The organism is Pseudoalteromonas luteoviolacea S2607 (assembly GCF_001625575.1).
Taxonomy (GTDB): domain Bacteria; phylum Pseudomonadota; class Gammaproteobacteria; order Enterobacterales; family Alteromonadaceae; genus Pseudoalteromonas; species Pseudoalteromonas luteoviolacea_E.
The window spans coordinates 115343-172675 of the sequence record NZ_AUXV01000004.1; the positions used below are offsets into that span (position 1 = coordinate 115343).

At 41.5% G+C, this 57333-nt stretch carries 60 protein-coding genes (1 of these 60 running past the window's edge); 36 read left to right on the forward strand and 24 right to left on the reverse strand.

Annotated elements, in window-relative coordinates; genetic code table 11:
- The 3 genes from N480_RS04440 to N480_RS04450 all read left to right on the forward strand — a co-directional run.
- A protein-coding gene (locus N480_RS04440; protein ID WP_063371335.1) for an ABC transporter permease crosses the window boundary here: on the forward strand, positions 1-879 show its end. 1554 nt of this gene lie to the left of the window's left edge; the window shows 879 of its 2433 coding nt (coding positions 1555-2433); its start codon lies off the left edge, out of view; its stop codon occupies positions 877-879.
- Positions 880-959: 80 nt separating this feature from the next.
- Entirely contained in the window at positions 960-2282 is a 1323-nt protein-coding gene (locus N480_RS04445) for a sigma-54-dependent transcriptional regulator (RefSeq protein ID WP_063371336.1), read from the forward strand.
- On the forward strand, positions 2279-3562 hold the full coding sequence (locus N480_RS04450) for a sensor histidine kinase (protein WP_063371337.1): 1284 nt from the start codon (positions 2279-2281) through the stop codon (positions 3560-3562). Before N480_RS04445 ends, N480_RS04450 begins: the two co-directional genes overlap by 4 nt.
- Before the next feature lie 161 nt (positions 3563-3723).
- On the opposite strand, the gene N480_RS04455 is transcribed toward N480_RS04450, so the two are convergent.
- The gene (locus N480_RS04455) at positions 3724-4917 is read right to left on the reverse strand and encodes a CobW family GTP-binding protein (protein WP_196761448.1); all 1194 of its coding nucleotides are present in this window, start codon (positions 4915-4917) and stop codon (positions 3724-3726) included.
- A gap of 375 nt (positions 4918-5292) precedes the next feature.
- On the opposite strand from N480_RS04455, the gene N480_RS04460 reads away from it, so the two are divergent.
- Together N480_RS04460 and N480_RS25575 are read left to right on the forward strand one after the other, a co-directional pair.
- On the forward strand, positions 5293-5490 hold the full coding sequence (locus N480_RS04460) for a hypothetical protein (RefSeq protein ID WP_063371339.1): 198 nt from the start codon (positions 5293-5295) through the stop codon (positions 5488-5490).
- A 56-nt stretch (positions 5491-5546) separates the two neighbouring features.
- Entirely contained in the window at positions 5547-5723 is a 177-nt protein-coding gene (locus N480_RS25575) for a hypothetical protein (protein WP_196761449.1), read from the forward strand.
- 96 nt (positions 5724-5819) lie between these two features.
- On the opposite strand, the gene N480_RS04465 is transcribed toward N480_RS25575, so the two are convergent.
- Positions 5820-6734: a permease gene (locus N480_RS04465; RefSeq protein WP_063371340.1), complete on the reverse strand. Its 915-nt coding sequence runs from the start codon at positions 6732-6734 to the stop codon at positions 5820-5822.
- Positions 6735-6838: 104 nt separating this feature from the next.
- On the opposite strand from N480_RS04465, the gene N480_RS04470 reads away from it, so the two are divergent.
- Complete coding sequence (locus tag N480_RS04470; RefSeq protein ID WP_063371341.1) at positions 6839-7132, forward strand: ArsR/SmtB family transcription factor; 294 nt, start codon at positions 6839-6841, stop codon at positions 7130-7132.
- Between the two features lie 180 nt (positions 7133-7312).
- On the opposite strand, the gene sigZ is transcribed toward N480_RS04470, so the two are convergent.
- Positions 7313-7927: an RNA polymerase sigma factor SigZ gene (sigZ, locus tag N480_RS04475; protein WP_063371342.1), complete on the reverse strand. Its 615-nt coding sequence runs from the start codon at positions 7925-7927 to the stop codon at positions 7313-7315.
- Positions 7928-7974: 47 nt separating this feature from the next.
- On the reverse strand, positions 7975-8718 hold the full coding sequence (arsH, locus tag N480_RS04480; protein ID WP_063371343.1) for an arsenical resistance protein ArsH: 744 nt from the start codon (positions 8716-8718) through the stop codon (positions 7975-7977).
- Positions 8719-8961: 243 nt separating this feature from the next.
- Here arsH and N480_RS04485 point away from each other — a divergent pair, with 243 nt between their 5' ends.
- Complete coding sequence (locus N480_RS04485; RefSeq protein WP_063371344.1) at positions 8962-9348, forward strand: thiol-disulfide oxidoreductase DCC family protein; 387 nt, start codon at positions 8962-8964, stop codon at positions 9346-9348.
- Between the two features lie 211 nt (positions 9349-9559).
- Positions 9560-10627, forward strand: coding sequence for a Kelch repeat-containing protein (locus N480_RS04490; RefSeq protein ID WP_081231741.1), 1068 nt, complete (start codon positions 9560-9562; stop codon positions 10625-10627).
- A gap of 12 nt (positions 10628-10639) precedes the next feature.
- On the opposite strand, the gene N480_RS04495 is transcribed toward N480_RS04490, so the two are convergent.
- Positions 10640-11038, reverse strand: a complete 399-nt coding sequence (locus N480_RS04495) for a winged helix-turn-helix transcriptional regulator (RefSeq protein ID WP_081231742.1) — start codon at positions 11036-11038, stop codon at positions 10640-10642.
- A gap of 129 nt (positions 11039-11167) precedes the next feature.
- Here N480_RS04495 and N480_RS04500 point away from each other — a divergent pair, with 129 nt between their 5' ends.
- Together N480_RS04500 and N480_RS04505 are read left to right on the forward strand one after the other, a co-directional pair.
- Positions 11168-11647, forward strand: coding sequence for an ester cyclase (locus tag N480_RS04500; RefSeq protein WP_063371345.1), 480 nt, complete (start codon positions 11168-11170; stop codon positions 11645-11647).
- A gap of 625 nt (positions 11648-12272) precedes the next feature.
- A complete protein-coding gene (locus tag N480_RS04505; protein WP_081231743.1) occupies positions 12273-12698 on the forward strand; it encodes a GNAT family N-acetyltransferase in 426 nt (141 codons plus the stop codon).
- Between the two features lie 34 nt (positions 12699-12732).
- On the opposite strand, the gene yiaA is transcribed toward N480_RS04505, so the two are convergent.
- From yiaA to N480_RS04520, 3 genes are read right to left on the reverse strand one after another with little or no spacing between them, the layout of a single operon-like run.
- Positions 12733-13194 (reverse strand): inner membrane protein YiaA, encoded by a 462-nt coding sequence (yiaA, locus tag N480_RS04510; protein ID WP_063371346.1) that lies wholly within the window; start codon positions 13192-13194, stop codon positions 12733-12735.
- Between the two features lie 2 nt (positions 13195-13196).
- The gene (locus tag N480_RS04515) at positions 13197-14012 is read right to left on the reverse strand and encodes a DUF2145 domain-containing protein (RefSeq protein ID WP_063371347.1); all 816 of its coding nucleotides are present in this window, start codon (positions 14010-14012) and stop codon (positions 13197-13199) included.
- Between the two features lie 12 nt (positions 14013-14024).
- Entirely contained in the window at positions 14025-14372 is a 348-nt protein-coding gene (locus N480_RS04520; RefSeq protein ID WP_063371348.1) for a hypothetical protein, read from the reverse strand.
- A gap of 114 nt (positions 14373-14486) precedes the next feature.
- On the opposite strand from N480_RS04520, the gene N480_RS04525 reads away from it, so the two are divergent.
- The 4 genes from N480_RS04525 to N480_RS04540 all read left to right on the forward strand — a co-directional run bounded on the left by N480_RS04525 (position 14487) and on the right by N480_RS04540 (position 18958).
- A complete protein-coding gene (locus N480_RS04525; protein WP_063371349.1) occupies positions 14487-15248 on the forward strand; it encodes a helix-turn-helix domain-containing protein in 762 nt (253 codons plus the stop codon).
- Between the two features lie 263 nt (positions 15249-15511).
- Positions 15512-16555, forward strand: a complete 1044-nt coding sequence (locus tag N480_RS04530) for a diguanylate cyclase (protein WP_063371350.1) — start codon at positions 15512-15514, stop codon at positions 16553-16555.
- 291 nt (positions 16556-16846) lie between these two features.
- On the forward strand, positions 16847-17902 hold the full coding sequence (locus tag N480_RS04535) for a hypothetical protein (RefSeq protein WP_063371351.1): 1056 nt from the start codon (positions 16847-16849) through the stop codon (positions 17900-17902).
- 6 nt (positions 17903-17908) lie between these two features.
- A complete protein-coding gene (locus tag N480_RS04540; RefSeq protein ID WP_155732761.1) occupies positions 17909-18958 on the forward strand; it encodes a hypothetical protein in 1050 nt (349 codons plus the stop codon).
- Between the two features lie 95 nt (positions 18959-19053).
- On the opposite strand, the gene N480_RS04545 is transcribed toward N480_RS04540, so the two are convergent.
- From N480_RS04545 to N480_RS04575, 7 genes are all read right to left on the reverse strand, one after another.
- The gene (locus N480_RS04545; RefSeq protein ID WP_063371353.1) at positions 19054-19476 is read right to left on the reverse strand and encodes a hypothetical protein; all 423 of its coding nucleotides are present in this window, start codon (positions 19474-19476) and stop codon (positions 19054-19056) included.
- Between the two features lie 27 nt (positions 19477-19503).
- Positions 19504-20220, reverse strand: coding sequence for an SDR family NAD(P)-dependent oxidoreductase (locus N480_RS04550; protein WP_063371354.1), 717 nt, complete (start codon positions 20218-20220; stop codon positions 19504-19506).
- A 15-nt stretch (positions 20221-20235) separates the two neighbouring features.
- Complete coding sequence (locus N480_RS04555; protein WP_063371355.1) at positions 20236-20805, reverse strand: antibiotic biosynthesis monooxygenase family protein; 570 nt, start codon at positions 20803-20805, stop codon at positions 20236-20238.
- An 8-nt stretch (positions 20806-20813) separates the two neighbouring features.
- Positions 20814-21458 carry an antibiotic biosynthesis monooxygenase gene (locus N480_RS04560; RefSeq protein WP_063371356.1) on the reverse strand — a complete coding sequence of 215 codons (645 nt, stop codon included), beginning with the start codon at positions 21456-21458 and terminating at the stop codon, positions 20814-20816.
- Positions 21455-22078, reverse strand: coding sequence for an antibiotic biosynthesis monooxygenase family protein (locus N480_RS04565; protein WP_063371357.1), 624 nt, complete (start codon positions 22076-22078; stop codon positions 21455-21457). The genes N480_RS04560 and N480_RS04565 overlap by 4 nt, the downstream gene beginning before the upstream one ends.
- 4 nt (positions 22079-22082) lie before the next feature.
- On the reverse strand, positions 22083-22589 hold the full coding sequence (locus N480_RS04570) for an antibiotic biosynthesis monooxygenase family protein (protein WP_063371358.1): 507 nt from the start codon (positions 22587-22589) through the stop codon (positions 22083-22085).
- A gap of 89 nt (positions 22590-22678) precedes the next feature.
- The gene (locus N480_RS04575) at positions 22679-23101 is read right to left on the reverse strand and encodes a MarR family winged helix-turn-helix transcriptional regulator (RefSeq protein ID WP_063371359.1); all 423 of its coding nucleotides are present in this window, start codon (positions 23099-23101) and stop codon (positions 22679-22681) included.
- Positions 23102-23455: 354 nt separating this feature from the next.
- On the opposite strand from N480_RS04575, the gene N480_RS25985 reads away from it, so the two are divergent.
- The 8 genes from N480_RS25985 to N480_RS04615 all read left to right on the forward strand — a co-directional run bounded on the left by N480_RS25985 (position 23456) and on the right by N480_RS04615 (position 29471).
- Positions 23456-23644 (forward strand): response regulator transcription factor, encoded by a 189-nt coding sequence (locus N480_RS25985; protein ID WP_227008523.1) that lies wholly within the window; start codon positions 23456-23458, stop codon positions 23642-23644.
- A gap of 2 nt (positions 23645-23646) precedes the next feature.
- Positions 23647-24111 carry a hypothetical protein gene (locus tag N480_RS04585; protein WP_063371360.1) on the forward strand — a complete coding sequence of 155 codons (465 nt, stop codon included), beginning with the start codon at positions 23647-23649 and terminating at the stop codon, positions 24109-24111.
- Positions 24112-24243: 132 nt separating this feature from the next.
- Positions 24244-25176: an aromatase/cyclase gene (locus N480_RS04590; RefSeq protein ID WP_063371361.1), complete on the forward strand. Its 933-nt coding sequence runs from the start codon at positions 24244-24246 to the stop codon at positions 25174-25176.
- A complete protein-coding gene (locus N480_RS04595; RefSeq protein ID WP_063371362.1) occupies positions 25163-25939 on the forward strand; it encodes an SDR family NAD(P)-dependent oxidoreductase in 777 nt (258 codons plus the stop codon). Before N480_RS04590 ends, N480_RS04595 begins: the two co-directional genes overlap by 14 nt.
- 9 nt (positions 25940-25948) lie before the next feature.
- Positions 25949-27256, forward strand: coding sequence for a beta-ketoacyl-[acyl-carrier-protein] synthase family protein (locus N480_RS04600; RefSeq protein ID WP_063371363.1), 1308 nt, complete (start codon positions 25949-25951; stop codon positions 27254-27256).
- Entirely contained in the window at positions 27249-28412 is a 1164-nt protein-coding gene (locus N480_RS04605) for a beta-ketoacyl synthase N-terminal-like domain-containing protein (protein ID WP_063371364.1), read from the forward strand. Before N480_RS04600 ends, N480_RS04605 begins: the two co-directional genes overlap by 8 nt.
- Entirely contained in the window at positions 28409-28690 is a 282-nt protein-coding gene (locus N480_RS04610) for an acyl carrier protein (RefSeq protein WP_063371365.1), read from the forward strand. The genes N480_RS04605 and N480_RS04610 overlap by 4 nt, the downstream gene beginning before the upstream one ends.
- Positions 28691-28841: 151 nt before the next feature.
- On the forward strand, positions 28842-29471 hold the full coding sequence (locus tag N480_RS04615) for a 4'-phosphopantetheinyl transferase family protein (protein WP_231102224.1): 630 nt from the start codon (positions 28842-28844) through the stop codon (positions 29469-29471).
- Between the two features lie 24 nt (positions 29472-29495).
- Here N480_RS04615 and N480_RS04620 read toward each other — a convergent pair whose 3' ends face one another.
- Entirely contained in the window at positions 29496-30110 is a 615-nt protein-coding gene (locus N480_RS04620; protein ID WP_063371367.1) for a cytochrome b/b6 domain-containing protein, read from the reverse strand.
- 115 nt (positions 30111-30225) lie between these two features.
- Here N480_RS04620 and N480_RS04625 point away from each other — a divergent pair, with 115 nt between their 5' ends.
- Both N480_RS04625 and N480_RS04630 read left to right on the forward strand, forming a co-directional pair.
- Positions 30226-30654, forward strand: coding sequence for a cytochrome c (locus N480_RS04625; RefSeq protein ID WP_063371368.1), 429 nt, complete (start codon positions 30226-30228; stop codon positions 30652-30654).
- 477 nt (positions 30655-31131) lie between these two features.
- The gene (locus tag N480_RS04630; protein ID WP_063371369.1) at positions 31132-31653 is read left to right on the forward strand and encodes a hypothetical protein; all 522 of its coding nucleotides are present in this window, start codon (positions 31132-31134) and stop codon (positions 31651-31653) included.
- Between the two features lie 250 nt (positions 31654-31903).
- On the opposite strand, the gene N480_RS04635 is transcribed toward N480_RS04630, so the two are convergent.
- Positions 31904-32359 carry a hypothetical protein gene (locus tag N480_RS04635; RefSeq protein WP_063371370.1) on the reverse strand — a complete coding sequence of 152 codons (456 nt, stop codon included), beginning with the start codon at positions 32357-32359 and terminating at the stop codon, positions 31904-31906.
- Between the two features lie 331 nt (positions 32360-32690).
- Between N480_RS04635 and N480_RS04640 the strand changes: the two genes are divergently transcribed.
- Positions 32691-33029 (forward strand): hypothetical protein, encoded by a 339-nt coding sequence (locus N480_RS04640; protein WP_063371371.1) that lies wholly within the window; start codon positions 32691-32693, stop codon positions 33027-33029.
- Positions 33030-33343: 314 nt separating this feature from the next.
- On the opposite strand, the gene N480_RS04645 is transcribed toward N480_RS04640, so the two are convergent.
- The 3 genes from N480_RS04645 to N480_RS04655 all read right to left on the reverse strand — a co-directional run bounded on the left by N480_RS04645 (position 33344) and on the right by N480_RS04655 (position 37186).
- Positions 33344-35296 (reverse strand): methyl-accepting chemotaxis protein, encoded by a 1953-nt coding sequence (locus N480_RS04645; RefSeq protein WP_063371372.1) that lies wholly within the window; start codon positions 35294-35296, stop codon positions 33344-33346.
- 181 nt (positions 35297-35477) lie between these two features.
- Positions 35478-36008: a GNAT family N-acetyltransferase gene (locus tag N480_RS04650; protein WP_063371373.1), complete on the reverse strand. Its 531-nt coding sequence runs from the start codon at positions 36006-36008 to the stop codon at positions 35478-35480.
- On the reverse strand, positions 35984-37186 hold the full coding sequence (locus tag N480_RS04655; protein ID WP_063371374.1) for an MFS transporter: 1203 nt from the start codon (positions 37184-37186) through the stop codon (positions 35984-35986). Before N480_RS04655 ends, N480_RS04650 begins: the two co-directional genes overlap by 25 nt.
- Positions 37187-37291: 105 nt before the next feature.
- On the opposite strand from N480_RS04655, the gene N480_RS04660 reads away from it, so the two are divergent.
- On the forward strand, positions 37292-38173 hold the full coding sequence (locus N480_RS04660; protein WP_063371375.1) for a LysR family transcriptional regulator: 882 nt from the start codon (positions 37292-37294) through the stop codon (positions 38171-38173).
- Here the strand turns inward: N480_RS04660 and N480_RS04665 are convergent.
- From N480_RS04665 to N480_RS04680, 4 genes are all read right to left on the reverse strand, one after another.
- The gene (locus tag N480_RS04665; protein WP_063371376.1) at positions 38170-38775 is read right to left on the reverse strand and encodes a hypothetical protein; all 606 of its coding nucleotides are present in this window, start codon (positions 38773-38775) and stop codon (positions 38170-38172) included. The two genes, N480_RS04660 and N480_RS04665, sit on opposite strands and share 4 nt — an antisense overlap.
- Positions 38776-39237: 462 nt before the next feature.
- Positions 39238-39840, reverse strand: coding sequence for a hypothetical protein (locus N480_RS04670; RefSeq protein WP_063371377.1), 603 nt, complete (start codon positions 39838-39840; stop codon positions 39238-39240).
- Positions 39840-41237 (reverse strand): hypothetical protein, encoded by a 1398-nt coding sequence (locus tag N480_RS04675; RefSeq protein WP_063371378.1) that lies wholly within the window; start codon positions 41235-41237, stop codon positions 39840-39842. The genes N480_RS04670 and N480_RS04675 overlap by 1 nt, the downstream gene beginning before the upstream one ends.
- Before the next feature lie 12 nt (positions 41238-41249).
- Positions 41250-45080, reverse strand: coding sequence for a TOMM system kinase/cyclase fusion protein (locus N480_RS04680; RefSeq protein WP_081231745.1), 3831 nt, complete (start codon positions 45078-45080; stop codon positions 41250-41252).
- A 553-nt stretch (positions 45081-45633) separates the two neighbouring features.
- On the opposite strand from N480_RS04680, the gene N480_RS04685 reads away from it, so the two are divergent.
- The 10 genes from N480_RS04685 to N480_RS04730 form a co-directional block, all read left to right on the forward strand.
- A complete protein-coding gene (locus N480_RS04685) occupies positions 45634-46353 on the forward strand; it encodes a hypothetical protein (protein ID WP_063371379.1) in 720 nt (239 codons plus the stop codon).
- 5 nt (positions 46354-46358) lie between these two features.
- Complete coding sequence (locus N480_RS04690) at positions 46359-46973, forward strand: aspartyl/asparaginyl beta-hydroxylase domain-containing protein (protein ID WP_063371380.1); 615 nt, start codon at positions 46359-46361, stop codon at positions 46971-46973.
- 42 nt (positions 46974-47015) lie between these two features.
- Positions 47016-47528: a GNAT family N-acetyltransferase gene (locus N480_RS04695; RefSeq protein WP_196761451.1), complete on the forward strand. Its 513-nt coding sequence runs from the start codon at positions 47016-47018 to the stop codon at positions 47526-47528.
- 59 nt (positions 47529-47587) lie between these two features.
- Positions 47588-47893: a DUF6916 family protein gene (locus N480_RS04700; protein WP_063371381.1), complete on the forward strand. Its 306-nt coding sequence runs from the start codon at positions 47588-47590 to the stop codon at positions 47891-47893.
- Positions 47894-47922: 29 nt separating this feature from the next.
- Positions 47923-48471, forward strand: coding sequence for a phage tail protein (locus tag N480_RS04705; protein ID WP_063371382.1), 549 nt, complete (start codon positions 47923-47925; stop codon positions 48469-48471).
- A gap of 14 nt (positions 48472-48485) precedes the next feature.
- Positions 48486-49013, forward strand: a complete 528-nt coding sequence (locus N480_RS04710) for a phage tail protein (RefSeq protein WP_063371383.1) — start codon at positions 48486-48488, stop codon at positions 49011-49013.
- Positions 49014-49026: 13 nt separating this feature from the next.
- Positions 49027-49575: a phage tail protein gene (locus tag N480_RS04715; protein WP_063371384.1), complete on the forward strand. Its 549-nt coding sequence runs from the start codon at positions 49027-49029 to the stop codon at positions 49573-49575.
- Between the two features lie 90 nt (positions 49576-49665).
- The gene (locus N480_RS04720) at positions 49666-50739 is read left to right on the forward strand and encodes a S8 family peptidase (RefSeq protein ID WP_196761452.1); all 1074 of its coding nucleotides are present in this window, start codon (positions 49666-49668) and stop codon (positions 50737-50739) included.
- 58 nt (positions 50740-50797) lie between these two features.
- A complete protein-coding gene (locus N480_RS04725) occupies positions 50798-51982 on the forward strand; it encodes a TIGR03032 family protein (RefSeq protein WP_081231746.1) in 1185 nt (394 codons plus the stop codon).
- The coding region (locus N480_RS04730; RefSeq protein ID WP_231102225.1) for a beta strand repeat-containing protein at positions 51982-57333 on the forward strand (5352 nt) is incomplete at its 3' end. The genes N480_RS04725 and N480_RS04730, both read left to right, overlap by 1 nt.

Here is a 57333-nt window from a genome sequence, read left to right on the forward strand (position 1 = left end):
TACAATATTCGTGCTAGTACGGTCACAGATATGTCGGGCAAAGAAAGCGTGTTTATTCCACAAGCGTGGGTTGGACAAGATTATTTTGACATGACGGGCCTAAAGATAATTGAAGGACGTACTTTCAGTGAAGCTGCACTGCGCGGCGAGAAGCACGAGTTTTTGGTCACAAAAGCAGTGAACGACTTGCTAAAGCCCGGCGGCAGTTTGTTAGGTGAAAAGTTTTTAAGTTTTGACCCCGAAAACCCAGTAGAAGTGGTGGGGATCACGGAAAATTTTAACCACCCTAAATCATTTGGCAAGCACCGTGGTCGTCACTTTTGGTGGGCATCGCAAGCATATGCATTTCCGTACATTGTCAAAATGGAAGAAGGAAAAATCCTAAATCGTGAGCTTGTTTTTCAGGCGGCACACACTGTGGATGAACGTGCTGGACTTTGGAGACTGACAGACTTCGAGAAGGAGTACGACTTGATGACTTATATGGAACGCATCACGCGTAATCTTTGCATCATGTTGGCGTTGTTTACCCTGTTTTTAGCAGGAATTGGTATCTATGGGGTGTTGAGCTATAACTTAGGGCTTCGCCGATATGAGCTAGGTATTCGTATGGCACTGGGTGCGAAAAACAAAAAACTCTACAAGCAGTTATACCAAGACACCATCATTCCGCTAGTGGTTGCATTTGGTTTTGCGGTGACTCTGTGTGTATTAGGTTATAGGCTATTTGGAGAGCAAGTTCAGGATTATATGTTACTCAATCCATTATGGTTATCGGGTGTGTGTATTGGTATATTGGGATTTGCTTTATTTGCGACTTTATATCCAATGAGCAAAGTCTTACGAGCTAAACCAATGGCGTCACTACGTCAGGAATAAAATACTATGGCAGAGAGACTCTTACGTATCTCTGCCTCACAAGACAAACCGAGATGAAATTACAGAGTCAGTAAGGAAATATGAAAACAGTTTTAATCGTGGATGACTTAATTGATGTGCGTTTAAGTGCACGTATTGTACTGGAAGCCTATGGTTATCATTGCCTTGAAGCAGATCACCCAGATTCAGCGATTACAGCAATCAGACAGAATCAAGTCGATCTGATATTACTTGATATGAACTTCAGTCAAGATACGACTTCGGGCCAAGAAGGACTCGCGTTTTTGACTCAATTGAAGTCGCTGAACTACACCATTCCTGTGGTTGTGATTACCGCTTGGGCAAAAATAGATTTAGCTGTTCAAGCGATGCAGTATGGGGCATGTGATTTTGTCGAAAAGCCTTGGCAAAACAGCCGATTGCTAGAGGCAGTTCAGAAGCTACTACCAGTAAACGTGAATAATAAACACATTGAAACGTCTCCACTCGCTTTTGAATCCAATAACAAGCAGTTGTTGGAGAAAGCTAGACGTATTGCCAAAACCAACGCCAATGTGTTGATCACTGGTGAAAATGGAACGGGCAAGAGCATGTTAGCTGCATATATTCATCGGCATAGTCAGCGTAGCGCGCAAGCAATGGTCAGCGTTAATATGGCTGCTATACCCGAAAACTTGTTTGAAAGTGAGCTATTTGGCCATCGAAAAGGGGCATTTACGGATGCGAAAGAGCACCGTAAAGGGCGTTTTACCTTGGCAAATGACGCAAGCCTTTTTTTAGATGAAGTAGGGTGTCTGCCAATAGGGCTACAAGCTAAGTTGCTACGAGTACTTGAAACTGGCGAGTATGAAGAGGTGGGAGGCTCTACCACGCTTAAAAGTAATGCGCGGATCATATCTGCGACTAACGCAGATTTAAATAAGCTGATTGAGCAAGGCACTTTCCGCCGAGATTTACTATTTAGATTGAATACGCTGGTGATTGAACTTCCTCCTTTGCGCGAGCGCCTTTCTGAATTACTCGAATTTGCTGCATTCTTTGTTGAGTCTCATGCAAAAAAATATGGGTTAGCTGAACTGACTTTAAATGAACAGGCTGGTAAAAAGCTATTGTCGTACCATTGGCCAGGTAATATCAGAGAGCTGTCTCATGTGTTAGAACGCGCCGTGATCATGGCAGACGAAAATACAATAGGTGCACATGATATTGTTCTTGATACCCAAGGAGAAGAATCAGGTACGCTGCCGTTAATGAGTTTAGAAGAAGCTGAACAAAAACTCATTATCAAGGCCATAAGTCATTTCGATGGGCACGTAGTTAAAGCAGGGGAGTTTTTGGGGTTGAGCAAGTCAGCCATTTATCGTCGAATTGAGAAGTTTAATATTCAAGTGAAGGAAATATGATGAGGATTTCATCTAATTCACTTGAGGCAAACTTGACTCAGTTTTTTGCGGTACCGATAGTGACCATTGCGATTATGGTAATTGGCATTTCTCTTTATTTTACTTTGGATTGGCTAGAAATGTTGACCTTGATGATGGCAATATTACTCCCTTGTGTATTTGCATTATACAAAGCTTATCAAAGTGTTTTTAATACGATTGACAGAATTGCAGTGCAGCTCGATAGCATTGCCAATGAAGAATTTACTGTTTGGCAGCTAGCTCAATATCGACAGGGCAGTATTGCAAACCTAAAAAGTGACTTAAAAACAATAGCGCAGCGGATCCAAAACAAACGCTACGAATATGCCCAAAATGAAGCATTTGTTTTTGACTTTATCAATGAGTTGGAATTACCGATATTAGTGCTCGATCATCATTATCAGGTATACCACTTTAACGCGGCTGCCAAGGAGTTTTATGAAGATCTTCAAATTACAGGGCTTGGTATTGATGCACTTAAATTAGAGCGCAATGGCGGTAAGTGGCAGGTGAGCCATAAAAATCAACGCTATAAAGTCGTTGAGCATGAATTGTATCGAGGCGGGCGCAAGTACCATTTAATGGTGTATGTCTCAATTGAACTATCGTTAAGACGCAACGAGCAAGAGGCATGGCAAAAGCTTGTGCGTGTGCTCAATCATGAGGTCAGAAACTCGCTTACACCGATTTATTCCATGGCCCAATCTCTTAAAGCGCTTCCTATACAAGATGGATCTGGGTTAAGAGATACCATGCTAGATGTAATTGAGAAGCGCTCGGAGCATTTACTTGGATTTGTGGCCAGCTATTCGAAGCTGTCTCAATTACCCACCCCTAACAAGGTGTCTATATGTTTGATTGGGTTGAGTGACAGGCTGCAAGCTTTATTTCCAAAGGTGATCGTGAGGCGTTCATATGAAGGTGAGCAGCCCATTTATTGTGATGTTGAGCAGCTAGAGCAAGCTTTACTGAATTTGGTAAAGAATGCAGAGCAAGCGAATGCACTAGCCGGAGAAAGTGAAATTACTTTGGCAATTGGCCGTAGCGATAAATATTGGCATTTAGATGTAATTGATAATGGTATCGGTGTTGGGCAGTCGGATAACTTGTTTGTGCCGTTTTACTCTACTAAAGAACAAGGCAATGGTATTGGGTTGGTATTGAGCCGTGAAATTGTGCGTGGTCAATTGGGAGAGTTGACCCTAGAGAATAGGCAAGATAAGCAAGGTGCAATTGCGCGCATATCTCTGCCTGTGTAAAGTCTTGCGTATTTGCGATATGTTTAAGTGTTATGTAAGGCCTTTGAAGCCGAAAATAACAATGAAAACCAGCCTCGAGGACTTGTGAGGCTCGTTGATGCTGATAATGCTAGAGCTGCGCTATGGGCTCAAGCCCAGCGCAGTCGTTTATGATCTACTAGCTAGATTTTCGCTACGTTTGTTGGCCAAGGGTCTTCGAATGTGCCCCCATTTCTCCAAAAGTTGAGTTCTTCGTCGGTTAAAAAGCAGGCTTCTAAGGCCTTTACAAAGTTCGAAGCTTCGTCTTTTTGACCTATAACCGTGAGACGACATCGCCTATCGCCAAATCGGCTATCAATCTTATCGATTTTCTTTTTGAGGATATCATAGTGCGCTTGTTCAAGGTCTTGCGTTTCATCTTTTAATATAGGCGCACGCCAAAAGCCGATGACTTCCAAACCGACACTGCCATTTGCCTGACTCCAAAGTAAAGACATGTCATCTCGAGTGGGCAACCAAAAGAAACCTTTGCTGCGAAAGACGCCATGTGTAAGGTGCTTGTGGCAAACCTCCCACAAGCGAGTTGGGTGAAATGGTCTATCGTCTCGCATCACTTTGGAGACAATTTTTTGATTCTCTTTGCCAGAAAGCGTAAGAGGTGCGTTAACGGTACTACGAAGTTCAGTGATCAGCTGTTCAACTAAAAAGAAGTTGTAGTCAGGAAATTGATGAAATTGTGCTACGTCCATATTACCCCAAGCAGTGCCTGAGATGGCTGCGTATGGATTAATCGGATGAATAGCTTGTGCAATCTGCTCTACAGCTTTGTCGGTGATCTTATCTGTTTTGGTCAAAAATATCTGGTTTGAAAACAGGATTTGTTCTACCAGTAAATTTTCAATCCCTCTTACCTGATTACTTAAGTTTTCTTGCCATTTTGGCACAAGGGATTGAGCGAACTGGTAGTCGTCCTTGAGCCAAGTGGCATCGACCAATGTCACAACCCCTTTTAAGGCAAAGTCTTTGCTACCTTTAAAAAACTCAATTAATGGGAGTGGGTGGCTGCTACCTGAAGTTTCAATGAGGATCCACGGTGGTTGCGCTTGTTTTTTCAAAGCTTTTAGAGCGGGTTTGAGCTCTTTTAGGCCCTTTGCACTGCTGATACTGTGACCACTGATGGTAAAAAAGTGATTACTTTCATCGTCGAAGACCTCTGTATTTTTGATGAGGACGCCATCTACATCAAGCTCACTCATATCATTGACAATGACACCTGGTATGACGCCACTTTTAGCTGACTGAGATAGAAGACTACGCAGCAGTGTGGTTTTTCCTGAGCCTAAAAAGCCATGCAAAATAGTAACTGGAATTGACATCAACTTTACCTTTTTACACCAAAAACCGGTTTCTTAGGAAAACTGAACGTTCAAAAGATACGGGTTGGTGTTTGATTGGAGTGGGTTTAAAGGTGGTATGTTATAACATAAGCTGGAGCGTCTGTAGTTTAGATAGCAATTTTATTTGGTTACATTTGATTTTTGATTGGCATTTGGGGTTTCTGAGGCTTGTCTTACTTGAATATTGCCAGGTAAAAGTGTTTTGAACGCGAATCTAAAATCACCCACCGTACTTGCAATACTTGAAATTTATAAACTGTGAACAAACCTTAATAGTATTACGAATCGGTATTTAAGCTTTAATTAACCGAAAAGTTTGATCTCGGAGCACAATTGCGCTTAAAGGAGAAACACATGAGCATGTTTCATATTTGCCACCCAATAGAAGACTGCCACTGGCCCCCTCATGATGATTTACCGACCGATAGGCAGCGTACGTCGTTATGTATTGTAAAAATGAACAGACCAAAGTTTAAGTGTCAATTTGACGGGCAGTTTCGTGTGTTTGCGTTACCAAAAGAGTTTGCAGCGCAATTACATGCATATGTATGATAAGTCTGTATACCTGATATAAACTGATGTTTATACAAGAAAGGGAGAAATGATCAATGAGTGTTGTATATCGAATATTAATTGCTTTGGTGTTATTGATTTGCGCTATTAGCGCGTATAGCTATGGAAATAGCGCAGGCCTTTTTGGCTTTATTATTCTTGGCTTTGTGTTTGAAGGCGCATTTTGGTTAAAGCTATTTGGCAGAAAAAAGAGCGAAAATAAAGTTCATTAGGTTTAAACCTGTTTAGCTAGACACATATTGTGTGACACGACTAATGCTTGATACAAAATAAATAAACGCGCTCTTTAAAGAGCGCGTTTATCGAAATTAAAAGAGATACTGATATAAAAACCCAGCGCTAATCGCCATAGACAAAATCACAAATAGAAATGCCCAGATCATTTTATTTTTGAAAATTGACTTAAGTAGTATCACTTCCGTTAAACTTGCACCGGCACTTCCAATAATCAATGCCATTACCGCGCCAAGCCCCATTCCTTTTGCCGCAAGTGCAGCGCTTAACGGGATGACTGCTTCAGCTCTTATATATAATGGAATGCCGATCACAGCCGCAAAAGGAATAGCAAAAGGGTTACTCTCACTGGCTACACTCGCGACAAATTCAGTTGGCATAAAGCCATAAATAAGTGAACCTAGGGCGATGCCTGTGAATAAATACGGTAATACCTTTTTAAAATCTTCCCAAGTGCTTCTCCAAATTTTTAACCATCTATTTTCGGGTTGAGCATTGTTACCACAAGTCGATCCACATCCTTTTTTATCAGGCTCAACATAAGCTTCCGGTTTGACATATTTTTCAAACCCAAGTTTTTCAAGTGCTATTCCTGCAATAATTGAAACTCCCATTGCTATCGTGAAGTAAAACAAGGTGACGTTTACACCAAACGTAATCGCAAACAAACCAATAATAATCGGGTTAAGTAAGGGGCTGGCGAACAAGAAAACCATCATGGTTCCGAACCCTGCTTTGGCGCGAAGAAGCCCTTTTAAAAATGGGATCGTAGAGCATGAACAAAATGGTGTGATTGCGCCAAGAAAGCCGGCAACAATATATCCTTTACCCCTTTTGCTGCTCAAGATGCTCTGTATTTTTGCTGGCGGTATGTACGCTTGCAAAACGCCAACTATATAGCTAATAAGCAAAAAAAGTAGGGTGAGTTCTACAGCTAAAAAAGCAAACATGTTGATAGTACTGACTACCATTTCGTGATTTATAGACATATTTTTAATCCTATATTTCTAGTAATGTCGAAATGTTAGGGCGTGTTACTGGACGTGTCAATATATTTCTAGTAATATCGAAATGTTTTTGGAGAACATTGATTATGACAACTGAAGAAATTGCTAAGGCATTTAAAGAGTTAGGCCATGCAACTCGATTATTGGTTTTTAAAAGATTGGTTAAAGCTGGCGAAAGAGGCGTGAGTGTAGGTACCTTAAAAGATGAGTTAGATATTCCAAACTCTACGTTATCGCATCATATTTCCAGTCTCGTATCTGCGGGCCTTATAAAGCAGCAAAGAGAAGGTCGAGTACTATATTGTTCAGTTGAATACGATAAGTTACTTTCCGTCATCGCTTTTTTACAAGATGAGTGTTGTATTGACGAGACCAAGTAACCAAGCCTTCTATTAAGTATAATGATTGCAAGGTTATTAGCTGTGTCTACATTTGTTAGGGCAGTGCCGCTTTCGTTGATTTTGTCTATTTACCCGAAAAAAGTGACGTGTTTATTTGGGGTTAGCAGCATTAAGCCTCAAAACTTCACTGTCTAGTATGCAAGCTTTTCAGTTACTAAATTAGCGTCGACCACAGTCAGCACAATTGGCTTTACGTTCTTGAAGATCCGAAGTCTCTTTGTCGACACGGTTTGATGAGCGCATATCTTCAGTATGCTTTTTACGGTATTCAATCAGGTTGCCTTGTTTATCGATATCGTACTGGCAGCAGGTATTGAATACATCATGCAGCTCTTTTCGGGCTTTTTGCACTTGAGACTTTAGTGTGGAGTAACTAACATCCATTTCATTTGCCAGCTGTTTTTGTGTTTTACCCTCTAACTCAATGACCTCAAGAAGAAAGGCACTTTGCTCGGGTAATTCTTGGATAAAAGGCTTTATACACTGTGCGAGCTCTTTTTTGACGTTACGCTCTTCTTCGGTGTACCAAGACACTTCTTGTTGGGCATTATTATTCATGCCATTTTTTCGATAGTAATCAACCACGGTGTTGTGGGCAATTTGAAATAGCCAAGCTTTTATACTGGTTGGTTTGTGTAAGTTTTCAATAGCTAAATGGGTTTTAAGTAATACGTCTTGTAGCAAATCTTCCACGTCTTCTGGGTTTGCGACTCTTGTGTGCAAAAATGCTTTTAAACTTTGTCGGTATTGGGCCCAAATTTGTTCAATGGTCATATCGTCATCTCAAAAACGGCAGCACAGAAATATGCTGCCTGAAAAGTTTAGCAGCATCCTGCTTTGGTAACAGGTTTGGTTTTTTGTGGCGACTCTAATATATCCGCCAAGCCTTTGCTATTGTTGATCAGCGCTTGTTGCGCTGCCTGACGTTCACTGTATCGGTCAACCATAAACTGCTTATTGTCTCTGGTAAGGTATGTGAATCGCATTAGCTCTTCCATCACGTCTACAACCCGGTTTCTAAAGTTACTGGCTTTCATCGTGCCATCATGGTTGAATTCATTCATTGCCTTGGCTATTGAAGACTGGTTTGGGATAGTAAGCATACGCATCCAACGACCTAAAATTCGCATGTTGTTCACAGCATTAAAACTTTGAGAACCGCCACTGACTTGCATTACTGCCAGTACTTTACCTTGTGTAGGACGAACTGCGCCCAATGATAATGGGATCCAATCAATTTGATTTTTCATTACTGCAGACATATTGCCGTGCAACTCGGGCGAGCTCCATACTTGCGCTTCTGACCAGTTTACCAGTTCTCTGAGTTCTTGTACTTTTTCATGTTCGACGCTGTCGCCATTATCAAAGAGTGGCAGATCAGTCGGATCAAAGAGTTTCACTTCGGCGCCCATATGAGTAAGTATACGCTGCGCCTCCAGCGCTGCCTTCTTACTGTAAGATTGCTCCCTGAGTGACCCATATAAGATTAATACACGGGGTTTGTGAGTGCTTAACGGCGTTGTGGGTGGAAGTAGGCTAAATTCGACATTGTTCAGGTATTTCATATACGTCTCCTAAATTAATCACACTCAATAAGACGCGCCGAATTAAAAAAGGACGAAATAAAGATTCACATTTTTAAAATTTATTATATAACAGTGGCTTATTTAAGGTGGACGCCTTGTTTTGATATTGGCATAGTATGAAACATACACGGGCAACATTAAGCGAATTTCTTGTGGTTTTGATAGGTGGTGATCTTATCGACACATAAGTACGTATTGGCCAGCAAAGTATAGGAAACGAGCATGCGTGCACTAACAATATTTTATGACGGTACCTGTCCACTTTGCGTGAAAGAAATGACCGCGCTTACCAAAAAAGACACACACCAACAAATTAAGACTGTTGATATTTACTCTGAAGAATTTAGCCGTTATGAGAATATAGATCCCGACAAGGCCAACACGATTTTGCATGCACTGGATAGCGAGGGCAATTTAATACTCGGCCTAGATGTTACGCACAAAGCATGGCAGTTGGTTGGTATGGGTTGGTTATATGCGCCGTTGCGTTGGCCTGTGATAAAACCCTTTGCGGATAAACTGTATTTATTATTCGCTAAGAATCGATATCGAATTTCATACTGGCTCACAGGAAAATCTCGTTGTGAAAATGGTGTCTGTAAGCGATAGACATCTGTCGTTAGAACACCCTTATTCAATTTTGCATAACATTAGAAACGATGTGTTTTGAGGTTTTGTTAGGTGTATATAGAGCTAGAAGTAACCTAACTATCTAATAATTATAGATAAAAAAAGAGTCTGTTAGAATGAGAAAAAAGTCAGAAGATAAGTTTGTCAGTTGTGATTAACTAAGGCCATATGGATTTTACCAAGGCTTTTTATGAATCATCTTTGTGGTATTCGAATAGTTATCGTGACTGTATTTGTGCTGACGCTTCAGGCTTGTTCAACAGACTCAAACGCAGTTCCTCAGCAAAAACACATTAATGAGTTTAATTGGCATCTTTCTGCCATGCTCCCATCACCCCTTCAAGAAGTTTACCCAGCGGTTTTCAATAATAGAATCGTAGTAGCGGGAGCTTTTGAACAAACCCAAGTGGAGCGGGCTGCACTCGCATACCTCAAAGCGTCAGATCAAACTTATATTTTTGATCAAAATGTTCAAAACTGGAAAAGAGGCCCAGTTTTGCCCGAGCCGCGTCATCATCTAGGGCTTGTTACAAATCACGATAAGCTATACGCAATTGGAGGATTTAATGCAACCAAGTCAGATGCTTGGCAGGTTAAGTCATCGGTATTTGTGCTGAACCAAATTGGTGGCGCATGGTTTAAAGGGCCTGAATTACCGATTCCAATGGGAGAGTCTGTGTATGGGGTGATTGATGGTCAAATTCACGTTGCTGGCGGTCGCACGAACAGAGGTGGAATGTTGGTTGATACTAACGAGCATTGGGTACTTAAATCAGATCAATGGCATAAAGCTGCGCCGCTGCCTATTGCCAGTAATTCGGCCGCTTCTGTGGTGTTGAATAATCAGTGGTATGTTATGGGGGGAAGAGTGAATGCACTGGATTTCAAAAACCTCAACGGATTATGGCGTTACAATGCTAAGACTGACCAATGGGAACAATTAGCGTCGATGCCGCAAGCCAGTGCTGGGCTTGCAAGCACAGTACTTGATGGGAAAATTTATGTTTTTGGAGGCGAAGAGTACTCTTTCACAACGGACTTGGGTGGGCAACGGGAAATGAGAACGCGTACCTTTGATAAGGTCTGGCGCTATGATCCACGTTCAGATGAATGGTCAACTATGACCCAGCCCATGACGTCGACACGCCATGGGCTGGGTGCGGTCACCTTAAACAAACAAATTTATTTGTTAGGCGGAGCAGAAGAGGCAGGTGCCACGGGCACTACTGCCATTGTGGAGCGCCTCTCACTAAATTAATCACAAATGAAGTTACTGCAAAATACGCAGCGTCAAATCTTCAATTAATCCCGTTCTGTCCATTTGGGCTCTGTATACGAGCTCATTTGGTATATTGAGTTCAGGCGCGTGTTTACTGCTCCAGATTATCATTTCAAGCAGTATGGGTAGCATGTCTATTCCTGCACCTGTTAGACGATAAATCTTTTTTCTCTTGTCTTTTGGGTCTGACTGCTTAGTGATTAATCCATCACTTTCTAGCTTCTCTAGTCGGCTCGAAAGAATATTCGTCGCCATTTTTTCATCTGAATTCTGCAAGTCAGAGTATGTATGCTTACCAAAAAACATCAGATCTCTAATGATCAGCAAACTCCACTTGTCTCCTACATGATCTAGCACATTGGAGATAGGGCATTGTGAGCGTGTGGGCATAATGTGTCTCTTCGAAGATTATTTCCAGATCATAATTCACTTGCATTTTGCAATCAAATAATTTAACTTGCATTTTGAAAGTTAAATGTGAGCGTCATTGATACGCAAAGAACAGAATTGGAAAGCCAAATGCAAACACCGAACATAGATATTACGAAATTGATTAAATCTCATTGGAGTGAAGCACAGAGCGCAAAAGCTCAAGCGGTTATTGAATTTGTGCAGCTACTCATGAACGATCATAACTTTGATTTGATCACCGCTCGTTACAGCGAAAACACATACAAGCAACACAATAGAAGTATGGCTGACGGTATTTCGGGTGTTGTTGCCACATTGCGAGACTTTACAAAACTAGCACCGGAATTTAGCTACGATGTCAAGCATGTCTTTGTTGATGGTGATCATGTGATTGTGCACTCTCATGCTACGTTAAAAGCGAAACATCGAGGCGATGAATCTAAAGGAATGAACATCATTGATACGTGGAAGGTAGTTGATGGCAAACTCGTAGAACATTGGGATTCGATTCAGGCACTTGACCTGTCTATGCGCTTATACAACCTTTTTGCTGGTGGTAAAGTTAAAAACTCAAACGGTGTGTTTTAAGCATTGATTTGGTGATACACAGGGTCTATTTGTATCACCAAATCAATAGGTGGGGTTGAATATCAGCGCGATGCAATTACCTGTTGCAGAAAACGTGATAAGTTATCCTTTTGATATTCTTCCATCGAAGCATAAAAAGCAGCTCCAAGCAGAATGACCGTAGTGACTGAATACATAAGCGTTTTTTTTATTTCACTCTTCACTTTTTATTTTCCTTTCTGTTTGTGAAATTTTGAAAAGAGACTTTGATGATGTTCAATTGCATCAGACCTGAATTACCAAGCGCTTGTTCAATCTTTTTGTGATTTATTTATGAATAAATTACACAAAGCGTGATCCAAATATCTGTTTGTGACGTTTTAATACGTGAAGGGTTTGAAATGCGCTAAGCGCAATAGGAGTCCACCCCTTCGCCACGGCACTGAATACGCGCTCTTTTGAGCGCGTTTCTCTTTTCTAGCATACCTAATTTATGTCTGTCCTTTTATCTTTTTTGCGTCTTTATTAATAGCCCTAAACTTAGGTACAATCATACAAGAGAAGAAGCAAACGTTGTCAAAGGTACATTGTGAACTGATAAGTTTACTCATTAGAGTACTCAAACCTTTGTAAGTGGAAGTATGTCGTGTCACAAATAGAAATAAAGGAAGTAACGCAGTATAGCCAAGAAGCTGCGCAGATTGCGAAGTGGTATTTTGAGCAATGGGATAGTCATCGTGCAGATGCTAGTTATGATGAAGTGTTGGCACTTGTCACATCTACAGATGATAAGGTTGGGTTTTACGCATGCCTTGACGGTGCGCTTGCAGGGGCTGCGGAGATAAAGTATCGACAAGGGCGCGCATGGCTTGATGGCGTTTATGTTGATGCACAATATAGAGGGTTGGGGATTTCTAATGCGTTAGTCGATTACGCAAAAATGAAATCTACAAGTCTAAACTGGCAACCACTTTATTTAAAATGCGAACCGCATTTGGTGCGCTTGTATGAAAAGTGTGGGTTCAAAGTGATTGCAAAGGATGGTGAAAAATCAATCATGACATATGAATGATGGTGGTCGGCTAATGCGTTAGCCGACCAAGCGGTTAGTGGCTATCCGTGATATCCATGTCTGAGTCTTTTGTTACTTCTGGCATGTTTTGCTTTAAAGCCTCTTTGTCACGGATATTTTTTTGAACTGCAACGGCAGCGTAGAGGCTCATCAAATAGGCGATGCCATAAAACCCTTTTTCACTTAGTAAAAGGTCCGCGTTAAAAAGGCCAACACCCAATAAGACAATCGCAGCGGCAGTCGATATTATACTAAGTAGTTGATAAGTTTTTGAAGTCGGGATGTTTTCTTGTTTATCACGGATGCTTTTTTGTAATGATACTGCTGAAAATAACCCATACATCAATACAATCAAGTAGTAACCTTTTTCGTTCAATAACATCTGCGCGTTAAATAGGCCAAGCATATAGGTAGCAATCCCTATTACTAAGACTGCGAGTGACGCAATACTAAAAGCTTTACTGGGTGTATGTAGTGTGTTGTTTGATTGTTCCATGATTAAATCTCCTGTGAATTCTGAATATTGCTTAGCATATTTGGTGTGATAACCGCCGAGTGGGCGAGTAAATTATGATTCGCTAAGTAATCTTTAATAGTCGTAAAAGTCGCAATCTTGACCTTGCCTTTGTGGTCTTTTTTGTAAATTTCATCTTTGAACACACTGCCTAAAAATAGCTTAAATGGACTGACAGACAGCGGTTGAGGCTTGAAATACGCTTTCGTATTTGCTTTTAATTGCGCCATATTGGTTGTTTTGTAAAGGGCCGCATTAATAATGTTTAGTGTATGCTCTGTGCAATTTTGTCTCTGATTGTTAAATGGGTTAGCAATGAGTGAATAGTGCGGATTATGCACTTTGCTTGGAACATCATTGTTGATGGCGTCCAATATTTGCTTTTGCACGGGTAAAGTGGGAATAGCAATGCCTGCCTTTAGCTCATCTACCGCCCAGAAAAAGTCCGTTGGGTAATCGATAATTAAGCTGCTTTTCGCTGGGTCATCATACAATTGATATAAATTATGTATTGCATAACCAGGTTTTTTTTCACCGTTTGCCATGGTAATTTGTGAATATACAGCAAGTGCAACATGCGTAAATTCTACGCCTTCAGGCAAGGTATCTTGCGGTTGCCCTACTCTTGCAATAACAAAGACATGAGCACGTTTCGCTGCACTGTAACGTTCTACTTGTTTTGCAAAATTAGCGATTTCCTTGGGTTGAAACTTAGGTTCACCGGTTTGTGTACTGCCTGCATGTACTTGAGCGCTTTTTAGTGAAAGTGCAACAAACACAATTGATAAGAATTTACGCATGGCTATGACTCCCTACAATGACTCTGAAGGGGGAGGGCCTGCGATAACCACTTCTTCGCAAATTGGCAAGGGCTTATTGCTCGATGCGTCCATCATTGACTCTGCAACAGATACACTTGCAGATCCCGCACTCATTGCCAGTCCGCCAGAGATGGCTAGGGGAATTGCAACCACTGCTGTTGATACTTGGGCACCAGCGACCGCGCTATCACCGATTGTCAGTGCACTGTATTTACTTCCTTGGCTAGCATGATGGCTTGCATTTGAGGCATTGTCAGAGGCTAGGGTCTGTGGTGCCATCTGCATAGCCAATAAAGTCGTGCTTACTAACAGCGTATGTTTTAACTTTTGTTTTAGCATGTGAAAACTCCAATTTCTCGTTGATGGTTATTAATCTAGCAAGCTGGTCGGAGTTGTATACCAATTAGTAAATTGTATTAATATTAGAAACCAAAGGTATCAATTTTTAATACTATGAGTCAGATCCCATTAATTTCGAGTACCATTAAACAGCTATTAAAACAGCGTAAACTCACTTACAAAGATGTGGCCGTTCACCTTGAACAGAGCGAAGCGACAATCAAACGGATGTTTTCAAATGAACAGTTCTCGCTTAATAAACTAGAGAGCATTTGCGAGTTATTGCAGCTCACTCTTTGTGACTTATTTGAATTATCTCAAGCTCAACAGGCCCAAATTAGCCAACTTACTGCGCAGCAAGAGCAAGAGTTAATGGACAATCCAAAACTATTCTTAGTCGCAGTGTGTGTACGAGATGGGTGGTTGTTTGAAGACATTATTCTGCATTATCAAATTGAAGAATTAGAGTGCATCAGGCTGTTAGCAAGGCTGGATAAACTGAATATGATTCAACTTTTACCGAACAATAACTACAAGCTTCTGATAGCACAGGACTTTAGTTGGATCCCTGGCGGGCCTTTAGAGCGGTACATTGAACAACAAGTGCTGGGAAAGTTTCTACAAGGTGACTTTAATCAAGAAGATGGCTATCGATTTTATTTGAGGGGGAGTTATAGCGATGCAACTATCTCTACTATTAAACGTCGATTACAGCAGTTGACTAAAGAAGTTGCTCAACTTAATGAGCAAGACATTAAATTACCTTTAAACAAGCGACAGGGAGTAGGCTTATTGTTAGCAATGCGCCCTTGGCAGTTGGGTCAGTTTAAAGACATGTTGAGAAAACCATCAGATCCTAACAGTAAAGAAAGCTGATTTTCATTTATTGAGTAAATTGCAATCAGTAGTTCCTCTAATGGGATCTTATGTTGAAAAGGTATAGATAATTTATTCCTAAGTAATTCTTTGTACTTAATTCGTATGCAATTTTTACAAAATTAGCCATTGTTATTAGAGTGTAAAAATCAACATTGATTAATTTTTTCTAATTATTTAGTATTGAATTTATTGGCTCTCAAAGCAGAACAAAAATTAATAATAAACGCCGTTTTAGTGCGAAACGGCTTGATGGGTCTTCTATGGAACAAAATAGCTCTTTCGCTCAATCGGCAAACTGCTTGAAGCAGGCTGTACCTTTTATGGTTAAGTACCAAATACCACTGTCGCCAATGAATTATGCGATTTGGTATTGTTACGTTTTAGGGAAAGAGCCAGAATTAAATAAGAAGCTAGAACAAGTACTTGCTGAGCATGGTACTTGCCCTCCTGCACAGGCAAAAACTTTATTCGATGAGTTTTTAAGTGAGCAAGATCTTGCATTATTTCATGAAATGTCTGATTTAGTGAAAGACACATTAAATAATGTTGAGGCTGAAATTAACAATACGCTAAGCCGCTCAGAAGATTTTTCTGCTGTATTGTCTGAATGCCATGTCGGATTACATCAACTCAAAAAGCAGAATGTTGAGGCTGGGCCTGAAATCTATAATGATGTGCTCAACTACGTTTCGAAGCTTACGCAAGAATCAATCGTTATGCAGCACAATGCCTTATGCTTTCAAAAGAAGTTAGAAGTCGCTTACAGTGAGATTAAACAGCTTCAAGAGACGCTTACTGATGCACAGGCGAAAGCAAGCACCGACAAGCTAACAGATTTATATAATCGTGGTAAATTTGACGATGATATTGTCAAGTTCTGCAATGAGCCAAGTTCGTTTCAAAAGGTCATGATTTTTATAGACATTGATCATTTTAAGCAGTTTAACGATGAGTTTGGTCATCAGCGTGGTGATGACGTACTTCGTAAAGTGGCTCAAAAGTTAAAGTTACACACTGATAAACAAGGGCAAGCATACCGCTATGGCGGAGAAGAGTTTTGTATTTTAATCTCATTTTCGAGCATCAGCGAGGCTGTAGGGTTTTCAAATAAAATCCGAGAGGATGTTGCAAAGCTTTCTATTAAGGACAAAGAATCGGGTGAAGTTTTAAAACACATTACTGCAAGTTTCGGTATTGCGCTTTACGGTAAAGAAATGAGCTGGCATAGCCTTGTTGAATGTGCCGATAGAGCGTTGTATTTGGCTAAATCTCATGGACGTAATCGAGTAGAAGTTGCTGGTTAATCGCAAATTTACCTTATAAGGCCTCTAAGAGGCCTTCAAATTACCTTTCTGTTATTCTTTTCTAAATAAAACTACCCGATTTCACATTCTGCTGATTGAATTTTATACACCTATAAATCAACACATTAGACCAGTTTTACTTAAACTTTAGATGCATTTTAGTTAATAAATAAGTAACAAAATTGTTTATAAAGTTTGATTTTTGAGTATTTACTTGATAAACCTTGATGAGTTGAACACGAAGTTATGTTGTGTGTTGGCGTATTGGATACAACAATAGGAGCATAAGTAGTGAAATTATCAAACCACATACTCATTATTAGTTTTTTAGTAACGATACTGAGTGTCAGTTCGCACACTCAGGCAAAAGCATACAAAACCGTTTTAATTCATGGTTTTCAAGCCCAACAATTATTTACCATTGATTCGGGCAAGTTAGAAAGTGACGCAGAAGCTTATTGGGCTGATTATTGGGGCTCGCTTGCGGATGAGCGTATCGACTGGCCGTCATTTGAACGTGTTGAAGGTAAGATCGCGAGCGATTATCTTTGGCCCAAATTAAAGTCTATGTCTGAGCAAGGTACATGTGTACCTGGGTGTATATTGCTCACCCACTCTACAGGAGATTTGATTGCAAGATATATCATCGACAATCAAGCAAACTGGCTAGAGAATGCTGGGCTGCAACCCCTTAATATTGTCGCAACATTTGATGTAGCAGGTGCAGGTGGTGGAAGTGAACTTGCTGATGTAGCAGTAAATGTCGCAAATGGTGCATCTAATCCCCTTACAGAGGCTGCTATCAGAGCTTGGTTAGGGCGTTCAATCGGCGAAACACTTGGTGTATTAAACGATTTAAAAGTAAATAATGCTCGTCAAATTGCAAGCTTTCCAGATAGTCGTACACCAAGATTACGTTTTGTAGCCGATGGTGACTTATTCCTAGGCGCGACAAAACTATTTCTACCAGGTAAAGATGACAGCGTTGTGGCTACGCACTCGGCTTGTGGCGCAAATCAGGCAGGATCTTTTGATAGCTGTAGTTTGAATATTGCGACAGATGGCAAAGTAGCCTCTCAAGACAAAGGGGTAAGACATTTCTTGCCTTATCATTACCCGATGCTCATGAGTGATAACTATGACCATCTTTCAATAATTATCGATAATGCAAAGGGTAAAGTCACTGCTGCGAATACGGTTATCGATATTGCCCCAAATAAACGTGTTGCCTTTGATACCTATACAAAAAATGAAGGCTTTTGGCTGTGGAAAAAGCAATACACGTACGTAAGTAACTCAGATAACCAAAGCATGTCTGCGTTGATGTTTGCAGCTTTGCCTGAGTAAAAAGTCATGAGAATTTTGGCTTTGTCGATGATGATAAGTGCGTTAATCGCACTTATCATCTGGTTTTCTATGACCCCAGATGTCAGCGCGGAGTCGATAGTTTTAGGGGAAACTAAACTGGTGGAGAATAAGCCTAAAGCGGCTAATGAAGCGAGTGAAAGTAAGGTCACTGAAAGTACACCCAACGAGCCAATAGAAAAGATGCACGTTGAAACCGCTGCGCAGAACATCGCGATTGGCTACCGCGAATCTTTAAAGTTTGCACCATACTCACAGCCGCTTACAGTTAATGATGAAGATAGACTTAATCCCAATAAGTTTATACCTATTTCAACTCCTTTATTCGGTGAAGAACAATCTATTTCGTTATCTTTAAATAAGTTTAGGTTTATTAAACCGGAGCCTGTCGAGGTATGGGTAGAAGGGGAAGGGATTGAAAAAGCACAAGTACAAGTTGGCCTTGTAGGCGAAAAGAAAGCAATTCATCGCGCAGAAATGCAAGTGATTGGGGGGCGAGCGCAAATTAAGCTGGAGGCTAAGCAAATACCTTTAGGCGACATCAGTATTAAGGCTATTGCGGATGTTGGCGGCGAAGAAGTGATTTTGGTCGCCCATGCCAAATACATGCAACCGAGTGCGCGATTACGAGGTGTTGCTAGTACAAGGATAGAGCAAAGCGACTTAGTGATATCATTACAAATGGATGTTCAGGAAGCTGGTATTTATCGTGTGCGTGCAAACCTCTATGATGGAGAGTTACCGCTGGCACACTTAGTTGGCAAACGTAAATTAGGAGAGGGTGGGGAAATCATCACACTTAGAGCACATCAAAGCGTTATTCCAAAAAGTGTAGAAGCACTTGCACTGAATACCTTTGTCGTTGAGCGCATGTCGTCTGTTCCAGGCGAGGGCACTCGTTACGGCACAAGTGATATCATGGAAGCTGCATTAACGGATGTAGATATTTCAAAGTTAGATCGCACACCTTATGCTCCCAGTGAAAAAGAGCTGGCAAGTTTAGCGTTTTTAGAAAAATTAGCGGGGGCTCAAAACTAGTATTCGAATGTAAAGATGACAGTGCTTGCTAGCTGTGTTTACCGATGGTTTCTTCATTCGAAAAGTGGTGCGAATTGCGCACCACGTTTGGTTCACTATTGAGCCATTGGATGCTTACTGTCGATTACGCTAGTGTGCGGGAAGTTAGCTTTATCGCTACCATATTTTATTAGTCCAAACAAAAATAAAAGCATAGACGAAATAGCGAAGACTGCACCTACCTTGGCAACATCTGTCGAGCCAAATAGGACAAATATAGCCATGCCCCCGGACAAGAAGAGTACGGCTAAGTGGGCACAGTAAAAATGCAGTTTCGCTAATTTGGTCGAAGCTAATTTCGGAAGAACAAAATAGACGATGCCAAAAATGGACATCGTGACCCATCCGAGTAAATTTAAGTGACCATGAGCGGCCTTAAATAAATAGTCGCTGGTAGCAGCCATATAGACTCCCACAGACATGGCAATGAGCCCGTAAAATGCGGCTGATACCATGAACTTTATTCCTAGCTTATTCATCAGTAACCTCTATTCTAAATATACGGGTTATTTACGCACATTCATCATTTGTTCAATGGCGCGACACTTCAGGGCTATGTGTTCAATGACAACGGCATCTGAAAGTTGCGATAAGTAGTTTATTGTTGTGCAGATATCTTGAGGGTCTATCATCTGATCGTCCGCAAGCCCTGAAGGTTTACCCATATCTGTATTGACAACATCAGGACACAGTGTGGTCACTTTGACACCAGTCTCCAGAAGCTCTTTTGCCAGAGATTGTGCATAGCCAACAAGTGCAAATTTACTGGCAGCATAGCCACCCACAGGAGCAAAGCCCTGTAGACCTGTAACCGATGAAATAAATACGATTCGTCCATTGCTTTGTTCTATGTCGGGCAAACAAATATTGGTTAGTTGCTGTGCGCCTACAACATTCACATCGAAGAGTTCATTCAATTGGGCTTTTGCAACGATACTGGTTCCATAGTGAAATATGCCAGCGCTATGAACGAGTAAATCCAAGCCACCCATCTGTTTAATTGCCGATGAGATTTGATCCGATGATTCTGTTACGTCACGAATATCACAGATAATCGTGGCAATTTTAATTTTGTATTGGGCGCATAGTGTGTCTGCCAAGTCTTCAATTTCAAGCTGGTTTCTAGCAACAAGAATGAGGTTGTTTCCCTGCTTTGCTAACGAGCTTGCGACAGCTTTTCCGATGCCTCTATTTGCCCCGGAGATCAATGCTACTTTGTTCATTTTAATTTTCCTTAGTTATCTTGACTCGCAAAGTGCTGGATGCAATTTATATTGCAAAGATCGTTGCCTATGGGTTGAATAAGAATCTGCTTCAATAGCGCTCTTGAAAGTGTGTTCTGATACCCAGTGTGCGACATTTATCAAGTTGTACTTGGGGTGGGGGGTCAGCGCTTGGAACAATCTAGCATGCACAAACCCTGGTTTATGGATCAAGTCGTCTTTTGCTTTATTCCACATATCAATTACATCGGGTACTTGCTGTGTAGTGATTTCAAATGGGTTAATGAGCCAACAGCCCGATTCTAACGTGTCTTGAAGTTGGCCAAGTTCAATGGCAATACGACACGCAATACGTTCATGAGCACTGAAAAGGTTTTGGTCAATATTATTGCTAATATTCTCGACACCTTGCTTGACCTCTAAGCCTTTATATACGACCAACACGTCATAAAATGCATCCTTAACCTCTTTAAATTTGCTATATATCTCTATGCTAAGATCATCATTATCAGGGAGGTTGCTGGATAAACATTGACACAACTTGCGCTTATCATCAGTTGTATAAATATCAATGATGTAATTCATGATACCCTCTAGCTTGGCTGTTGGTCAGGGAGCACAGACAAGAGTTTGTTGGATAGATATAAAGAAAAGTTATCTTTAAAATCGTCGACTATCTTGAAAAACTCCTCGGTTTTTAGCGAGGTTGAAAATAACTCCGCGGATTTCCATTCGGGCATGTTTATAAATTTTATGTCCGAGCTAGGATCGACTGTTTGGTATAAATGAGCGCTAACGTAACCATTTTTATCTTTCATGAAATTTTTTGCGTTATTCCACATAGAAGCGTAAGCATCCATACGCTCTGGCTCTACGGTAACGACATCCACCAACACCATGTTTTTATGACCAATCGTATTTAGTTCTTCTTGGCGTGAATCTGAACTTCTAAGCTCTGAGGTGAAAGCAGTAAATTTAGCGTTACTTTTTTCAAGTAAAGCTTTGATCTCAGAGTTAGACTTAACAGCAGATCTCGCATTGAGCCATGACGCTTGATCCTTCCACTGGGTAAAGCTAGTCAATTGGTAATCTGCGCTAGGGTGAATAGACTCAAATGTCTCATAAAGGTTCGCTGCGATAAAGCCGCTATGTTTGCTTAGCTCTTTGCTAACGGTTTCCCATAACAGACGAGTGTGTTCTTTATCTTCTGTTTCTATTAAATCTATAACTTGGATCATGCTGGAATTTCCTTTTTTGTAGTTGATACGACTGAGTTTGAAAAGCAAATTGAGAATGTATCTTCAAACTGTGAAATGATTTCTTTAAAGTCTTTCCCTTCAAATTGATTCATAAACAAAGCTTCGCTTTGCCAGTTAGCGCGACTGAAGAAGTAATATTGAGCTGTATCGTCTAATCGTTTATATAGCCGAGCGTTCACAAACCCCTGTTTTTCTAACATGTGCTCTTTTGATTTGTCCCACATGGAGGCATTGATATCAGACTCTTTTTCACTTATCCGGTAAGGGTTTGTAACGACTAAATTTGTGTGTGCTTGATTGATACCAGCTTGAGCACCGGCATTGATAACTTCATAAATATTGTTGTGCGCAAGCAATTGGCCAGAAGGTAAGAACGCATATGTGTTTTCATCACCAGTGCTTGTTTGGTAACTACGTCGATCTGCCCACTCGATAATACTGACTAGATCGTACCTGCTACGGTTGATATTTTTATATACTCTTAGTAATTCAGCAGATTGAAAACCTTCTATCTTCTTAAGTTCTTCTACACATTTTTCCCAAGTAGCTTGGCAATCATTCGGCAGGTTAGTATTTAATAGATCAATCCTATATATCATGATGCTAATCCTTTTTTATTTCAGGTAAGTTACAAATTGCTATTTCGCTGGTGCTATCAAATCCGCCTTTTAAAAGGCCTAATTCCTTAATCTTAGTAAATGTAATTTCAAGCTCTTTTATACAAGACCAAGTGGCAATGTTTATATAGTTAAAATTTTGATTTTTGTTTTTTGATTTATATAACCTGAAATCGACAAATCCCGGGCTTTCTTTCATATGGGGGAGAACTGAAAAGAATTGTTCTAAAAATTTTTTTGAATCGTTGTTTTTAATTTTGCAAAGCGTTATTACACAAAATTCGGCGTAGTTAATTTTGTTTTTAATAACGTATTTGTCAACTAGTTTGTAGAGTTCTTTACTATTTGATAATTTTCCTTTGTTAAAGTGGAACTCATTATATTTAGAGTTGCCATATTTGTGTTCGCCTTTAAATTTTCTCTCTAATTTTGTGATTTTTAAAGGCGAAGTAACTTTGTTTCTATCCATTGTTAAAGTTATTCTTACAGGCATAGTATTCTCAATAGGTGAGTAATTTATGCCAAATAAGGTAACGTATTATTTGTTAGACTATAACTGCTCCACAGTATAGTTTTTAGCAATCACACATCGTTTATTGATTTTAAAAGTTCCAGAAGCGCTTTTTGGTCTTTTTGTTCTAATTTGTGTAAAACCTGCTTGTTAATGTTTGTTGCAATTTGGGTCAGGGGAGCCTCTAGCTCACGGCCTCTTTCGGTAAGAAAAATCCTAAAAACTCTGCGATTGCTCGGGTCGAGTCTGCGCTCTACCAAACCACATACTTCTAGTTTATCTAGCACTCTAGTCGTCGTGTAATGGTTTGTTTGACATCCATTGGTAAGATCGGTTTGAGTTTGACCTTCCTGTTCCCATAAAAGCATTAAAGTTGGCCAGTACGCCAATTTTAGATCAAACTTCTTGAGCTCTTCCTCTAGCTTAGATGCCATTATTTTACTTAAGACCGCGATATGCCATCCTAGACTGTCATTCTTTGAAAATTTATCCAAAACAATACCACCTCAAAAAAAGTTGATGTAGATCATTAATTTGCTCATTAAAAAGTGGCAAAAAACTTACCAATTTTGTGATGAACCCTCATGTATAACAGGCCCGCCATACATTTAGAGTAAGTGTACCACATGATTGAGCAAATGATAATTTAGCATTTACAACTATTGCAGATGCAAATGTTGTGGTTATAATTAAAACAGTCTCTACACAATTTAGAAACACTTTCCATACAACGTGAACAAATGGAGATATGTTCTGCTTTCGTTGCTGTAGGGATAAAAAGGGAACTACTTAAAAGAGTCAGTTCTGAGCCAAATACTAGCTCTTAGGAGAAAACCATGAAGGACAATATGACAAAACGCCAAAAGCAAGTTTTAGACTTAATTCTGCAGGGTTATAACAATCGACAAATTTCCAACCAGCTTTATATATCACTTAGTACAGTGAAATTTCATTGTAATAATTTATATAAGCTTTATGGAGTAAATAGCCGATTCCAAATGTTTCAAAAGGCTATTAATAACGATAGTAGGGTATAGCAATGAAAGCAAAAAAAATCGCACATAAAGTGGCCGGCGGGATAGCGCTTATGACATTGTTAGTTTTTTTGTCAGCAACTTTGTATTCTGAATTGATAGGCAATTATGCGTTGATCGCAAAGGTGAAAAGTAGCATCTTGTCGCCTGGTTTATTTATACTAATACCATGTTTAATAGTGACCGCTGGGTCAGGGTTTAACATGGCTAAAGGAAGTAAAAATAAGAAAATAAAGGCCAAAGCTAAAAGAATGCCGTTTATTGGCTTGAATGGTTTACTTGTTCTAGTTCCTTGTGCTTTATATTTGAATTACTTAGCACAGTCTAGTTTGTTTGGATTCGAGTTTTATTTAGTTCAATCAGTGGAGGTTGTTGCTGGGTTAGTTAATATATCACTAATTTCTTTAAACATTAGAGATGGGTTGCGATTGAGTAAGAGGCCAACCCAAAAAGAACAACCTGCAATTTAGAAACTTAAAATGTTTTAAACTAAAAGGCGCGCAAGCGCCTTTTTTATTGCCTGAAAAACAGTACTCCCGACCAGTTGTTTATTCACTTCATTAATTAAATAATTTTGATATCAATTAAAAACAGGAATAACCATGAAAACGAATCATAATATAAATGTAAATTGTGAAGCTGATGTCGCATTTTCTTTTTGTTTAAATGTGGAAAACTGGCCATCAGTATTTCCGCCTTGTTTGGCAGCCAATGTGATATCTGAAACGCAAACAGAGCAGGTAATAGACATAACCGCAATTGCGAATGACAGTATTTTGTCTTGGACTTCAATGCGCGAAATTGATCGCCAAGCCAGAACTATTTCTTTTAAACAAACTAAGCCATCGCCACTTTTAAAATATATGCAGGGTACTTGGCAAGTAAACGTCCAAGAAAATGGTTGCTCAATCGAGTTGATACATGAGTTTGAAGTGAAAGAGGCCGTTTCTGGCTTGGTGGAGGGTGTTGAGACTCGCGAACAAGCCCACAGCTACATGCTCGAATGTATAGAGCGCAATAGCAACAAGGAGTTGGGCGCCATTAAAGAAGCTATTGAAAAACAGGCGCTCAGTCATGAGTTTGAAGCGACGATGACGTTACCTTATACAAAGTCTGCAGTATTTCAATTATTGAGAGATGCTAAGCATTGGCCACAGCTACTTCCACATTGCGAAGAAGTGCAAATGCATTACCAAGACCATGAAAATCAAGAATTTACCATGGTTGTGAAAGTTGAGGACAAAGAAGAAAAAATTCGCTCAATTAGAAAGGTTGAAGGTGGCAAAATTTCGTATTTTCAACCATCACCACCACCCGCGCTATTAGAGCATCAAGGCTATTGGACCGTGAAAGAAGTCGAGAAAGGCGTAGAGATTACTTCTTGGCATAACATTGTAGTGAATGCCGATTTTTGGACAGACACTGCCGTTGATCAAGCTAAAGCAAAAATTGAAACCGCAATTAACAACAACAGTATTGGCACTATGAAAGCCATCGACTCAAGTTTAAAAGGAACTGAACATGCAACAGCGTAACGTACTAATTACAGGGGCTTCACGTGGGATAGGTAAGTCCATCGCAGAGTTTTTTATTAAAAATGGTGACAACTGTATTTTGGTTGCTAGAGATAATACGCGTCTACAAAGCGTCGTTAAAGAGTTAGTGACCGAATCATCTACAGTATCCGGGTTTTCTTGTGATGTTGGCAATGCTCATCAAGTGATGGAGCTATTCACTAGCGTGGAAAGAGAATTTGGCCACATTGATATATTGATAAATTGTGCTGGCCGCTCAGGTGGTGGTGTGACAGCCAATATTACAGATGAGTTGTGGCTTGAAACTATAAATACCAACCTAAATGCGGTGTTTTTTGTAACTAGAACCGCTTTGCAAAAATCACTTATTAAAGCGGGTGGTAGCATTATTAACATTGCATCGACAGGTGGTAAGCAAGGCGTTATTCATGGCGCACCTTACAGTGCTTCAAAACATGGTGTTGTCGGTTTCAGTAAAGCGTTGGGTTTAGAGCTTGCTCGTGCAAATCAAGATATTACGGTAAATGCAGTGTGTCCAGGCTTTGTTGAAACTGAGATGGCAGAGAAAGTACGTGGTAATTATGCGCGTATTTGGGATGTGTCAGTGGAAGAAGCAAAATCTAGGATTGAGGCTAGGGTACCCGTTGGACGATATATTGAGCCAAGTGAAGTTGCCGGTATGGTGCTTTACCTTGCTTCAGAGCATGCCAGAGGGATCACCGCGCAAGCACTGAATGTGTGTGGCGGTTTAGGCAATTACTAGGAGGTTGGCATGTTGAATCAACACCATTCAAAACAACGCAGAGTTGTCGTTTCTGGTATGGGCGTCATCGCGCCAAATGGACTTAATTTGGAGTCTTTCTGGCGCAATAACCTTGCAGGTAAAAGCGGTGTAAGTAACGTCAGCCAGTTTGATGTATCTGAGTTTGATGCACAGATTGCGGGTATTGTCGAAAATTTTGTACCGAGCGAATTTGGTCTAAATAAGACGCAAATTGAATCTTTAGATCGTTATGCGCAATTCGCTTTGGCAGCGACCAATATGGCCGTCGAGGATGCTGGGCTTACAAATAACAATGTTGACAACGAAAGGTTGGGCATCTGTATCGCAACAGCGATTGCCGGCACCAAGTTTATGGAAGAAGAGTTTCTTCGCCAAACGGACAATGGGAAAACGCCATTTAGTTTAAAGGAGGTATCTCGAAATTTACTTTCAGGTGCATGCTTTCATACTGCCACATCAGAAATAGCCAAAACTTTAAATGCTTGCGGGCCACAACAAACGTTAGCTACGGGGTGCACGGCTGGGCTAGACGCCATTGGTCACGCATTTAATACGATAAGGGCGGGTTTGGCTGATGTTATGATAAGCGGTGCCAGTGAAGCACCGCTGACACCCATTGCCTTTGGTGCTTTTGATATCATAGGAGCACTAACAAGTGATTCAAATGACAATCCAGAAGCCGCTTCTCGACCCTATGACACGTCGCGCTCTGGATTTGTTCTTGGTGAGAGTTGTGGGATATTTGTCTTGGAAGAACTATCACATGCACTTGCCAGAAATGCCCCTATTTATGCTGAATTGAAGGGCTTTGGTTCTACTTGCAATGCGTATCATATGACGAACTTACAGCCAGAGGGGCATGACCTCCATCGTGCTATGGTTGCAGCCCTACAAGATGCGCAATTGAGTCCGGATAAGATAGATCATGTCAATGCGCATGGTAGTTCAACGCCTCAAAATGATGTGAACGAAACTAATGCGTTGAAAAAAACGCTGGGTGATCACGCGTATAACATTCCTGTCTGTTCTTCAAAATCCCAAATAGGACACGCTTTGGCTGCGGCTAATGCAGTGGAGACTATTGCAGCAATTTTGGCGTTGAAGTACCAGCAAGTACCGCCAACAATCAATATGCAAAAGCCAGATCCTCAATGTGATTTAAATTACGTCGCGAACCAGGCTCAAGCACACAAAATCGAGAATGTCTTAAAAGATGCAAGCGGCTTCTCTGGTATTCATAGTGCATTGGTGTTTGGTAAGTGTGATACACAAAGCTTGGGAGAATATCATGGATAATGAAGTTGCAATTACAGGTATTGGATTATTCTTACCAGATATTAATGACCCTGAAGCGCTGTGGCAGGCTTGGTGTCAAGGCGACTCAAAGCTAACGCGTGCCCATACCGGGATCATAACGAATTTTGTATCAGAAAGTCAGATCAAAGGACGCATTCCCGCGCGAGTTGGAAACAAACTGGACAACTTTTCAAAATTTGCACTGATTGCTTCTGAGCGTGCAATGAATGACGCCAAGCTACCAATAGATAGCTTGGATAAAGACAAAGTAGGGGTGTTTGTAGGCAATGTTTTCGGTGGTTGGCAATATACAGATCGTGAACTTCGTAATTTACATTGTGACGGCCCAAGAGCTGTGAGTCCTTTTCAGGCAACCGCTTGGTTTCCAGCAGCAGCACAAGGCCAAATATCTATCACTCATGGATTTAAAGGTTACTCTAAAACTTACATGTGTGACCGTAGCAGTAGCCTGCACAGTATTTCTGATGCTGCATATCATATTGGGCAAGGACACATAGACGTTGCTATTGCTGGTGGCACAGAATGTATAAACACAGACTTTGTGTTGGCGGCCCTCGCGCAAACGAGTGAGTACACTGGTCGTGGAGAATTTAACCCATTCTCTAAACAGAGTAATGAGTTAGGTTTCACAGAAGGGGCTGTGTTCTTTGTATTAGAAAGTAAGCGTGGGGCGCAATCTCGAGGGGCAACTATTTATGGTTATCTGGGGGGCTCTGCAAACACGACTCAGCCTACCGATGCTGACAGGTACAACACAACAGAGCAACCTTTTATCCGCAACTTTAAATCGCTTAATGGAGCGCCGGATGTCATTTTACCTGATGCATGTGGGCTGCACGAAGTGGACAAAGCAGAGGCTTTGGCCATCAATGAGCTTTACCCACAGAGCAATGTGGTTGTACCAAAGCGTATTTTTGGCCATGGATTAGGTTTTGAAGGTGCACTGGATGTTGCATGTGCTTGCTTACTATTGAAGCATCAAAACTTGCCACAAGGGGAATTAGAAAATGCGTATACGCAATTAAGCGCGCAATCTCCAAATTCAAAAAATAATATTGATCAGATACTTATAAACACCGCTAGCTTAGGCGGTGCAATCAGCAGTCTAATTATTAAAAAAGGAACTTCATCATGATTAACAAAGAACAAGTAACAGACATTGTATACGACGCCATTTGTGCATATTTGGATGTTGAACGATCTGAATTAAATGATGCATCACAATTAGAGGATGAATGGCAGCTTGATTCAACAGAAATGGTCTGTGTTGCCGTTGATATGGAAAAAGAGCTTGGGTTTAAATTAAGAGGCCTAAAGTTCAGTGAAATCGAAACCATTGCAGATGTGATTAGTGAAGTTTTACGTATAGCTGACGTACTTGAAGCACAAGAGCGTGCTGCGGAAGTCGTGTAAGGCTGACCATTCAAGTGGCCAACTTTTGTGGAGAAGTAGGTAGAGTTTAGTGTTAAGCAAAAAGGCCAGTACTATCAAGTATTCTCCCTTGATAGTACTGGCCTTTTACTTTTTAGAATGATCAATGCTTATGTACAAATCAAGAAAAACGATGTCACCCCAACAGGCCTGCCTATATGTTTTTAATGAGTTCGCGATTGCAAAAGGGGTAGGGAAAAAGACCTTGGCGGTTTTACTCAAGTATTTATACCCTCAAAAAATCTTGCGTGTGAAAACCTGTAAAAGTGGTAAACCTTTTATTGTGGACGAGGATGGATGTGCTTCTCACCTTTATGTGAGTATCTCCCATAGCAATTCAACACTTGTGATCTTACTAGCGAATATAGAATGCGGCGTTGATATCGAATTTATGCGTTACCCAGAAAAAATGCTGAGCGTTTATGCGTGGGTTACCCATCCTGAGGATAGGGTTGAGAACCTCACGGCAAAGGAGTTTTTGCGGTCTTGGACGCTTAAAGAGGCGTGGCTCAAATTAAAATCTTTTGGTTTAGAGTTTGGCTTGGATAATATTCGGGTTGAAGGCTTGAATCGTTTTTATGAACAACAAGCAATCGAAATTAATAAAGAGTTGTTACATGCTCAATTTTTCTCTGTCGCTCACTCTGACCAAACGTGTGTGTTGAGCGAGGAGCCTTTGACATTGCGGAAAATAGCAATGACAGTGGACACGCAAACAGGCTTGGCCATGCCCAAGTTATCCGATAAAGAAAGTGAGCCTTAAAGGCTAAGGCCCAAGTAATGCTATTTAGCCTAATAGAAGTAAGCTGGTTGTGAGGGCACCAGAAACAATTAGAACTAATACTGCTCTAACCATAGAGACAAAATAGAGGCTTTGTGTATTTGATAGCTGTTGCTGAATACCCGAAAACATTGCTTTAACCAGTGGTTGAGCCTTGATTTTATATATAATGATGGCACCGACATGCATGGCCACCATAGCAATAAGTAATCTAGCACCTGCATCGTGTATTTTAGAAACTGTATCTAAGTGCTCTGTGGTGAGTATATTGTCCAGTGGTGAGATAAGCCCAGCCATTGTAATACCCGTTATACATTGAATAAATAGCGCTGCAATCATAGTAATTGCCATCCATCCTCCTGCTGGGTTATGACCAGGCTTTTGTGGATAGCGTCCTGTAAAGTATTCGATTACTGTTTTTGGTCCTTTAATGAAGGAGCCAAAACGGCTTGATTCACTGCCAACCACCCCCCACAGTAACCGCCAGACAATGAGCGTAAATAAAAGAATACCTAATGGTTCATGTGGGCCAGTGCCTTTGAAGCCTGAAAGCACTAAAAGTATAAACAAAAGTGCTTGAAGCCAATGATAGATACGTGTAGCGAGATCCCAAACTTTCATAACAAATTCCTTTGCAGGTTGATAAGTTTGCAAAAGCAATCATTGCAAATGCAATGGTTGAATATTAGACTTTAGATATTGGATTTGCAACTACCAATCAAGGAGTAATGAGAAGATGGTTAAATTCACTCGATGGCTAATCGCGTTACCTTTATTAGCGTCGGCAAATAGCGTTAATACGGCTGTGGAATCTAGGCAAAATGCATTTGAGGCGATAGAGTCTTTAGTTGATGAAGCTGAGGACCTGTTGGATGCAAGGGAAATAAAATGGCAAAAGTTACTGGCGGTCAGTGCTCAGCTCAATGCACAAGGAGATATTGTACTCAATGCATTTCCAAGGGGCAGTCACCAAAATAGCCGAGCTAAACCACGTATTTGGGAAAAGTGGGGGCATTTTGAAGGTATGATGTCTCAAATGGACCAAGGGTTTAAATTGCTACACAAAGGCAGTGAAACACAAAACACACGTTTAGCACTGCAAGGCTTAGAGGCTGCGGCTGATACGTGCCGTAGTTGCCACAGAAGTTATCGCTCATTTTGGTGAAAAATACTAAAGCGCTTCTAGTAGATAGTGGCGCTTTAAACATGCACAAACTGGGTTGATTAATTAACGTATAGTTAAACAGGTCGCGAGTTTTAAAGTCAGAATAAAACAAAATAATTGCACAAAAAAGCGACACCTTAGCCACATCGGTAATGCTTGTTGAGCAGCTACTAATCTTTACTCAATTTCAAGAGTTACTTTAAATAAGCCGAGTCATTCGTCAATCAAAGCCTTATGTCGTTTGGTTTTTATTACTATATGCTATTTAAAATGTCGTTATAGAACGAGTAACTCTATTTCTCAAAGCGAGTAAATGTATTGTCTGAATTTCACACTATACTTGCGCAGCTCAATTAACAGATAGTAATATTGACGGACTTACAATAGTGACAGATTTGAGCTACAGTGCTTGGGTTTTAAGATACTAAGTATATTGCTAAATATAATATGCTTAGTTAGTGCCATTTCGAGGTTTAAATGTCTAGGTTTCTGATTGTTATTTTATCATTGATTTTAACAGCGTGTGCTCAAACGTATGATCCCACTCAGCCACTCAAAGAAGATACAGGGTTAGTTGTCGCAAAATTTAGGATGTCTGGCATACACTCTGCAAATTTCTTAACCCGAAATACAAATAGAATTTTAGATAATTACAGCTTTGCTATGAAAGGCAGTGAAAAGTTATTTGTATTTCCAATGTCAGCTGGAACACATTCTCTTGACCAAGTATTGTATATGCAGGGGTCTGGCTTAGTTGATCCCGATCTAGATTGTTTGGGCACTTTTACAATAGAGCCGGGAACTGTAAATTATATCGGTGATGTGTACTTTGATGTAGGTGGATATAACAATTATATTATTTTCTCTACTCATAACTCATCAATATTAGTTAAAGATGAGCGTGTACAAACTTATAAAGAGTTCGAAAATCGGTACCCTAATGTGGCCAAAAAACTTACCAGAAATGAGTCAATTATTGGTCCTGCGGCATGTGAATAAAAAATAAACTTACGCGAAATGGCGCGCAAAAGTGCAGCTTAACAATTTTTGACCCAATTAATATTGGGCTGATTTATACTGTGAACTTAAAGTAATTTATTAAAGTATATATGTAGAATAGGCGTGATTTTAGCTGTTTTGGAACACTGAAGTGAATTTGTAATTACAATGCGAAGGCTGTATCTATAGCAAGTTGTAAGTTTGAAAATGTTGATAAATACAGCTTCGCCCATTTATTAAGACAGTGATATTAACTATTTTCTGCAGAGTCTTCAGCAAGTTTATTTATTTGGTAACAGTCAACAACTTCGGCCTCATGTGTCGAGGTTAAATTTCTCAATAAAGGAACAATAAACTTTCCTGCTAAATTAGTGGTATTTGAGAAAATTCGAATACATGTTGTTTTATTACCTTCTAACACTGCCTCTAAATTGTGTGTGGCACTGCCTGGAGACCATATCTCAAATTTGTATTCACCAGAAAGCAGTGTTAGCTCCTTTTTTCCTTTTTTGGTAAAAGATGCGTAATTCTTCTTTTTCTCACCAAAATACACTCTACTTTCTCCAATTTTTAGGTTGGACTCCATAAACAGTACGACTTTTGAAATATCACTTTCTTTTACTGTATCAGGTAGCTTAGGCGCTACAATCTTTGTACTCTGACATCCTGCGAGTAAAAATAAAGCCAAAATAAAAATAACTTTCAATTTAATTGTTCCTTGTCTTAAATATAAAAATCAATGGGGTCAGAGTCATTGATATAAAGTCATCATGCCCTTTCCGTCACTGTTGCGAAGACAATATTCTAAACAAAACATCTTGGTAAACCAATTTGTAATTCCACTTATTTAATCGGGCATAAACAGGCTCAACCACGAGTTTGCAACCGATATGTGTGTCGTGGCCAAGCTAATATTTGGTCACCTCGTTATAAGCTTTCCAGTACTGCTTCTTTTTATTCACGGTGAATTTTTATCGTTATGCCGATGTATACTTTTTAAATGAACATTGCACTTCTTGGAATACATTGAGGAAAATATGAAAAATCTATTTTTTTGCGTTTTAGGGTTAATTTCACTAAATTTATCTGCGCTTGAGCAAAGTACTTACACGACCATTAAATCCATGCAAGTTTACCCAGACTATGGAGGTGGAGACTTTACGCTTACTTTAAATACGCCCGCGGCTAAATGTAAGGGCTACTGGATCAGTAAGGATAGCCCCGCATACGACACGACAGTAAGTATTTTACTTGCTGCTTATCACACTGACGCTAAAGTATCGGTTTTTGGCCATAATGACGATGCTTCGAAATGGGTGGGGGCGACAACGCACTTCTGCAAGGTCTATACAATTGCTCTAGAAAAAGGCCGCTAAGCGCTGTGTCTAAGGTAAATTAAAACGATTGCAAGCGACGCTCAATCAATCTCTCGTTACAATATCGAATGATTTTTAGTTTCGGCTTCTGTGCAATCTGTTTTGGTAATCAGTTTATGTTGTTGGGTTTGATATGAAGTTGCTCAAAAGCCCATTGCCAACCTGTCTCATCGTGAATTTTGGCATGATAAGTAATGAATTCAAACGGTGGAGCAATGAGTCGAGCTATGGAGTCAGAGTAAGTGGTTGTTGTGGCTGCTTAATGACCACAACAACGTTATTAAAGCGTACTTAATGGGCGTGTATCAACGGACTTAATCTATGTTAAATCGTCCAACTAACTCATCTAAGTTATTAGCAAACTTAACTAATTGCTTTGCACCATCATATAGAGAATCTGCTGATCCGCTGACCTGTTGTATTGACTGATTTATTCCCTCGATTTGTGTTTTACTTTCACTTGCATAGGCACCTTGCTGCTCTGCTTGTTGAGATATATTGGCAATAATCGGGGTTACCCTTTCTATCGAATTTGCAATTTCTTCAAAGGCTCTATGCGCTTGCTCTGATTGTTCAATGGCCGTTTTAGATTCCTCAACACTCAGTGTCATATGCTTCGATACTGAACGGGTCTGATCTGTCAGTTTAGTGAGTACCTTTTCTATATCTTGCGTTGCATCGTGGGAGCGTTGTGCCAAAGTACGTACTTCGTCTGCTACAACAGCAAAGCCACGTCCTTGCTCTCCCGCTCGAGCTGCTTCAATGGCTGCATTTAAAGCGAGTAAGTTGGTTTGTTCAGCGATTGTACGTATCACCTCTAAAATATTGGTAATGTCTTTACTTTGTCCTTCTAGCTCGCTCATTGCCTGTGCAGAACTATCAAGAGAATCATTGAGTGTTGCCACCTGACTCACGGTGCTTTGGATAAGCGCATTACCTTGTTTTGCGTGGCTGTCTGTATTTGAGATCTCACTCAATGCTTGAGTGCAATTGTCATTAACGGTCATAGCCATGTTTTCCATGGCTTGTGTGTGCTCTGCAGTTTGTTGAGATGTACTTGCTTGATGATGACACTGACCACGAATATCATCGACGCTGCTATGAGATTGCTGCGCTTGGGCATTTAGGTTGCTGGCGTTGCTTTTTATATCTCTAACTAGGCCATTGATAGAGTTAAGGAATTGGTTAAACCAAGAGGCGAGTTCACTGATTTCATCATTGCCTATGACCTGCAAGCGTTTCGATAGGTTACCTTCACCTTGTGCGATTTCTTTGAGGCCATCAGAAACCATTTCAATGGGATAAACGATTTTATTGGCTAGAGCAATGGCAATGAAAATAAACAGCACCAACATGCCAATAGAGATAAGCCCAATATTGTATGACATCGCATAGGCAGAAGAGAGAATTTCATCTTCTTCAATCAATGCAACAAATGTCCAATTTAGCGCTTTGGAGTGGTAAAGCCTAGCTTGCAATATTGCATCGCCAGTATCAATCTTTATAAGTGCTTCATCGGAGGGGTTGTTGATAGCCTTGTATTTGGGTCCCTCAAGGGAGGATAAATTCTTGAAATTACTATCGGGATTTTTCGGGTCGGCCAATACGGTGCCATTGCCATCTAACAGCATGAGATAGCCGGTTTGTCCAAGCTGAATATTACTGACAATATCAGTTAAAGTGGCCAGCGTAACATCCAGAGATTGCACACCTACTAAGCTTCCTGAGCGTTTAATCGCTGTTGCGATAGATACCATAGCTTGCCCTGTAACCCCTTGATATGGTTCGGTAATAACAACATCTGATTGGGACTGGGTGACTTCTTGGTACCAAGGTCTTTTACGTGGGTCATAACCACCTAGTGGCTCTGCAGGATACTGGATAAAACCACCATCCTGTGTACCAAGATATACAAACAAAAGTTCAGGATGGGTGACTCCAAAGCTTTCAAAAAGTTTAAATATTGCCGCCTCTTCAGGCCCTGAAGAGGCTGGCTCCATCATCTTTTCGTCGCCGAAATATGTGGTGGTGTCTTTCGCGACATTCACCACCGCCTCGCTCTGCGCTAAAAAGCGGGCGTTATTCTTCATTTGCTCAAAAAACAAAATGAATGCGTTCTCTACTTGTCTGATTTCATTATCAGAAGTTGCAATAAAGCTGGTGTTCGACTCCTGCTTGGTGCGGGTAATACTCATTATAGATATTGCTAGAATAGGTATAATGACTGTCAGTACAAAGCTGCCGATCAGCTTTTGTCGCATTCTCATATATAGCTCCAACTACTTGGCTTTTAAACAGTATAGATGCTGTTTTCTAACCTGTGTAATTGAGATATAAAGAAATTTAACGAGGAGATAAATTGCTAAATTGGTAATAGTTTTGCATATACGAGCGTACAAATTGCATACTTTAGAGGCTCTGCTGGCTTAAATGAGCCTCAAAGAGCCATTATTGTAACTCTCGCTTCAATATAGAGTACATAAAACTGTTTTGATAGCAGCCTTGTAAGTACATGTTATCGCGTAACTCTGCTTCTCGGCGCATGCCTAATTTTTCCATTAACCGCCATGATGCAACGTTACCTATCGCACAAACTGCGATAACTTTGTTGAGCTCAAATTGATCGAATAAATTTGAAATAAACGCACTTGCCGCTTCAAATGCATAGCCCTTCCCCAAGTGCTGTGGGCTCATGCGGTATCCAATCTCACCAATATGGCACTGTTTTTGGGTGAACTTAAACAGCAATTCACCGATAAACTGGTGAGTTGTTTTACACCGGATAGCTAGCATCATTTTTTGATGGTCAACACCCTGCCAAGGTAGCGTCGCTTCTTCAATCCGTAGCTTGGCATCCTCAATTGTGGCTGGATCACCAATGTATTTTGATGTATCAGGGTTTTTCCTTGATTGATAGACATCCGCTAAATCGCTTTGCTGTAAAGGCCTAACAATCAACCTTGTAGTTTCGAATCGCATAACTTAACTCCTTTTTGACTGATTTTTTCATTACCAAGATTTTTAAGCGCTTTTAAACAAATAAGTACAAGTAATGCACACCCCGCAGTTAAAAAAGCGATAGAGCTAGGGCCTGTAATTAAGTATTGATTAGCAAGCCAAGCAATACTCGAAAATAACAGTAATTCGGTTGCCCCTACTAACGCATTTGCAGTGCTCGAGCGTGACTTGTAAAAGTGGCCAACGTAATACATGTAACTCGGAAAGTAACTGCCAAAAATAAACATAATGGCGCAGTGGGCAAAAACAACGGCATGCACATGTTCGCTAAAAAACAAAAAGGTAAAGGCGCTTATTGGCAGTGCTGGCCATAAATACATCGCAATTTTTAGATGGTGCGTACGTTTTTGCATGATTTTGGCAAGTGTTGAGCCTACCAATAATCCAGACATAGAAACCATCATGGCTTGCCCTATTTGTTCTGTGGAATAGGCAAATTCATTTCGCAAGAAAAAAGGCAGGTAGAGTTGCAATGTTAAATATAAAAATGTGGGTGCCCATTTTAGCGATGCCACGGGTATAAAAGTGGGGCTTGAAGCAATATTTTTATATTGCTTCAGTAGTGCAGTGGGCTTTAATGAAACGAGACGTTTTTTGGGCTTTGGAAACGTTGCTAAACCAAATAGAAAAATGCAGACGTAAAAGCAAATTAGCACCAAAGACATGCCTTGCCACGAGAATTGCTCCGCCAACATACCAGCGATTAACGGTGTGATGAGTGCAACAAGGCTTGCTGAAATAGCTAGACTGCCCATTGCGCTGTTAAGTTTTGCACTTTGAAAGCATGAGTATAAAACAGCACGGCTTACTAGAATGGGCGCAGCACAGCCTGCCCCTTGCAATACTCGACCAATCAAAAAAGTGTTGGCGCCATCTGCGAAGGCACAGATCAAAGTGCCTACAATTAATATAATTTGGCCAGTGACAAATAGTGGCCGCTCGCCATATTTGTCGCACAGTGGCCCGACAAGGAGTTGCGCAGAGCCTAAAGAAAGGAAAAAGCTGATAATAACTGCTTGGCTAGCGCCGGGTGACAAAGTAAGGCTGTCTGCTATATCCGGCAGTACAGGCATAAAAATTTGGCTCGCTAGTTGAGAGCAAGAGGTCAATAAAGCAGCCAAGGTGATGTACCTATTCATGATTCTCCGGAATACGACTGGGAAATGTAGGCGGTAATATAACGTGCTTTTAATGTCCTAAAAATAAGGTAATAATTAAAAGACTTTTTCTTATGAGGAATTAATTTGGACTGGTTAAGCGCAGCGCGCAGCTTTGTAGTGCTTGCAGATATGGAGAGCTTTACAAAAGCAGCCGAAATTATGGGAATATCCGCTTCAGCAATGAGCAAACGAATTGACTGGTTAGAGAAGCAACTCGGGCAAACTTTGTTCATCAGAACAACAAGGCAGGTGAGCTTGAATGAAAATGGCATGCAGTTTCTGCCTAATGCAAGGTTATGGATAGATCAATTTGAGCACATGTTAGAGCAAGCACAAGGCAGCGAGCTAAAGCCACAGGGCACATTAAAAATTGCGGCGACTCAGGCGATCGGAAGTAGTGTGCTCATGCCTAATATAAAGCGGTTTTTGGAGCAATATCCCGATCTAACAATCCACCTCAATGTCTTGACGCCAGGCTCCCCGCCAGATTTGGAGCATGACCTTGTAATAACGCGATACCATGAGGAGTTTGACTCTGTGGCCCATAAAGGCACTCGGTTAATTGATTATCAAATGATGCTGTTTGGTGCGCCCAGTTATTTGTCTCAGTGCGAGGAGATCCAAACGGTGGCGGATCTAGCCTCTCATAAGATGTTGCTGAGTAATTATTATCAGAAAAAAGGCGGCATTATTTTAGAAGACGGGACACTATTTGATTTCAATAATTATAATTTTGTTTCGGACCACTTGGATGCAATGATGAAAGCTGCGGTGCAGGGCATGGGGCTTATTTTTATTTCGCCTCAATATGTTGCAAGAGAGATCAAGCAAGGTGCGCTAGTCCCCGTATTGCCAAATTTAAGGTCAGAGGTGAAGCAGCTTTGGGCTTATTATCCAAACTCTAGCTTCACGCCCTATAAAACTCGACTTTTTATTGATGAGCTAAAACGCAGCTTGGGCAGTTAAAAACGGTAATTGATACCGGCACTTAGCTGAAACTGGTTTAATACGTCACCATCAAAATGCCAGATACAGTTATCGGTGGTTTTTGGATCATCATCGCAAACAACTGACGATGAATTTTTGACGATGGTCGCCATCCAGCGTAGTTCTGTGAAAGCGTGGAACCCTGCACCAATAGAGTAATCAACGCCAGTGAATAAACCAGATGCGAAGAAATCATCTGACTCAGCGAAGTTGGGCGTAATTCTATTTACGCCAATTTGTGCGCCGACATAGTAATTGAGATTTTGACTGATAGGCCTCTCAATAGCGCTCTGAAACAGTAGATATTCCATGTCTACTTTAGCAATTGCATTATCAGCAAATTCTGTTTCATTAAAGCTATAGAATAGCCCGTATCGAGTGCTATTAACTATACGGTCCGCAGAAAATCCAAAGTGGCTATTGTCTTCAAGATCAATCGTAAAGTTTTTACTTGTCGTTAGGTCGTGGTTGGTGGAGTATCCGCCAAACACTGAAACACCAAATCCCGAATCGTCGGCAAATGCAATGTTTGCAGAGCTCAACAAGCCAAGACTGGTGATTAGGCAAAGAATATTTTTCATATATTGTCCTTATATGCTGGTCTGCGGCTATTTTGGCATAATTAAATGAATAAAAGGAGAGGCTAAAAAAATAAAGTATGCTTGCACAATATTCTGCCAAAAAATCACGGTTAAGCGCGCTGCGTGTAAAAGCGTGTCATTGATACTCCAAATAAGCAGCGATACAGACCGCAGAGCGGCTCCAGGTACGTCGAAATAGTCACTGTGTGGGCGTAGGGGGCTTATTAAACTGTTTCTACATTATACTTCTGAAGGCCAAATGATGAGGTGTATTGCTACCCTGAGTGGTATTTAGCACTGCTTAAAATAGGTTTGAAGCTCGCTGTAGATTTTGAGAGTTTGGATTTCGTGGTTGCTCAACTACTGTTGATTACAATATCAGCATTGGCGTATCAGTTTTTGTTTTCGATAACTGAATCCCTTATTTAGCCTTTAAGCAAGGCTAAATAAGGAATAAAGATATTACCAAGTCGCTTTATATAAGTAGAAACCGATAAAGTCTTTTAGGTCAGTAATATTTTGTGCTTGCACTTGCTCGTCAATCCAAGTTGAGATCTCTGCATTTAGTGCGTTACCGTCAACTTCAATGCCCTGAAGTACACTTGCTTTATTTTGAGAGTTTAGGAACTCTTCACGGTCGCTGTCATTAAACGCTAAGTGCCAAAGTGTTAAAACAAGCGCTTTTTGTTGCTCTTCGCTTACCGTCGGTGCACTGCTAGGTACAGACGCACCGCCAGCTAATTCAAAAATAGGCGTTCTGTCAGCTGTAAATACACAGCGGTATGCGACTTCACCTAATTGTTGGTTAACTAGAATTGCTGCTGCCTTAGAGCCACTGATCTGAACTAGTTTGTCAGCATATTCGATAGACATTTCAGCTGTCGTATTGACAACACTTACACGAGAGTTCGGGATGTAATACTTATCTCTCAAAATTGCTCTGTTTTCTGGCTCTGAGATTAATGTACTGTATATGCTGTTAGTGATTTGTCTAAGCTCAGGCTTTGTTGCTTGTGCGTAAAGTAGTTGCATACAGCATAAATCGTTAATAAGCGCCGTAGTCATTATTTATCTCCTTTGATAATTGAGGGGACGGTAAACATGCCGTCATATTTAGCGTGTCTATGGCAAGCCGCACAATCAAGATTGTCCTGACTTACTGAACGGTCAAATGGCTCCATAGACGAATTACGTATAATTTTATCCACCGTATTATTACCGGAATAAGCTGGTAGAATATTTCCTCTGGTATCTACCCAAACGTTTTCAATTAATCGATAGTTTTGCAAAGGCGAAACGTTAGGTGTCTTGGTGTACGCTAGGATTGTTAAGCAGCTAGAGTAGTCTAGTGACGACAAGCCAGAACCCTGACAGATCTTTTCGGATAAGTTCTCAACTTTGAAGTTTCTGTCCGAAGGCTGAAACCTAATGATCTGCGCTGGCTGAGTGGTTGTTGTTGGTACTTGGTTTACAACACAACTGGTGTTGTTTATCGCAAGCAAATCGTCTTTAGTACAGTTTTTGATATTTTGCTCGATTTGACTGTTATCGTATAGCAGCCAAGACACAGTTTTATCAATGTTGTTAAAGTCAGCTTTTGAGGCGACGCTTGGCGCATTTTGATAGTATTCAAAAGTCGTCCAAGACCACTCTGAAATTTTAATGTTTTTACATGTAAGCCCTTCACATGTTGTTTCAGTAGATTGCAAAGGGTTCATCTTGTTTGCAATATGCAACCCAGTTAGTCCAACAACTTGTATATCGCAGACATTACTGTCGGAGTATATGCATGCCAAAGATGAATGATATTGGCTTACTGTACTGTATTCACTTTGTGGGATTATTCTCCAAGCACCTTTGGCGACAATAGCCCCTCGTTTGGGCTCTGTTGTGCTACCTGTGGTAAATTGGTAGTTGTTTTTAGCAAAGTTGTTTAAATCGTTAACCGCCACATCGTTGTAATACACTTCAAAATGCAATTTACTTTTATCTATCGCCACAAGTGGTTGGTGGTCTTGATCCGGAATATCCGTATCATGTAAGTACTCTAGATGTTGCGCATATGCCGTGTTTGAGTCTATGTTGAGCGTTTTCAATATGGCGGCAATTTCTTGCTTGTTTTGCGTTGTTAAACTCGGCTTTGTGCCTTGAGTCAAATCCGTCTTTGTTTGCCATGTTTGCCATACGCTTATATCAAATGGCGCAGGGTTCTTCGATAGATCCGGTGCGCGGCTGCTGATGTCGGTTACTGGCCAATTCAATGCGTAAAATTGTTTTACGGCATAGTTTCTAAACCCTTGCGAATTCTCACTGCTGCCGGCTGAGATTGCACCCGGAAAACATCCTACAGGTGTATTATCAAAGGGGACTTTACATGTATCGTTTGGTAGCTGCTCGGAACTTGCAAAACTAGCTGCCCCAAATGCTAGTCCAGCTGCGCCGATGGCTGCTTTTATTATCATTAACTTGATGCCTTATTGAAGTTCAAACTGTTTATTCATGTAAAAAGTCTCGCCAGTTTGGCTGCTTATCTCTGACGCTCTATTAAGCGCGATAGCTGACTGGTCCTTGTTTCCTAAAGTTTGCTCTGCTTGAGCAAGCATCAATAGGTAGCAAGGTAAATTGGCAAGTGCGCCAGTGCTTTCATAGGCACTAATCCACTTATCCAGCTCTGTGCTGGCGCTCTGTTGCCCCAGTTGGATGAGTAGAAACTGTTCTAGCAAGTTAGCTACGATATTCCAAAGCGCGATGTTGTGCTCGCTTGTGAGTTGGATTGCTTGTTGCGCATGCTTTAGTGCACCTTCATGATCACCAAGCATAGTTTTGATTAGCGCCCCACGCGTTAATGCATGAGAGTGGGAAAAGACATTACCAATCTCTTGCGCAGTAGAAATTGCTTTAGCTGACAATGCGAGTGCTTGTTCTTGTTTTCCAAGTTCAACGCAACATATGGCGTAATAGCTTAACTCAGCAATACCAATATTGTATGAATAGTTCTTGTTAAACAGGCCGTCGAGTTCGGTATCAAACAAAGCGTGGTTTTGTTCATAAACTCGCTCGGCTTCTTCATATCTACCAAGCCACAACTTAGAACCAGCAACGAGCGCATTCAGGGCGACCTGATCGACCGTTTCTATCTGTTTTGTTGATGTATAGGCTTGTTCTGAGGTACTGATACTTTCTTCAAAATTACCCCTGACCATGTAGTAGACCCCAATTCCCCAGAGTGTTCTCGATAGCTCAGGTGTGCCGTCAATATTCTGAGCTATATCAATTGCTTTTTTATAGTTGGCATGAACATCTGGACTAGCGTAGCCCTTAAAACCGATATAAAAGTTAGCCAAGCTCAGTTGAAGATCTAAAACTTCTTGCTCTTGAATATTCAGTGAAGATTTATGTTCATTGGCAATATTGTCTGCTTTTTCAAGGGCAACAAGTGCTTGTTGAAAGCGTGATTCTGACGTACTTTCTTTACCGATTTTTAAGAACACTTTGAATGCATCCGTGAATGAGGCTGCTTTTTGATAGTGTTCACCTTGAGTAAATTGTAGCGAAAAGTTGTTGGCAAAAGATTTAAGTACTTCGGCTATTTTCAGGTGATTGGTTGTTTTTGCTTTATTGTCCATACTGTCATAAGCGGCATCTCTAACCAAAGCATGTTTGAATATGTAGCTGTCTGTTTCAACCCTTCTTTGCTGAATAATCAACTCTTTATCTAACAGCTCATTCAAATCATTTTGAATTTGGTCTTCGCTTAAAGCCGATGTCTTGACCAAGAGTTCATACTCAAACTCTCTACCAATTGCCGCAGCCAGCTGTGCTGTTTCTTTGGCATGAACCAAATTGTCTAGTTTCTGTTGTAAAGATTCTCTTAAGCTATTAGGGACTTGCTCTAGCTTATCCGGATTTATAAATGTAATCGCACCATTGGTCTCGTGAATTAGCTGCTTTTCTTTCAGCATATCAACAAGCTCTTCGATAAAGAGAGGGATACCATCAGTGCGTTTTACCAGAACAGAGCGAACATTTTCAGATACATTTTTACTATCGAATAGCTGTTCGATGAAGTCAGCGGTGGCCTTTGCCGTGAGTTTATTAAGCTCGATTTCAACCAGTGTGAGATCCAGCAAGCTGTTCGGACAAGGTTGTCTAGAAGTGCTAATCATGACACTGCCATCTTGTAATTGTGCCGCAAAGTAGCGCAAAAATTCGAGTGTAATAACGTCTGACCAATGGATGTCTTCGATAATGTACAGTTTAAATTCTGTAATGCTGGATTTTCGAGACATCAGCAATGCGCTTAACCCAGCAAACAATAGCGCTTTTTGTTCATCAGGAGAATGAGAAGACGTTTGCATTTCGTCAGGCAGTGGAATGGCCAACCAAACCATAATAACAGGAATAGTAGCTTCAACCTCAGAAGCCGTCTGGCCAAATTCGGTCAAGATATCCCCAAATAGCTGTATGACGTCTGCCGATGCCAAGTTGTCTGTATTTAATAAATATCTGACTAAATTTAAAATGGGATACAACGCATTGTTTTGATGCTCTGGTAAGCACTGAGCGACTAGGTGTTGGTATTTGCTCGCATTGTCTCTGACCTCCTGCAACAATCTCGACTTACCAATACCAGCCTCACCATAAATATGGGCAATACGGGTGTTGTTGTCGCCATTAATAACAGACAGGGTTTTATCTAGCTCAAGTTGGCGGCCAATTAACTTGTGGTTGGTTTTAGTACCACGCATAAAACCAAATGCTTCTATGCGTTTTTCGCCTTTGAGGTTGTATATAGATAGTTGCTCAAACGAAAGGCCCAGTTGGACATTATCGAAATAATCAAAATCACTATATGGCTCTAAAATAGCACGTGACTCTGCCGAGCATAAAATTTGTCTCTCACCAGCTAAGCGTGAAAGCTCCATTGCAGTATTTGCGACATTGCCTTCAGGCACTGCATTAGCGTACGTAACAAATATACCCGAATGAATACCAATATGTGCATTGAGCTGAATACCATGTGCTTCTTGCATTAATGCATTTCGTTTAGAAAGCTCGCTAATGGCCTCCAACGCAGTACGTGCAGATAGCCTTGTATCATTGTCGCTGGCAACCGGATAACCAAAATAAAACAGCATGGTATCAGCTAGGTTTCCGACATGGTAAGCGCCAAAGCGTGTCGCAATGTCAATACAGTGGTTGCGTTGAGATTTAAATAGCGTGTCTATTATGTCTAAATCTTTGGCACTATCAGTAAGGCGCTTTGCGCTCATTCTGATGGCTAATACCGTTATTTGTTTACGCTCAGTAAGTGTGGTGTAGTCATGTACTAGTGGGCTGCTAGGATCGTCATTTCTGAGTACGACGGTGTTGTCATCATAACCGTGCTGTGCCTGAACATCAGCCAAGATACCAACCAAGTTTGAGACGTTCATGGAGTTGAGTTCAGAAAAGATCTCTTGACCAGAAATAACGCGCTCAGTGGCATTCTTTTGTAGTACTCTGCGCAATAAGCCAGAAAGCGGGTGGCCTAACAATGCACTTGGGATGGGAATATGAACATCACTTAATTGTTTATGGTAAATTGATGCGACACTTGACCCCGTAACCGCAGGCATGCCGGTTAAGCACTCTAATAATACTAAGCCCCAAACGTATAAATCAGTCTTTTCGGATGCGGGTTCTCCCCTCAATTGCTCTGGTGCACTGTAGGAAGGGGTGCCAATGGTTTCTTGTGTTAAGGTAATCGTCGAAAAGTCTTGATGCCTGTTTTCTTGCGTGAGCGTTCCAATACCAAAATCTAGTATTTTCGCATGGGTCTTGGCCCCAGCTTGAGATAGCATGATGTTCGCAGGCTTAATATCTCGGTGGATAATCCCTTTTTTATGAGCATGAATAAGCGCATCTAATACTTGCAGCATAATATCGGTAGCATTTACTGCATCCAAAGCGCCTTCTTGCATTAAATATTCGCGTAGGGATTGTCCTTCAATATATTCGAACACGCCAAATAGTAAGTGCTCATCAACCTGCCCTTTATCTAATAACCTAACGATATGAGGATGTTCAAGCTGTCCACTTAGTGCTGTTTCTCGTTTGAATCTTTCGATATAGCGTTTCTTTTTCGCTTCTTCTAAGTGAGGCTCTAGGGCCAGAAACTTAATTGCAACTGTCTGGTCAGTATTTTTATTTCTAGCTTTAAATACTTTGCCGAAACCACCTTCACCAATTTTATAAAGAAGCTCGTATTGAGCCGAATCGAAGCGGTTTTCTATGTATGGGTCAGAAAAATGAGTTAGTGACATGATACTTATTTCTTCGAGTTAATTATCTGCTGCCAGAATATGATTGTTATTGTTAGTCTGTGCGAATCTTACATCGTTTTATGGTTGAAGACGATGACAAGTTCTAATTAATTTAGCACTTGAAAAACATACGATTTTTGACCTAGTAAGAAATAATGGTGTCACATTAATTATCCTAAATTTTGGTATTAATTACCTAGTAAATTAGCAATAAAAATAAAAGTTTAAGTAATCTATATTTCAAAATTATTGATTATATTGCGCCAAACCCTTGCTGCTTGTGATGCAAGCTATTTTTTAGATATACATGGTTGCTTTGTTGATGTAAACAAGTTTTTGTTACGGTTAAATATGATTGTGATTTTGTAAATGGTTGAGTTGTGTAACAAGGTGATAGATGCTAGATCATCACTCTGTATGGAATTGTGTTAATTGGGAAGTTAATTACCCCTAATTAATTAGTCCTTTCAGTTGGTGTAATCTGGTGTAATTTATTATTGTTTTGTATTTTGTAATAATCGAATGGGCTGTTTAATAAAAATACAGGAATGTTATGGAACGCCGTTCATTTTTAAAGTCATCTATGTCGGTGTGTGCTGCAAGCACATTTTTGTCGGCAGGGCCGTTGTTGGCTCATACTCATGATTCAAACGAAGTTTCGTACACTCAAAGATTAACTGGAAGTGATTTAAATAGCTTGAACATTAATCCTCCAAGTTCACTTTTAGAAAACCCACAAAACACGCTAGTCAAAGTACAATTAAAACCAATTGTAGCCAGACGCTATGCTAGCAATGTGTATATTCTATTTGAGTTATCAAAACATATTACAGTTTATGATAATTTGGGTGAAAAAATAAGCGAAATACCATTTCCAGACGCGCTTGGCCATATCAAGGATTTTGCGATTGATGAACAGCGCCAACGCATCTTTATCGCGAGCCGCAATGCATATTCAATACATGTTATTGATTTCAATGGCCAGCTCATAAATACATTTGGCAACTATGGCATTGAGTTACCCCACCAAGTGAGTGGTATTAAGTCCATCACGTCAGATAACCGCGGTTTTCTTCATATTTTGAACTCCTACACAAACGACGTAAAAGTATTTGATGGACAGGGGAGCTATCAATTTAGTTATGGGCCAAAGTCACTTACTAAGAATACGACTTTGTCATCTATTGATGGATATCAAACAATTCGGCTATCGGGTGGAAAGTTTAAGGATATTGTTTATACCTTGAATGTGGATGGCAAGACTATAGGTTGATAGCGATGGATGCAAAGCTTAAAGGTACTCGTGAAGTAATTTCGTTTGCTAAGTTACCGTTGAGCTGCGATCTCAAAGCAATCAATACTGAAGTCGCCTTACTTGATGATTCGCAATGGTGTATGCATGTAAATCAAGCCTGTTACATAGGTGCTTGGGATGTCATGCCATTATATGCTCAAACACAGCATATGCATGCTCATCCAGTTCTCCAGTGCTTTTCAATTGAACAGACTAATGTGGCTTTCACGCCTTTACCTATCATGAAGTACTTGCCTGCATTAGCTCAATTTTTGGCGCAGTTTAAGTGCCCACTTAAGTCAGTCCGACTAATGAGGCTGCACCCCGATAGTGAAATATTACCCCATCACGACCATGAGGTTTCATTAGAGTACGGTGAAGCGCGTCTTCATGTGCCAATGACTGGGAGTGACAGTGTTGATTTTATCGTTAACGAGTTAAAGGCCCCCATGGTGAATGGGGAGGTATGGTATGTGAATGCCCATCTCCAGCATCGTGTTTCTAACCTAGGCGCCGAATCGAGAATCAATTTGGTTATTGACTGTAAAGTAGAAGATTGGCTGAAAAAAATCATAAAAAGTTCCGAGCAAAAATATTGAAGCTGCATATACTCAATAAATGCACAAAAGAGGATAAGGAATATGGTGCAATTTACCATTCCAGAAGGGCTACACATTCGTCCTTCGACAGCGAGCGATAAGCCATTTATTGAAAAGCTGCACAGAGAAGTCAGGCAGGATTTGCAGTATATAGATGGTGAACGCGACTTTATTGAATCAATTGTTGACATGCAACTCAAAGCGCAAACGCAAGGGTATGGCGCACAGTACCCTAATGCCATGTATTTTATTATCGAAAAACATGGTGAGCCAATCGGTAAAGCAACTTTGGATTTTGGCCACAATGAAATCCGCTTGATTGATATTGGCTTTTTGATTGCGGCACGAGGGCACGGTTTTGGCCGCGCGATTATTCAGTCTTTTCAGCATTGTGCTGCGCAGTCAGCAGTACCTTTAACCTTATCTGTTGTAAGCCACAATTTGGGCGTCAAACGCATGTATTTAGCGCTAGGTTTTCAAGTATTAGAGATTCAGCCTCCGCACGAATTGATGATCTGGTATCCGCCTGCGATGAAAAGCATTGTTGGCGTTTAATTTGGTTTCGTAATTTTCTCGAAACCGATTTTTAAACTAAGCACAAAGAGTAGCAATAAATGGAAATAGTCACGCAAGAGTTAATGCACTCGCTGGTAGGTGAAGAAGTCGATGTATTCTCGTTACAAAATGAGCAGCAAGTTGGCAAATTGGCGATCAGTAAGGTGGAAAATGGCAGGATTGATACTGACGAATTTTCTTCTTTCAGTATTTGCTTAAGGGGTGACCCACATAACCAGCTGCCTCAAGACACTTACCTCTTTAAACATGACGCGTTTGGAGAATATTCAATGTTTATGAGTATTTATGACTGTGACAAATACCAAATCATTATTTCTCGTAAGCGTAATCAAGAAGTGGACTAATCCCAAGTCAAAAGTAAGGAGTGGTTTTTATGGTTAATCCGTATTTGGGCATGATGCAGATGATTGCCTTTAACTTTCCACCAGTACACTGGGCTGCCTGCAATGGTGCGCTCATCCCTGTGAATGATAACCCAGCACTATTTTCACTACTTGGAGACACTTTTGGTGGTGACGCACGAACGAACTTTGGCCTGCCCGATATGCGTGGCCGAGCGCCTGTTTATCAGGGGAAATATGGCATAGTTCAGCAAGGTCAAAAGAGCGGCTTTGAAGAAGTAACATTGACGAATGCGCAAACGGGCCACAATCACGACTTCCAAGTTGACTCTCTAGAGGGGGATAGTTTTTTACCATTCAGTAATGCTAATCCAACCGCGAGATATACAATTTCAACTGCTAACACGCAGTTTCCTACCGGGGTTAAGAAGTTCTATGCGCAAAATTCAGGCGGCCTAGATACCTTGTCATCTCAAAGTATAGGTACAGTCGGAAGCAATGCGCCGCATACCAATATACAGCCAACGACGGTTATTGGCTTCGTCATCGCACTTAACGGCGCGTATCCGCCGAGAAATTAACCCAGGAGCATAGTATGAGTGATGCATATTTAGGCGAAATTCGCATGTTTGCGGGCGTATATTCTCCGTACCACTGGTCTTATTGCGCAGGTCAGCTTCAGGCGATAACAGACAATCAATCTTTATTTAGTTTATTAGGTTCGAATTATGGCGGCGATGGGCGCTCCACTTATGGTCTTCCTGACATGCGGGGGCGGATCCCAGTTGGCGATGGCCAGGGGCCTGGGCTGACAAATCGGGTCTTAGGGCAACGTTTTGGTGTCGAGCAAGTGGTGTTATCAACCTCTCAATTGCCTGCACATAGCCACACTGTGCAGGTAACTAGCGCTACTTCAGAATTACAAGCGCCTGTAGATGGGCAGTCTTATGTAGGAAGTGAATTACACTTTTTACCTGATTCGACGGCAGGTTTAGAAACAAATCCATTTAGCAGCCGCGCGATTGCCACAACAGGGGGCGATGAAGCACATGAAAATAGAATGCCGATGCTGTATCTCGGTTTCATTATTTGTATGAACGGACTATATCCGTCTCGCAACTAAAAGGAGTATTACAATGGATCCATTTATTGGTCAGGTTGATATGTTGCCTTACACCTTCGCTCCGGTTGGTTATACATTTTGTGATGGGCAGTTCGTTGATATCTCGCAAAATCAAGCACTCTTTGCTGTGATTGGGACGACGTACGGAGGCAATGGTCAGACGAATATGCAAATGCCTGACTTACAAGGCAGAAGCCCAACAATGTTTGGCACAGGGCCGGGGTTATCTCCGGGGGACTTAGGCAATAGGGTGGGTTTACCAGATGTGGTGCTCATGGAAAGCGAGCTACCTTCTCATACGCATGAACTTTACGCAGGTAAAACAATTAAGGATGGTCTTGTTGACAGGTCTAATGGCACGGGGCTTTTATCTGCCGCTAGAGCTACGACTGGCGGTGTAGCACGCGTCTATAGCTCGGATGACTTAGGTGGTTCTAATATCACATTAAACCCTCAAGCGGTTCTAAGCAATGGGCAAAATCAGGCTCATGAAAATAGACAACCATACTTAGCTGTACAATTTTGTATTTGCATGGATGGTATCTTTCCACCAAGAAGCTAGATGGGCAGACAGGCAGTGAAACTCATTTATTGTCTAATAATGCTTTTATGTTTTGGAGTTATCGCTTCAGATAACTCCAAGCAACCTCTTTTGACTTTTCAAAACTTTCAGCAGCGTATTGAGTTATACAGCTCACAACACGATGATGTGTTTAACAGCAATGTTGGGTTGCAATTTTATTTAAATCAAAAAATTGTCGTGCAAATTAATAAGCAATATAAAGAGCAACTGGATAACGTTGAGGGAGTCATTAAGACTCAGGTATTGGCTGAACTTGATGAGGACATTGTCGTTCAGGTAACCCCCTCTATTGATACTTTTATACAAACCTACAATCGAGTCGAACGTTTACCTTATATTGGCACTGTTCAGCCTGATTTCGCATTAGTGCGAATGACTCAGCAGCCCGTAAAAAATACTCAACGAAAGGTTAGCAATATGCACCTTGAGTGGTTGAAGGGCTACCAATGCTCAGCACCTGTAAGGCCCAAGCGCATTGCGATTATTGATGACGGCTTTGATTTGTCTAAACCATGGCTGTCTGCTTTTGATGTGATGCTTGAATATGATGCAGACAACCAGCGCATAATTCCCAATAAACAAAAAGCGAGAGCGGGCCATGGAAACGTGGTTGCGGGAGTCATTGCAACTCAATTGCAATCCAAGCTGGAAAATAACGCAGCAAGCATTGCGCAGCTAGTTGCTATTCATCAATCCAGCACATTGAACTCCGCCATGATACTGGCATTCAGTGTTTCGCAAAAAATGCAGGTCGACGTCATTAATAGTAGCTGGACGTTACCGTTTGTTTCTCAAATCTTGCGAAACGTTATTCATTATGGATTGCACTACAGCGGTATTTCGTATGTCGTCGTATCCGCAGGTAATCATGCTCAAGATGCCTGTGTCGGTAATAAGCTTTCTGAAATAGAAGGTGTGACAACCGTTGGCGCGTTGTCAGAGGATGGCTCGCTCGCCCCATTTTCTAATTATGGCGCGTGTGTTGACCTATACGCACCAGCAGCATTTTTACTAAAAAATCGCAATGTAAACATAGCCGTAAGTGGCACTTCTTCTGCCGCTGCGATGGTGACTGGAGAAATTTCGTACTTGTTAGGTTGTGGCCTTTCGAGCAGTGAGATTGGGCTAAAAAATAAAAATTAAAACAAGCTTGTTTGATGGTCGAACGGACAGAGTAGGCCGTTCACTAAGGAGTATAGACATGCAAGGGTATAAGGAACAAGGCTACGGAAGCACGCGTGACGAAGCTGATTTCGTCAATATTAATTTTGCGAGCGAGTATAGTGAGAACTTCCCCAAAATTCTCAAGGCTCTTGGTATTTCTTTGGCTGTGTCTAGTTACCAGTCACATGCCGTGATGCTATTGAGAAGTAAGGAAAATAAACTTAGTTGTAGCGTTAAAAAGTTTGTTCGGCCTATGGGCCTAAGTGTCAGTGAAGACCGGTTTTTGGTAAGTACGGTCAACCGAGTTGTTAACTTCAAAGCCAGCAGTATGTCTCGCTGTAGTGTAGTCAGTGGTCAATTAGATGACCTTGATTCGTTGGCCAGTAAGCTGCGTGATGAACAGCGTGATACTGCGACATTTAAAACGCTCAGAGCTGAGCAGATAAATGCAATTAAGCAGTGCGATGTGCTGTTCACTGAGCGGTCATCTCTGACAACTGGCACCCTAAACACCCACGATATAGCTTGGGGTGATGAAGGCTTATGGGTTGTTAACTCGAGCTTTTCTTGCCTTGCTACTCTGTCTGCCGACAGCGGCTTCACCGCCCGTTGGAAGCCTCACTTTATCAGCGAGCTAGCGCCCGAAGATAGATGCCACTTAAATGGCATGGCGATGCAAAGCGGAAAGCCCAAGTATGTCACCACATTTAACGCTTTAGACCATCAGGACTCGTGGCGAACTGAGCTCAGTGGCACTTTGATGGATGTAGAAAAAAATGAGATTTTACTCAGTGATTTGTCTATGCCGCATTCTCCGAGGTGCCATGAAGGGGCGGTTTATCTATGTAATTCTGGAGCGGGGGAAGTACTTCGCTTTGACCCTATTACACAAGAAAAGAGTATCGTTTGTACCCTACCAGGCTTTACCCGCGGACTAACATTTTTTGGTGATCTCATGCTAGTGGCAACTAGCCATGTAAGGGCTACCAAAGCTGTGAGCGATATACCGCTCACCAAGTCACATACTGAGCGCGATACCGTATGCGGTATATGGATTATCAATAAACACGACGGCAAGATTCTATCCAAATTGCACTTTAATGGAGATGTAAGTCAACTCTATGACCTGTGCATTATTCCAAACTCTACCTATCCCGAAATGATCAGTGGTGATGACGCTATTTCTGCGCATTTGTATGAATATACGAAGGAGGTACGGTAATGAAAAAGCTTGATATGACCACGTCAATTTTGGGTGTGATGATCCCTTCTCTAGTTGTGGCCAATACTTCCCCCAATATTACTGATAGCTACTTTACATCATCTCATGAAGTTCCAACCTTAGATTCTATTAAAATCAGTGATGTTGAGTACTTTCAGCAAACGACCACGAACGCGCAAAGAAAAGTGCAGGCATTCGATATTAATCCCAACAATAAGACGCCCGCCGTGGAGGATGCGGCAAAATCAGCCACGATGGCATTTTTAGCGAAACAAGGGCTGCTCGATAGTGAAGGGATTGACTCCACACTGGTCAATGGGGAAGTAAGCATTGCTAAAGAGCTCGCCGCCTCTTGCCAGGTCACGTTCGGTTGCACCACAGCTTATGGTAGCCAAGCAAGTTGTGAGGCGGGACCTGGTCCTGGAGTTTGGTTTCCAGATACCGATGATTGTACTGCGGCTGCCCCCGACCCTGACATCAATTTGAAAGGCAATGGTCAATCGATTACTTCTGGGACCACGGCTTTAAGCGCGAGTAACCACACGGATTTTGGTTCGCATCAAACTGGTGGCAGTAACTTTACTCGCACGTTCACTATCGAAAATGTGATAGCTGCATCCACATTGACTTTAAGCGGCTCTCCACTTGTAAGTATCTCGGCTTCTGGTGATTTTTCCATTTCGAGCCAACCTGGCTCTAGTTCTCTTAATGGTGTGACAAGCACAACCTTTGTTGTTCAGCTTGACCCAACAACCGTCGGTTCCCCCAACGCCACAGTTACCATTACCAGTAATGACCCAAATGAGGGCACCTATACTTTTAAAGTGGGTGCGACAGTAACGGCTGCTAATACGGCGCCTGTAGTGGATTTAGACTCTGCGGCTGGCGGCAATAATAGGTCGTCCGCTTTTTCTGAAGGGAGTGGTGGAGTTGGTATTACCAATAGTGCCAGCGTGACCGATGCAGAATCGGATACAATAAAAACGATTACCGTATCACTGACTAATGATCAGGATGGCGCGTCTGAAGGCTTGAATGTAACCGGTGCAGCACAAAATGCTTTGAATGGTGTGAGTGGTAAATCAGATATTACTTTGCAAGACACGATTTCGATTACGGGTGCAACTGCAACTTTGGCACAAGTGCAAACGTTTTTAGATGCAATCACATTTAACAATACCTCTTCGACGCCGAATACGACAGCAAGAACTGTGACTGTGGTTGTCAACGATGGTACAGACAACAGCGTTTCGCGCACATCAACGGTGAGTGTTAGCAATGTCACATCGACGACTTCTTCTGGTGCACCGTTTAATACCACAACTGGCGCAAATTTGAATCCAGCTATTTTATTTACCAGTGAGAATGAATCGCTGACAATTGCGCAAACTTCACATGCCACAGGCTCTACAGCAGATGGTGGTGGCGGAACGGATACGCTTAGTGTGTCTGATGGGGTGGATATCAGTGGGCTTACATCACTGACTAACTTTGAAACACTGGATGCGGCAAACAATGGCAACCTGACTCTGACAGAATCTCAACATGAGTCTTTTACGACTATAAATGGAGTCAATACAAATCAGTTTACGATATCTAGTGCCAATGGTAATAGCGAATTAACCGCTGATGCTGACATTGAAACTTATATTTTGAATGCGGCGATGACGTTGACATTGGGAAGCGCATCGCAAAACGTAACCGGTAGTAGCGCCAATGATGTGATTAATGCCGCGGCTTTAACTGTAACGGGCACACTGAATGCGGGAGGTGGTAGCGGAGATACATTGCGTTTGTCAAACGGGGCAAATATCGCCGGGGCGACAGTGTCAAATATTGAAATACTGGAACTGAGTTCAGGTGCGTCAGTCACTATGACCGAAGCCCAGCACGATAGTTTCAGCTCATTTACGGCAGCAGGTACGGATACAATCACGATATCTGCCGCAACAGATGGTTTAACGGGTATTTCAGCGATTGAGTCGTATATATTGTCCGTCGCCAATTCAATTACTTTGGGTGCCGCTGGCCAAAATATTACCGGCAGTACAAACAATGACACGGTTAATATTGGAACTTTAACTGCAACGGGCACACTTGCTGGCGGTACCGGTACAGATACGTTATCAGTAGGAAACAGCGGGAGTATCGCAGGTGCAACGGTATCTGGGTTTGAAAATTTAACCCTATCAAGTGGTGCTTCGGCAACAATTGGTGCATCTCAATTATCGCAATTTTCTGGCACCGTTACGGCAGCTGGAACTGAGACAATTTCTGTCAGTGGTGATGGTAATATTTCAACGGTTTCCGGAATAGAAAACTATGTGATTGGTGATGATTCATCCAATACAAGAAGTGTGACCGTTGCTGCTGCGGACCACTCAGTGACAGCAAATAGCACAAGTGACACAATCACTTTTGATATTGGCACATTAACCTATACAGGCACGCTTACCGGAGACAACACTAACGCCGATACGTTAAGTATGTCGAATGGCGCAAACATTAGCGGTGCGACAATCTCCAATGTGACTAACCTTTCGCTAGTAAGCGGTGCATCGGTGACCATGACTGCCAGTCAGCATGGTAATTTCAGTGGCTCTGTCACAGCTGGTGGGACAGAAACCATTATAATCAGTGGTGATGGAGACATAACCACACTTTCCAGTATTGAAAATTACACAATTGGTGATGACTCTTCAAACACCAGAACAGTTACAGTCGGTGCGACAACGAGTGTCACCGCGACTTCTGCAACTGACGCTGTTACTTTCAATATTGGGAGTCAAAGTTTTACAGGTAGCTTAACCGGTGAGGCCACGGTAGCAGATATCGTATCTGCAAGTAATGGTGCGGATACATCCGGCGGGAGTTTTACCAATGTGGGAACTCTGTCTTTAGCAAGTGGCGCAACAGTGACCATCGATGCTCAGAATATCAGTGATTTTTCTACAGCTATTAATGGTGCTGCGGGCAGTGAAACTTTAAATCTTGTTGGTGGTGGCACCTTTAACTTTAGTTCTACCAGTGTATCGAGCGTAGAAAATATTTCACTGGGTTCAAATAGCGTTACCTCATTGACCATTACCGATAACTTCTCTTCAAATGGGGGGAGTGTAACTATCAGTAATTCATCTGGTTCTGCAATCAACGCCGGTGTCACTATTAATGCATCGGCCCTTGCTGGTGATAGTTTGGTGATTTCAGCCACTGACCTGACAGGTAACGATACGCTTACTGGCGGGAATAGCGCCGACACATTGCGACCAGGCGCAGGTACTGACTCGATGACTGGTAACAGTGGCAATGACACATTTATTGGTAGTACGTCGGACTTAAACGGAGACACGATCACCGACCTTGCTGTCGGCGATGTGATCACAGTCACAGGTGTGACAGGTTTAACGATCAACAATGTCCGTTTTAATGGCAATAGCACATTACAAGTCGATACCGATGCAACTGACTTTGCAAGTATTGAGATTGCGTTGACGCTTTCTAATGCCCCTGGCGCAAGTCTAGACTTTACGGTTGCTGACAGTGGAGCAAATACAGAAATTACATTGATTGCAGCAAATGATGTCCCTGTTTTTAGCTCACTTAATGGACTGTCCACTTTCACAGAGAATGGCTCAGCAGTTGCGATTGATAGCGATGCTACTGTCGCTGATACAGAGCTCGATGCACTTAATGGCGGCGTAGGCAACTATAACGGAGCCTCGTTAACGATAGCTAGAAATGGCGGTGCGAATGCACAGGATGTATTTGCTAATTTAAATTTATTGGGCACCCTAACACAGGGCAGTACATTTACTTATAATGGTACCAATGTAGGTACGGTGACGACAAATTCTGCGGGTACGTTGGTACTGACATTTAATGCCAGTGCAACTTCTGCAATTGTTGATGGTGTAATTCAGTCCATCTCTTACGTAAATAACTCAGAGAGTCCTCTATCGAGTGTCACACTTAACTATACTTTTAACGATGGTACGGCGAATAGTTCGGGTACCAATCAGGCAGTAGTGACGATTAATGCTCAAAACGATGCACCTACAGATATCGCTCTGTCATCTACCACAATAAATCAATCTGCAACCGCTGCAGCTACAAACGTCGGCAGTCTTTCTACTACAGATGTAGACGGAGGCGATAGCCATACTTATACTCTTGTCACAAGTGGCAGTAGCGCAAGTGGTACTTGTTCCGCGAACTCGGGCAACAGTAGTTTCCAAATCAGCAGCTCCAACTTGCAAACACAAGCAGCGCTTAGTGCTGGTAGCTATATTGTGTGTATTCAAAGCAATGATGGAACGACGACATTTCAAAAGTCATTCACAGTAACGGTATCGGATGACGTTGCACCAAATGCACCTTCGACACCAGATCTAACCTCTGGCTCAGATACTGGCGCTTCAAGTACGGATAATAATACCTCTGATACTACACCAACGTTTAGCGGAACCGCTGAGTCAGGTAGCACAGTTCGACTCTACAGTGATCAAAGTGGCTCAACAGTACTTGGCAGTGCAACAGCGACAGGCGGCAACTGGCAAATAACAACGAGTGCATTAGCCGCGACAACACATGCTATCACCGCAAAAGCGACCGACGCTAGTAATAATGAGAGCAGTGCTTCTAGTGCACTAAGCGTGATCATAGACACCACAGCCCCAAACGCACCAAGTGCTCCCGATCTCTCTTCTAGTAGCGACTCGGGTAGCTCAACGATAGATAATATAACCAACGATACAACGCCGACGATCACCGGTACGGGCACTACCGGGGACACCATTAACTTGTCATCCAATTTAGATGGTAGCATTGGGAGCACCACCGTTTCTGGTGGCTCCTGGAGTATTACGTCCTCTACTTTACAGGCTGGCAACCATACTGTATCGGCACAATCGGTTGATAATGCGGGCAATGCTACGAGCGCTGCAAGCAACTTATCACTCACTGTTGATACTCAGGCACCAAGCGGCCACAGCGTCTCGTTTGGCGATACCTTGTATTCAAACGCTGAAAAGGGGGCGACGTCCTTTACCTTTAGTAGCGCAGAAGTGGGGGCAACCTACAGCTATACCATTTCGAGCAGCAATGGTGGGACCAATGTCACAGGCAACGGCACGGTGACGTCGGCTAGCCAACAGCTCTCCAATCTAGATCTCAGTGCCCTGAATGATGGCACTTTGACACTATCTGTGATTTTAACGGATACCGCAGGCAATGCCGCGACGGCGGTCACCACCAATAGCACGTTAGATACTGCAGCGCCCAGTGGGCACAGCGTGGCCTTAAACGACACCAGTTATAACAGCACAGAGACAGGCGGTGTGAACTTTAGCTTT

Excerpts from the sequence above, each read along its gene's own strand:
- N480_RS04710 (WP_063371383.1), top strand. The coding sequence starts at position 48,486 with ATGAGTGATGCATATTTAGGCGAAATTCGCATGTTTGCGGGCGTATAT.
- N480_RS04705 (WP_063371382.1), top strand. The coding sequence starts at position 47,923 with ATGGTTAATCCGTATTTGGGCATGATGCAGATGATTGCCTTTAACTTT.
- N480_RS04695 (WP_196761451.1), top strand. The coding sequence starts at position 47,016 with ATGGTGCAATTTACCATTCCAGAAGGGCTACACATTCGTCCTTCGACA.
- N480_RS04690 (WP_063371380.1), top strand. The coding sequence starts at position 46,359 with ATGGATGCAAAGCTTAAAGGTACTCGTGAAGTAATTTCGTTTGCTAAG.
- N480_RS04680 (WP_081231745.1), bottom strand. The coding sequence starts at position 45,080 with ATGTCACTAACTCATTTTTCTGACCCATACATAGAAAACCGCTTCGAT.
- N480_RS04600 (WP_063371363.1), top strand. The coding sequence starts at position 25,949 with ATGTTGAATCAACACCATTCAAAACAACGCAGAGTTGTCGTTTCTGGT.
- N480_RS04645 (WP_063371372.1), bottom strand. The coding sequence starts at position 35,296 with ATGAGAATGCGACAAAAGCTGATCGGCAGCTTTGTACTGACAGTCATT.
- N480_RS04470 (WP_063371341.1), top strand. The coding sequence starts at position 6,839 with ATGACAACTGAAGAAATTGCTAAGGCATTTAAAGAGTTAGGCCATGCA.
- N480_RS04605 (WP_063371364.1), top strand. The coding sequence starts at position 27,249 with ATGGATAATGAAGTTGCAATTACAGGTATTGGATTATTCTTACCAGAT.
- N480_RS04445 (WP_063371336.1), top strand. The coding sequence starts at position 960 with ATGAAAACAGTTTTAATCGTGGATGACTTAATTGATGTGCGTTTAAGT.
- N480_RS04715 (WP_063371384.1), top strand. The coding sequence starts at position 49,027 with ATGGATCCATTTATTGGTCAGGTTGATATGTTGCCTTACACCTTCGCT.
- sigZ (WP_063371342.1), bottom strand. The coding sequence starts at position 7,927 with ATGACCATTGAACAAATTTGGGCCCAATACCGACAAAGTTTAAAAGCA.
- N480_RS04700 (WP_063371381.1), top strand. The coding sequence starts at position 47,588 with ATGGAAATAGTCACGCAAGAGTTAATGCACTCGCTGGTAGGTGAAGAA.
- N480_RS04685 (WP_063371379.1), top strand. The coding sequence starts at position 45,634 with ATGGAACGCCGTTCATTTTTAAAGTCATCTATGTCGGTGTGTGCTGCA.
- N480_RS04655 (WP_063371374.1), bottom strand. The coding sequence starts at position 37,186 with ATGAATAGGTACATCACCTTGGCTGCTTTATTGACCTCTTGCTCTCAA.
- N480_RS04540 (WP_155732761.1), top strand. The coding sequence starts at position 17,909 with ATGAGAATTTTGGCTTTGTCGATGATGATAAGTGCGTTAATCGCACTT.
- N480_RS04515 (WP_063371347.1), bottom strand. The coding sequence starts at position 14,012 with ATGCGTAAATTCTTATCAATTGTGTTTGTTGCACTTTCACTAAAAAGC.
- N480_RS04500 (WP_063371345.1), top strand. The coding sequence starts at position 11,168 with ATGCAAACACCGAACATAGATATTACGAAATTGATTAAATCTCATTGG.
- N480_RS04495 (WP_081231742.1), bottom strand. The coding sequence starts at position 11,038 with ATGCCCACACGCTCACAATGCCCTATCTCCAATGTGCTAGATCATGTA.
- N480_RS04615 (WP_231102224.1), top strand. The coding sequence starts at position 28,842 with ATGTCACCCCAACAGGCCTGCCTATATGTTTTTAATGAGTTCGCGATT.
- N480_RS04555 (WP_063371355.1), bottom strand. The coding sequence starts at position 20,805 with ATGAATTACATCATTGATATTTATACAACTGATGATAAGCGCAAGTTG.
- N480_RS04590 (WP_063371361.1), top strand. The coding sequence starts at position 24,244 with ATGAAAACGAATCATAATATAAATGTAAATTGTGAAGCTGATGTCGCA.
- N480_RS04455 (WP_196761448.1), bottom strand. The coding sequence starts at position 4,917 with ATGTCAATTCCAGTTACTATTTTGCATGGCTTTTTAGGCTCAGGAAAA.
- arsH (WP_063371343.1), bottom strand. The coding sequence starts at position 8,718 with ATGAAATACCTGAACAATGTCGAATTTAGCCTACTTCCACCCACAACG.
- N480_RS04450 (WP_063371337.1), top strand. The coding sequence starts at position 2,279 with ATGATGAGGATTTCATCTAATTCACTTGAGGCAAACTTGACTCAGTTT.
- N480_RS04665 (WP_063371376.1), bottom strand. The coding sequence starts at position 38,775 with ATGAAAAATATTCTTTGCCTAATCACCAGTCTTGGCTTGTTGAGCTCT.
- N480_RS04460 (WP_063371339.1), top strand. The coding sequence starts at position 5,293 with ATGAGCATGTTTCATATTTGCCACCCAATAGAAGACTGCCACTGGCCC.
- N480_RS04650 (WP_063371373.1), bottom strand. The coding sequence starts at position 36,008 with ATGCGATTCGAAACTACAAGGTTGATTGTTAGGCCTTTACAGCAAAGC.
- N480_RS04565 (WP_063371357.1), bottom strand. The coding sequence starts at position 22,078 with ATGATATATAGGATTGATCTATTAAATACTAACCTGCCGAATGATTGC.
- N480_RS04490 (WP_081231741.1), top strand. The coding sequence starts at position 9,560 with ATGAATCATCTTTGTGGTATTCGAATAGTTATCGTGACTGTATTTGTG.
- N480_RS04595 (WP_063371362.1), top strand. The coding sequence starts at position 25,163 with ATGCAACAGCGTAACGTACTAATTACAGGGGCTTCACGTGGGATAGGT.
- N480_RS04630 (WP_063371369.1), top strand. The coding sequence starts at position 31,132 with ATGTCTAGGTTTCTGATTGTTATTTTATCATTGATTTTAACAGCGTGT.
- N480_RS04675 (WP_063371378.1), bottom strand. The coding sequence starts at position 41,237 with ATGATAATAAAAGCAGCCATCGGCGCAGCTGGACTAGCATTTGGGGCA.
- N480_RS25575 (WP_196761449.1), top strand. The coding sequence starts at position 5,547 with ATGAGTGTTGTATATCGAATATTAATTGCTTTGGTGTTATTGATTTGC.
- N480_RS04620 (WP_063371367.1), bottom strand. The coding sequence starts at position 30,110 with ATGAAAGTTTGGGATCTCGCTACACGTATCTATCATTGGCTTCAAGCA.
- N480_RS04545 (WP_063371353.1), bottom strand. The coding sequence starts at position 19,476 with ATGAATAAGCTAGGAATAAAGTTCATGGTATCAGCCGCATTTTACGGG.
- N480_RS04640 (WP_063371371.1), top strand. The coding sequence starts at position 32,691 with ATGAAAAATCTATTTTTTTGCGTTTTAGGGTTAATTTCACTAAATTTA.
- N480_RS04670 (WP_063371377.1), bottom strand. The coding sequence starts at position 39,840 with ATGACTACGGCGCTTATTAACGATTTATGCTGTATGCAACTACTTTAC.
- N480_RS04725 (WP_081231746.1), top strand. The coding sequence starts at position 50,798 with ATGCAAGGGTATAAGGAACAAGGCTACGGAAGCACGCGTGACGAAGCT.
- N480_RS04570 (WP_063371358.1), bottom strand. The coding sequence starts at position 22,589 with ATGCCTGTAAGAATAACTTTAACAATGGATAGAAACAAAGTTACTTCG.
- N480_RS04465 (WP_063371340.1), bottom strand. The coding sequence starts at position 6,734 with ATGTCTATAAATCACGAAATGGTAGTCAGTACTATCAACATGTTTGCT.
- N480_RS25985 (WP_227008523.1), top strand. The coding sequence starts at position 23,456 with ATGACAAAACGCCAAAAGCAAGTTTTAGACTTAATTCTGCAGGGTTAT.
- N480_RS04485 (WP_063371344.1), top strand. The coding sequence starts at position 8,962 with ATGCGTGCACTAACAATATTTTATGACGGTACCTGTCCACTTTGCGTG.
- N480_RS04550 (WP_063371354.1), bottom strand. The coding sequence starts at position 20,220 with ATGAACAAAGTAGCATTGATCTCCGGGGCAAATAGAGGCATCGGAAAA.
- N480_RS04585 (WP_063371360.1), top strand. The coding sequence starts at position 23,647 with ATGAAAGCAAAAAAAATCGCACATAAAGTGGCCGGCGGGATAGCGCTT.
- N480_RS04520 (WP_063371348.1), bottom strand. The coding sequence starts at position 14,372 with ATGCTAAAACAAAAGTTAAAACATACGCTGTTAGTAAGCACGACTTTA.
- N480_RS04610 (WP_063371365.1), top strand. The coding sequence starts at position 28,409 with ATGATTAACAAAGAACAAGTAACAGACATTGTATACGACGCCATTTGT.
- N480_RS04560 (WP_063371356.1), bottom strand. The coding sequence starts at position 21,458 with ATGATCCAAGTTATAGATTTAATAGAAACAGAAGATAAAGAACACACT.
- N480_RS04530 (WP_063371350.1), top strand. The coding sequence starts at position 15,512 with ATGGAACAAAATAGCTCTTTCGCTCAATCGGCAAACTGCTTGAAGCAG.
- yiaA (WP_063371346.1), bottom strand. The coding sequence starts at position 13,194 with ATGGAACAATCAAACAACACACTACATACACCCAGTAAAGCTTTTAGT.
- N480_RS04625 (WP_063371368.1), top strand. The coding sequence starts at position 30,226 with ATGGTTAAATTCACTCGATGGCTAATCGCGTTACCTTTATTAGCGTCG.
- N480_RS04525 (WP_063371349.1), top strand. The coding sequence starts at position 14,487 with ATGAGTCAGATCCCATTAATTTCGAGTACCATTAAACAGCTATTAAAA.